At 68.1% G+C, this 56372-nt stretch carries 60 protein-coding genes (2 of these 60 cut by a window edge); 33 read left to right on the plus strand and 27 right to left on the minus strand.

The genetic code is table 11. The features are described 5' to 3' along the window. Positions 1-751, plus strand: the 3' portion of a protein-coding gene (locus tag A5790_RS18660; protein ID WP_066847520.1) for a mannosyltransferase. It extends 410 nt beyond the left edge of the window; 751 of the gene's 1161 nt are visible here — the last part of the coding sequence; the start codon falls outside the window, past its left edge; the stop codon is at positions 749-751. Here the strand turns inward: A5790_RS18660 and A5790_RS18665 are convergent. Beyond that, positions 729-1013: a 4a-hydroxytetrahydrobiopterin dehydratase gene (locus tag A5790_RS18665; protein ID WP_066847523.1), complete on the minus strand. Its 285-nt coding sequence runs from the start codon at positions 1011-1013 to the stop codon at positions 729-731. The genes A5790_RS18660 and A5790_RS18665 overlap by 23 nt on opposite strands. Positions 1014-1040: 27 nt before the next feature. On the opposite strand from A5790_RS18665, the gene A5790_RS18670 reads away from it, so the two are divergent. Next, entirely contained in the window at positions 1041-1433 is a 393-nt protein-coding gene (locus A5790_RS18670) for a (deoxy)nucleoside triphosphate pyrophosphohydrolase (RefSeq protein WP_066808028.1), read from the plus strand. On the opposite strand, the gene A5790_RS18675 is transcribed toward A5790_RS18670, so the two are convergent. Together A5790_RS18675 and A5790_RS25840 are read right to left on the minus strand one after the other, a co-directional pair. After that, positions 1427-1690, minus strand: coding sequence for a hypothetical protein (locus A5790_RS18675; RefSeq protein WP_066847525.1), 264 nt, complete (start codon positions 1688-1690; stop codon positions 1427-1429). The genes A5790_RS18670 and A5790_RS18675 overlap by 7 nt on opposite strands. A 73-nt stretch (positions 1691-1763) precedes the next feature. Next, positions 1764-1934, minus strand: a complete 171-nt coding sequence (locus tag A5790_RS25840; protein WP_094292898.1) for a hypothetical protein — start codon at positions 1932-1934, stop codon at positions 1764-1766. A gap of 55 nt (positions 1935-1989) precedes the next feature. On the opposite strand from A5790_RS25840, the gene typA reads away from it, so the two are divergent. Together typA and A5790_RS18685 are read left to right on the plus strand one after the other, a co-directional pair. After that, a complete protein-coding gene (gene typA / locus A5790_RS18680) occupies positions 1990-3879 on the plus strand; it encodes a translational GTPase TypA (protein WP_156616840.1) in 1890 nt (629 codons plus the stop codon). A 50-nt stretch (positions 3880-3929) separates the two neighbouring features. After that, positions 3930-5792 (plus strand): ABC transporter family substrate-binding protein, encoded by a 1863-nt coding sequence (locus A5790_RS18685; RefSeq protein ID WP_197696832.1) that lies wholly within the window; start codon positions 3930-3932, stop codon positions 5790-5792. Positions 5793-5796: 4 nt separating this feature from the next. On the opposite strand, the gene A5790_RS18690 is transcribed toward A5790_RS18685, so the two are convergent. Then, positions 5797-7029, minus strand: a complete 1233-nt coding sequence (locus A5790_RS18690) for a chloride channel protein (protein ID WP_066847529.1) — start codon at positions 7027-7029, stop codon at positions 5797-5799. A 39-nt stretch (positions 7030-7068) separates the two neighbouring features. Here A5790_RS18690 and mshB point away from each other — a divergent pair, with 39 nt between their 5' ends. The 4 genes from mshB (at position 7069) to A5790_RS18710 (ending at position 11963) form a co-directional block, all read left to right on the plus strand. Continuing rightward, positions 7069-7959 (plus strand): N-acetyl-1-D-myo-inositol-2-amino-2-deoxy-alpha-D-glucopyranoside deacetylase, encoded by an 891-nt coding sequence (gene mshB, locus A5790_RS18695; protein ID WP_066847533.1) that lies wholly within the window; start codon positions 7069-7071, stop codon positions 7957-7959. 161 nt (positions 7960-8120) lie between these two features. Beyond that, a complete protein-coding gene (locus A5790_RS18700; protein ID WP_066847608.1) occupies positions 8121-8513 on the plus strand; it encodes a hypothetical protein in 393 nt (130 codons plus the stop codon). Positions 8514-8643: 130 nt separating this feature from the next. Next, positions 8644-11193, plus strand: a complete 2550-nt coding sequence (locus A5790_RS18705) for a bifunctional FO biosynthesis protein CofGH (RefSeq protein ID WP_369829800.1) — start codon at positions 8644-8646, stop codon at positions 11191-11193. 221 nt (positions 11194-11414) lie between these two features. Further along, positions 11415-11963 carry a YceI family protein gene (locus A5790_RS18710; RefSeq protein ID WP_066847611.1) on the plus strand — a complete coding sequence of 183 codons (549 nt, stop codon included), beginning with the start codon at positions 11415-11417 and terminating at the stop codon, positions 11961-11963. 4 nt (positions 11964-11967) lie between these two features. Here A5790_RS18710 and A5790_RS18715 read toward each other — a convergent pair whose 3' ends face one another. After that, positions 11968-12579, minus strand: coding sequence for a DUF1353 domain-containing protein (locus A5790_RS18715; protein ID WP_082961787.1), 612 nt, complete (start codon positions 12577-12579; stop codon positions 11968-11970). 243 nt (positions 12580-12822) lie between these two features. Between A5790_RS18715 and fdxA the strand changes: the two genes are divergently transcribed. Beyond that, entirely contained in the window at positions 12823-13146 is a 324-nt protein-coding gene (gene fdxA, locus A5790_RS18720) for a ferredoxin (RefSeq protein WP_064398016.1), read from the plus strand. A gap of 23 nt (positions 13147-13169) precedes the next feature. Further along, positions 13170-14303 carry a succinyldiaminopimelate transaminase gene (gene dapC, locus A5790_RS18725; RefSeq protein WP_066847539.1) on the plus strand — a complete coding sequence of 378 codons (1134 nt, stop codon included), beginning with the start codon at positions 13170-13172 and terminating at the stop codon, positions 14301-14303. Here dapC and A5790_RS18730 read toward each other — a convergent pair. Then, a complete protein-coding gene (locus tag A5790_RS18730; protein ID WP_066847541.1) occupies positions 14290-15873 on the minus strand; it encodes a CdaR family transcriptional regulator in 1584 nt (527 codons plus the stop codon). The genes dapC and A5790_RS18730 overlap by 14 nt on opposite strands. A gap of 93 nt (positions 15874-15966) precedes the next feature. Between A5790_RS18730 and pruA the strand changes: the two genes are divergently transcribed. Together pruA and A5790_RS18740 are read left to right on the plus strand one after the other, a co-directional pair. Further along, a complete protein-coding gene (gene pruA / locus A5790_RS18735) occupies positions 15967-17601 on the plus strand; it encodes an L-glutamate gamma-semialdehyde dehydrogenase (protein WP_066847614.1) in 1635 nt (544 codons plus the stop codon). Beyond that, complete coding sequence (locus A5790_RS18740) at positions 17601-18632, plus strand: proline dehydrogenase family protein (RefSeq protein WP_064427767.1); 1032 nt, start codon at positions 17601-17603, stop codon at positions 18630-18632. Before pruA ends, A5790_RS18740 begins: the two co-directional genes overlap by 1 nt. On the opposite strand, the gene A5790_RS18745 is transcribed toward A5790_RS18740, so the two are convergent. From A5790_RS18745 to A5790_RS18755, 4 genes are all read right to left on the minus strand, one after another. Beyond that, a complete protein-coding gene (locus A5790_RS18745; protein WP_064396707.1) occupies positions 18629-19165 on the minus strand; it encodes a hypothetical protein in 537 nt (178 codons plus the stop codon). The genes A5790_RS18740 and A5790_RS18745 overlap by 4 nt on opposite strands. A gap of 58 nt (positions 19166-19223) precedes the next feature. Continuing rightward, positions 19224-19361 carry a hypothetical protein gene (locus A5790_RS25845; RefSeq protein ID WP_156656448.1) on the minus strand — a complete coding sequence of 46 codons (138 nt, stop codon included), beginning with the start codon at positions 19359-19361 and terminating at the stop codon, positions 19224-19226. Positions 19362-19441: 80 nt separating this feature from the next. Next, positions 19442-19798 carry a VOC family protein gene (locus A5790_RS18750; RefSeq protein WP_066847542.1) on the minus strand — a complete coding sequence of 119 codons (357 nt, stop codon included), beginning with the start codon at positions 19796-19798 and terminating at the stop codon, positions 19442-19444. Positions 19799-19887: 89 nt separating this feature from the next. Beyond that, the gene (locus A5790_RS18755; protein ID WP_064420191.1) at positions 19888-20424 is read right to left on the minus strand and encodes an NUDIX hydrolase; all 537 of its coding nucleotides are present in this window, start codon (positions 20422-20424) and stop codon (positions 19888-19890) included. A 42-nt stretch (positions 20425-20466) separates the two neighbouring features. Between A5790_RS18755 and A5790_RS18760 the strand changes: the two genes are divergently transcribed. From A5790_RS18760 to A5790_RS18770, 3 genes are all read left to right on the plus strand, one after another. Beyond that, positions 20467-21867 carry an acyl-CoA synthetase gene (locus A5790_RS18760; RefSeq protein WP_066847544.1) on the plus strand — a complete coding sequence of 467 codons (1401 nt, stop codon included), beginning with the start codon at positions 20467-20469 and terminating at the stop codon, positions 21865-21867. Further along, complete coding sequence (locus tag A5790_RS18765; RefSeq protein ID WP_064396702.1) at positions 21864-22214, plus strand: VOC family protein; 351 nt, start codon at positions 21864-21866, stop codon at positions 22212-22214. The genes A5790_RS18760 and A5790_RS18765 overlap by 4 nt, the downstream gene beginning before the upstream one ends. 62 nt (positions 22215-22276) lie before the next feature. Then, positions 22277-22837 carry a M15 family metallopeptidase gene (locus A5790_RS18770; RefSeq protein WP_066847617.1) on the plus strand — a complete coding sequence of 187 codons (561 nt, stop codon included), beginning with the start codon at positions 22277-22279 and terminating at the stop codon, positions 22835-22837. Between the two features lie 127 nt (positions 22838-22964). Here the strand turns inward: A5790_RS18770 and dapD are convergent, their stop codons facing one another. Beyond that, positions 22965-23951 carry a 2,3,4,5-tetrahydropyridine-2,6-dicarboxylate N-succinyltransferase gene (dapD, locus tag A5790_RS18775; RefSeq protein WP_231987843.1) on the minus strand — a complete coding sequence of 329 codons (987 nt, stop codon included), beginning with the start codon at positions 23949-23951 and terminating at the stop codon, positions 22965-22967. Here dapD and dapE point away from each other — a divergent pair. The 4 genes from dapE to A5790_RS18795 all read left to right on the plus strand — a co-directional run bounded on the left by dapE (position 23934) and on the right by A5790_RS18795 (position 28628). Then, on the plus strand, positions 23934-24998 hold the full coding sequence (gene dapE, locus A5790_RS18780; RefSeq protein WP_064396696.1) for a succinyl-diaminopimelate desuccinylase: 1065 nt from the start codon (positions 23934-23936) through the stop codon (positions 24996-24998). The genes dapD and dapE overlap by 18 nt on opposite strands. A gap of 102 nt (positions 24999-25100) precedes the next feature. Beyond that, positions 25101-26717: an ABC-F family ATP-binding cassette domain-containing protein gene (locus A5790_RS18785; protein ID WP_064396694.1), complete on the plus strand. Its 1617-nt coding sequence runs from the start codon at positions 25101-25103 to the stop codon at positions 26715-26717. Between the two features lie 93 nt (positions 26718-26810). Continuing rightward, on the plus strand, positions 26811-27929 hold the full coding sequence (locus tag A5790_RS18790) for a hypothetical protein (RefSeq protein WP_064396692.1): 1119 nt from the start codon (positions 26811-26813) through the stop codon (positions 27927-27929). Positions 27930-27941: 12 nt separating this feature from the next. Continuing rightward, on the plus strand, positions 27942-28628 hold the full coding sequence (locus A5790_RS18795; protein ID WP_064396689.1) for a hypothetical protein: 687 nt from the start codon (positions 27942-27944) through the stop codon (positions 28626-28628). Between the two features lie 3 nt (positions 28629-28631). Here the strand turns inward: A5790_RS18795 and A5790_RS18800 are convergent, their stop codons facing one another. Together A5790_RS18800 and A5790_RS18805 are read right to left on the minus strand one after the other, a co-directional pair. Further along, complete coding sequence (locus A5790_RS18800; protein ID WP_066847546.1) at positions 28632-29402, minus strand: type VII secretion target; 771 nt, start codon at positions 29400-29402, stop codon at positions 28632-28634. A 46-nt stretch (positions 29403-29448) separates the two neighbouring features. After that, on the minus strand, positions 29449-31542 hold the full coding sequence (locus A5790_RS18805) for an AAA family ATPase (RefSeq protein ID WP_066847549.1): 2094 nt from the start codon (positions 31540-31542) through the stop codon (positions 29449-29451). An 84-nt stretch (positions 31543-31626) separates the two neighbouring features. On the opposite strand from A5790_RS18805, the gene A5790_RS18810 reads away from it, so the two are divergent. The 7 genes from A5790_RS18810 (at position 31627) to A5790_RS18840 (ending at position 37365) form a co-directional block, all read left to right on the plus strand. Further along, positions 31627-32202: a TIGR00730 family Rossman fold protein gene (locus A5790_RS18810; RefSeq protein WP_082961791.1), complete on the plus strand. Its 576-nt coding sequence runs from the start codon at positions 31627-31629 to the stop codon at positions 32200-32202. A 49-nt stretch (positions 32203-32251) separates the two neighbouring features. After that, positions 32252-34033 (plus strand): long-chain-acyl-CoA synthetase FadD6, encoded by a 1782-nt coding sequence (gene fadD6, locus A5790_RS18815; protein WP_064427757.1) that lies wholly within the window; start codon positions 32252-32254, stop codon positions 34031-34033. Positions 34034-34164: 131 nt separating this feature from the next. Beyond that, positions 34165-34989 (plus strand): dihydropteroate synthase, encoded by an 825-nt coding sequence (gene folP, locus A5790_RS18820; RefSeq protein ID WP_064420239.1) that lies wholly within the window; start codon positions 34165-34167, stop codon positions 34987-34989. Further along, on the plus strand, positions 34986-35933 hold the full coding sequence (locus A5790_RS18825) for a glucosyl-3-phosphoglycerate synthase (protein WP_064396681.1): 948 nt from the start codon (positions 34986-34988) through the stop codon (positions 35931-35933). Before folP ends, A5790_RS18825 begins: the two co-directional genes overlap by 4 nt. 121 nt (positions 35934-36054) lie before the next feature. Beyond that, complete coding sequence (locus A5790_RS18830) at positions 36055-36408, plus strand: DivIVA domain-containing protein (protein ID WP_064420200.1); 354 nt, start codon at positions 36055-36057, stop codon at positions 36406-36408. Further along, entirely contained in the window at positions 36405-37052 is a 648-nt protein-coding gene (locus A5790_RS18835) for a DNA-3-methyladenine glycosylase I (RefSeq protein ID WP_066847552.1), read from the plus strand. Before A5790_RS18830 ends, A5790_RS18835 begins: the two co-directional genes overlap by 4 nt. Before the next feature lie 145 nt (positions 37053-37197). Further along, complete coding sequence (locus tag A5790_RS18840) at positions 37198-37365, plus strand: DUF3117 domain-containing protein (RefSeq protein WP_005059648.1); 168 nt, start codon at positions 37198-37200, stop codon at positions 37363-37365. An 18-nt stretch (positions 37366-37383) separates the two neighbouring features. On the opposite strand, the gene glgA is transcribed toward A5790_RS18840, so the two are convergent. After that, positions 37384-38553 carry a glycogen synthase gene (gene glgA, locus A5790_RS18845; protein WP_064420202.1) on the minus strand — a complete coding sequence of 390 codons (1170 nt, stop codon included), beginning with the start codon at positions 38551-38553 and terminating at the stop codon, positions 37384-37386. 131 nt (positions 38554-38684) lie between these two features. Between glgA and glgC the strand changes: the two genes are divergently transcribed. Then, positions 38685-39899 (plus strand): glucose-1-phosphate adenylyltransferase, encoded by a 1215-nt coding sequence (gene glgC / locus A5790_RS18850; RefSeq protein WP_064396672.1) that lies wholly within the window; start codon positions 38685-38687, stop codon positions 39897-39899. 146 nt (positions 39900-40045) lie between these two features. Continuing rightward, the gene (locus A5790_RS18855; RefSeq protein ID WP_064420203.1) at positions 40046-40294 is read left to right on the plus strand and encodes a hypothetical protein; all 249 of its coding nucleotides are present in this window, start codon (positions 40046-40048) and stop codon (positions 40292-40294) included. 13 nt (positions 40295-40307) lie between these two features. Here the strand turns inward: A5790_RS18855 and A5790_RS18860 are convergent, their stop codons facing one another. The 8 genes from A5790_RS18860 to A5790_RS18895 form a co-directional block, all read right to left on the minus strand. Then, positions 40308-40892, minus strand: coding sequence for a DUF4126 domain-containing protein (locus tag A5790_RS18860; protein ID WP_064396669.1), 585 nt, complete (start codon positions 40890-40892; stop codon positions 40308-40310). 236 nt (positions 40893-41128) lie between these two features. After that, the gene (locus tag A5790_RS18865) at positions 41129-42412 is read right to left on the minus strand and encodes a DUF222 domain-containing protein (RefSeq protein WP_066847554.1); all 1284 of its coding nucleotides are present in this window, start codon (positions 42410-42412) and stop codon (positions 41129-41131) included. Between the two features lie 36 nt (positions 42413-42448). Beyond that, entirely contained in the window at positions 42449-42709 is a 261-nt protein-coding gene (locus A5790_RS18870) for a hypothetical protein (protein ID WP_064420206.1), read from the minus strand. A 198-nt stretch (positions 42710-42907) separates the two neighbouring features. Further along, complete coding sequence (locus tag A5790_RS18875; RefSeq protein WP_064396664.1) at positions 42908-43582, minus strand: isoprenylcysteine carboxylmethyltransferase family protein; 675 nt, start codon at positions 43580-43582, stop codon at positions 42908-42910. An 11-nt stretch (positions 43583-43593) separates the two neighbouring features. After that, on the minus strand, positions 43594-45210 hold the full coding sequence (locus tag A5790_RS18880; RefSeq protein ID WP_064396663.1) for an ABC transporter permease: 1617 nt from the start codon (positions 45208-45210) through the stop codon (positions 43594-43596). Then, positions 45207-46142 (minus strand): ABC transporter ATP-binding protein, encoded by a 936-nt coding sequence (locus A5790_RS18885; protein WP_064396662.1) that lies wholly within the window; start codon positions 46140-46142, stop codon positions 45207-45209. Before A5790_RS18885 ends, A5790_RS18880 begins: the two co-directional genes overlap by 4 nt. Further along, positions 46105-46803: a TetR/AcrR family transcriptional regulator gene (locus tag A5790_RS18890; RefSeq protein ID WP_064396660.1), complete on the minus strand. Its 699-nt coding sequence runs from the start codon at positions 46801-46803 to the stop codon at positions 46105-46107. Before A5790_RS18890 ends, A5790_RS18885 begins: the two co-directional genes overlap by 38 nt. A 172-nt stretch (positions 46804-46975) precedes the next feature. Next, positions 46976-47635: an O-methyltransferase gene (locus tag A5790_RS18895; protein WP_064396721.1), complete on the minus strand. Its 660-nt coding sequence runs from the start codon at positions 47633-47635 to the stop codon at positions 46976-46978. A gap of 176 nt (positions 47636-47811) precedes the next feature. On the opposite strand from A5790_RS18895, the gene sigE reads away from it, so the two are divergent. The 4 genes from sigE (at position 47812) to tatB (ending at position 51028) form a co-directional block, all read left to right on the plus strand. Further along, positions 47812-48594, plus strand: a complete 783-nt coding sequence (gene sigE / locus A5790_RS18900; protein ID WP_064396658.1) for an RNA polymerase sigma factor SigE — start codon at positions 47812-47814, stop codon at positions 48592-48594. Between the two features lie 76 nt (positions 48595-48670). Continuing rightward, the gene (gene rseA / locus A5790_RS18905; RefSeq protein WP_064396719.1) at positions 48671-49066 is read left to right on the plus strand and encodes an anti-sigma E factor RseA; all 396 of its coding nucleotides are present in this window, start codon (positions 48671-48673) and stop codon (positions 49064-49066) included. 69 nt (positions 49067-49135) lie between these two features. Beyond that, complete coding sequence (locus tag A5790_RS18910) at positions 49136-50620, plus strand: S1C family serine protease (RefSeq protein ID WP_066847556.1); 1485 nt, start codon at positions 49136-49138, stop codon at positions 50618-50620. A 3-nt stretch (positions 50621-50623) separates the two neighbouring features. Next, complete coding sequence (gene tatB, locus A5790_RS18915; protein WP_064396655.1) at positions 50624-51028, plus strand: Sec-independent protein translocase protein TatB; 405 nt, start codon at positions 50624-50626, stop codon at positions 51026-51028. Positions 51029-51040: 12 nt separating this feature from the next. On the opposite strand, the gene A5790_RS18920 is transcribed toward tatB, so the two are convergent. The 5 genes from A5790_RS18920 to A5790_RS18940 all read right to left on the minus strand — a co-directional run bounded on the left by A5790_RS18920 (position 51041) and on the right by A5790_RS18940 (position 56332). Next, on the minus strand, positions 51041-51664 hold the full coding sequence (locus A5790_RS18920; protein WP_094289142.1) for a glycoside hydrolase: 624 nt from the start codon (positions 51662-51664) through the stop codon (positions 51041-51043). A gap of 75 nt (positions 51665-51739) precedes the next feature. Then, complete coding sequence (locus A5790_RS18925; RefSeq protein ID WP_066847623.1) at positions 51740-52882, minus strand: Mrp/NBP35 family ATP-binding protein; 1143 nt, start codon at positions 52880-52882, stop codon at positions 51740-51742. Between the two features lie 34 nt (positions 52883-52916). Continuing rightward, positions 52917-54305: a lytic transglycosylase domain-containing protein gene (locus A5790_RS18930; protein WP_066847626.1), complete on the minus strand. Its 1389-nt coding sequence runs from the start codon at positions 54303-54305 to the stop codon at positions 52917-52919. Positions 54306-54491: 186 nt separating this feature from the next. Further along, complete coding sequence (locus A5790_RS18935) at positions 54492-55043, minus strand: DUF1003 domain-containing protein (RefSeq protein ID WP_064396651.1); 552 nt, start codon at positions 55041-55043, stop codon at positions 54492-54494. Further along, positions 55040-56332, minus strand: a complete 1293-nt coding sequence (locus A5790_RS18940; protein WP_064396649.1) for a magnesium transporter MgtE N-terminal domain-containing protein — start codon at positions 56330-56332, stop codon at positions 55040-55042. The genes A5790_RS18935 and A5790_RS18940 overlap by 4 nt, the downstream gene beginning before the upstream one ends. Before the next feature lie 25 nt (positions 56333-56357). Between A5790_RS18940 and A5790_RS18945 the strand changes: the two genes are divergently transcribed. After that, positions 56358-56372: the beginning of a CoA ester lyase gene (locus A5790_RS18945; protein WP_094289138.1), read on the plus strand. The gene runs 942 nt beyond the window's last position; only the first 15 of its 957 coding nucleotides appear in the window; the start codon lies at positions 56358-56360; its stop codon lies off the right edge, out of view.

Raw genomic sequence — 56372 nt, forward strand, 5'->3', positions numbered from 1 at the left:
CGACTACGGGCAGATCAACGTGGTGCTCGTGCTGGCGGTTCTCTATGCGGTGTACAGCACGCGGTGGTGGTTGTCCGGCCTGCTGGTCGGGGTCGCGGCAGGTTTGAAGCTGACGCCCGCGGTCTCGGGGTTGTACTTCCTCGGTGCGCGGCGATGGGGTGCGGTGATCTTCTCAGCGGTCGTATTCGTTGCCACCGTGGGGATTTCGGCCTTGACTGTCGGCGACGAGACCCGGCGCTACTTCACCGAACTGCTCGGTGACGCCAATCGTGTCGGCCCGGTCGGCACGTCGTTCAACCAGTCGTGGCGCGGCGGGATATCGCGGATCCTCGGGCACGACGCGGGGTACGGGCCCGCGGTCCTGGCGGGCATCGCGGTGACGGCGGTGCTGGCGGTCCTCGCGTGGCGCGCGATCGGCGGCGCGTCGGATCGGTTGGGTGCGATCGTCGTGGTGCAGTTGTTCGGTCTGCTGCTCTCACCGATCTCGTGGACACATCACTGGGTGTGGCTGATCCCGTTGATGATCTGGTTGCTGCACGGGCCGTTGGGCGACCGTCTCGGCGCGCGGGTGCTGGGGTGGGGGTGGCTCGTTCTGACCCTGATCGGGGTTCCGTGGCTGCTGAGCTTCGCACAGCCGACGATCTGGGTGATCCCGCGACCCTGGTATCTGGCGTGGGCCGGGTTGATCTACATCGTCGCCACGCTGGCGACGCTGGCCTGGATCGCCGCTACTGGCCGACGATCCCGTTGATGTCGCGGGCCATCTCGACGTCCTTCTCCGTGATGCCGTCCTCGGAGTGCGTCACCAGTGCGAAAGTTACTGTGCGCCATCGGATGTCAATATCAGGATGGTGGTCCTTGGCTTCGGCGTGCTCGCCGACCCGACGGACGGCGTCGATACCGTCGAGAAAGGCCGGGAACTTGATCGAGCGACGCAGGGCGCCGTCGGCGCGCTCCCAGCCGGGCAGGTCGGGCAGTGCGGCGTCTACTTGTTCGTCCGTTAACACAGCCATGGGTTCGACGGTATACCTTCGGTCGCGATGTCAGAGCAGATCGTGGTGGCCGGTGCGCTGATCGACGCCGGGGTGCTGCTGGTGGCGCAGCGCGAGCGGCCGCCCGAGCTGGCCGGGCTGTGGGAGTTGCCCGGCGGCAAGGTGTCGGCAGGCGAGACCGACGAGGCCGCGCTGGCCCGCGAGCTACACGAAGAACTCGGCGTGGAAGTGACCGTCGGCGCGCGTCTGGGCGCCGACGTCGCGCTCGGACCGACGACGTCTCTGCGCGCCTACGTCGTCACCCGGACCGGTGGCACCCTGCATCCCAATGACCACCGGGCGCTGCGCTGGGTCACCGCCGACGAACTCGACGGCCTCGCTTGGGTTCCCGCCGACCGCGCGTGGGTGCCGGAGCTCCGCCTGGCGCTGGGGGGTCAGTAACGCAAGCCGTCGCGGACGACGCGCACCGCCGGTTGGTGATGCATCGCGTAGATGGGGTGCAGCAGCGCCGGATGCCGGCAGTGCACGCAGGATTCGCGCGATGCGGTGGTCGACGACAGCGTCAGGTGGTGACAGGTCGCGCATCGCACCACGAAAGCGGCGCCCATCCAGTTGAGCAGTCCGATGTAGATCGCCGCGACTGCGGCGGCCGCCAGCACTCCGATGAGCACCACGGTGAGGATCTCGAAGATCATCATGACCCGTCTCCCTCCCTCGGGTAACGAGGTCGACGGTAGTCACCGCACCTGCGCAAACGCTGTGAGCTCCGGACTACTTGATCTTGCGCGCCCGCTTGTGCACCTTCGCCAGGTCCTTGCCGCGCAGACCGTTGAGTTCCGCCTTGCGGACCTGGTGCACCACGACCGGGCAGCGCTTACACCGGGGCTTGCTGCGGCAGCACTTCTTCTTCGGCTTGAGGTCGGCGAGCTTGCTGGGCTTCAAGTGACGGGCATCTCTCGTTTTCGTGATTGGCCGACCGCGCTGCGACAATCTCGAAGTGGATTTTAGAAACGTCGCCATCGTGGCACACGTCGACCACGGGAAGACGACCCTGGTCGACGCCATGCTGCGTCAGTCGGGCGCGCTCACACACCGTGGTGACGACGCCACCGAGCGCATCATGGACTCCGGCGACCTGGAGCGGGAAAAAGGCATCACGATCCTCGCCAAGAACACCGCCGTGCACCGCCACCACGCCGACGGCAACGTGACCGTCATCAACGTCATCGACACCCCGGGACACGCCGATTTCGGCGGCGAGGTCGAACGCGGGCTGTCCATGGTCGACGGTGTGCTGCTGCTGGTCGACGCGTCCGAGGGGCCGCTGCCGCAGACCCGCTTCGTGCTGCGCAAGGCGCTGGCCGCCCATCTGCCGGTGATCCTGGTGGTCAACAAGACCGACCGCCCCGACGCCCGGATCAGCGAGGTCGTCTCCGACAGCCACGACCTGCTGCTCGACGTCGCATCGGACCTCGACGAGGAAGCGCAGAAGGCGGCCGAAGAGGCGCTCGGGCTGCCGACGCTGTACGCGTCGGGCCGGGCCGGCATCGCCAGCACCACCGAGCCCGCCAACGGCGAGAACCCGGACGGCACCAACCTCGACCCGCTGTTCGACGTGCTGATGGAGCACATCCCGCCGCCCACCGGCGACCCCGAAGCCCCGCTGCAGGCGCTGGTCACCAACCTCGACGCCTCGGCGTTCCTGGGCCGCCTGGCGCTGGTCCGCATCTACAACGGCAAGCTGCGCAAGGGCCAGCAGGTCGCCTGGATGCGCGAAGTCGACGGCGTACCGGTCGTCACGAACGCCAAGATCACCGAACTGCTGGCCACCGTCGGCGTCGAACGCAATCCGACCGACGAGGCCATCGCCGGCGATATCGTCGCCGTCGCAGGCATGCCCGAGATCATGATCGGCGACACGCTCGCCGATCCGGACCACGCGCACGCGCTGCCGCGCATCAGCGTCGACGAGCCGGCCATCTCGGTCACCATCGGCACCAACACCTCACCGCTGGCGGGCAAGGTGTCCGGCCACAAGCTCACCGCGCGGATGGTGCGCAACCGCCTGGACCAGGAACTGGTCGGCAACGTGTCGATCAAGGTCGTCGACATCGGCAGACCCGACGCGTGGGAGGTGCAGGGCCGCGGCGAACTGGCGCTGGCCGTGCTCGTCGAACAGATGCGCCGCGAGGGTTTCGAGCTGACCGTCGGCAAGCCGCAGGTGGTGACCCGCACCATCGACGGCAAGCTGCACGAGCCGTACGAGGCGATGACCATCGATTGTCCCGAGGAGTTCGTCGGCGCCATCACTCAGCTGATGGCCGCACGTAAGGGCCGCATGGAGGACATGACCAACCACGCCGCGGGCTGGGTGCGGATGGACTTCGTCGTGCCGAGTCGCGGGCTCATCGGGTTCCGCACCGACTTTTTGACCATCACCCGCGGCACCGGCATCGCCAACGCGGTCTTCGACGGCTACCGGCCATGGGCGGGGGAGATCCGCGCCCGGCACAGCGGCTCGCTGGTCTCCGACCGCAGCGGTCAGATCACGCCGTTCGCGATGATCCAGCTCGCCGACCGCGGCCAGTTCTTCGTCGAGCCCGGCCAGGACACCTACGAAGGTCAGGTCGTCGGCATCAACCCGCGCGCCGAGGATCTCGACGTCAACGTGACCCGGGAGAAGAAGCTCACGAACATGCGCAGCTCGACGGCCGACGTCATCGAAACCCTGGCCCGGCCGCTGGAACTGACCCTGGAACAAGCCATGGAGTTCTGCGCCGAGGACGAATGCGTCGAGGTCACCCCCGAGGTCGTCCGCGTGCGCAAGGTGGAGTTGAACGCGAGCCTGCGCGCAAGGGCCAAGGCGCGCGCGAAGGCCCGCGGCTGAAACCGGCGGTCGCCGATCGGGCGGGTGCCTCAAAGTTGCCCGATACCCTGTTGGGCGTGCCCGGCCCCCGACGCGTCATCGCCACATTGTCCGCGATGGTGACACTGTTGGCCGCCTGCACCGTCAGCCCGCCGCCCGCGCCGCAGAGCACCGATACGCAGCAGCAGCCGCCGCCTCCTCCGTTGAAGGCGACGCAGATCATCATGGCGATCGACTGGATCGGCCCCGGTTTCAATCCGCATCTGCTGTCCGATCAGTCGCCCGTCAACGCGGCGATCAGCTCGCTCGTGCTGCCTAGTTCCTTCCGGCCCATCGCCGATCCGAAGACCCCGACCGGGTCGCGGTGGGAACTCGACACCACGCTGCTGGACTCGGCAGAGGTGACGAGCCGAGATCCGTTCACCGTCACCTACAAGATCCGCCCCGAGGCGTCGTGGACCGACAACGCGCCCATCGCCGCCGACGACTACTGGTACCTGTGGCAGCAGATGGTCAGCCAGCCCGGGGTCGTCGACCCGGCGGGGTACGACCTGATCACCGGCGTGCAGTCGGTCGAAGGCGGCAAGACCGCGGTCGTGACGTTCTCGCAGCCGTATCCGGCGTGGCGCGAGTTGTTCAACGACATCCTCCCGGCTCACATCGTCAAGGACGTGCCCGGCGGGTTCGCGGCAGGCCTCGCGCGGGCGCTGCCCGTGACGGGCGGTCAGTTCCGCGTCGAGAACATCGACCCCCAGCGCGACGAAATTCTGCTGGCCCGCAACGACCGGTACTGGGGTCCTCCGGCGAAACCCGATCAGGTGTTGTTCCGCAGGGGTGGCGACTCGGCGGCGCTGGCCGATTCGATTCGCAACGGTGACACGCAGGTCGCCCAGGTGCACGGCGGGTCGGCCGTGTTCGCCCAACTGTCCGCGATTCCCGACGTGCGCACGGCGCGCATCGTCACGCCGCGTGTGATGCGCTTGAGTCTGCGGGCCCAGCAGCCCGCGTTGCGGGAGTCGCAGGTCCGCAAGGCGATCCTGGGGTTGCTCGACGTCGACCTTCTGGCCGCCGTCGGCGCGGGCGACGACAACACGGTGACGTTGGCTCAGGCTCAGGTGCGCTCACCGTCGGATCCGGGTTACACCCCGACCGCGCCGCCCGCGATGGCCAAGGAGGACGCCCTCGGGTTGCTGGCCGACGCGGGGTACGAGGTGGAACCCGTCGTGACCAGTGCGCCGCCCACACCGGGAACCCCCCCACCGGACGGCGACCGTGGGCGCATCGCCAGGAACGGTGAGCCGTTGACGTTGGTGATCGGGGTGGCGGCCAACGACCCGACGTCGGTGGCCGTGGCCAACACCGCGGCCGACCAACTGCGCAACGTCGGCATCGCCGCATCGGTGTCGGCGCTCGACCCCGTGGTGCTCTACGACGATGCGTTGCCCAATAACCGGGTCGATGCGGTGGTCGGCTGGAATCAGGCGGGCGGCGATCTGGCCACGTCGCTTGCGTCGCGCTACGGCTGCCGGGCGCTGGAGGCGACGCCGGTGGCGACGGTCCAACCCGGCCCAAGGGCGACGGCTCCCGCGACCCCGACACCGAGCACGACGCGGCCCACACCCACCGCGACGACGCCGAGTCCACAGCCCGAACCCGAAACCGACGAACTGGTTCAGGCGCCGAGCAACATCACCGGGATGTGCGATCGCAGCATTCAGCCGAAGATCGACGCCGCGCTGGATGGCAGCGAAGACATCGCGGATGTCATCACCGCCGTCGAACCGCGCCTGTGGAACATGGCGACCGTGCTGCCGATCCTGCAGGACACCACGATCGTGGCGTCGGGCCCGAGCGTGCAGAACGTCAGCCTGTCCGGTGCCGTGCCGGTCGGCATCGTCGGTGACGCGGGCGAATGGGTGAAGACCAAGCAGTAGTGCCTCACCCGCCGGTAGTGGCCCGCCTGTCGCGCAGCACGCGCAAGCCGTGTGCGGCGAACGCCGCGATTGCGAACACCACCAGCAGCCAGTAGGGCGGATGCGCGAGCTCCCAGACGAACAGCGCCGCGAACGCCGGTGCGCGCTGTGTGATCGCCAGCACGCCCGCCGCGCACGTCAACGACAAGGCCGAGACGGGGAGGTCCGTTCCCGCCCAGTGGTTCAGCGCGAGGGCGACGAGCGACCCTGCGGCCGCACCCGTCGCCAACGCAGGAGTGATCAGGCCGCCGACCGCGCCGGCGCGCAGGAACACCGCGGTGAGAAGCGGCTTCAGCAGCAGGATCATGGCGGCCGCGCCGAGCGTGAGCCCGTTGTTGACGCTGACAGTGAGAATGCTTCTGCCGTTACCCGGCAATTCGGGCCACCAGATCGAGCACACGCCGGTCAGCAGGCCGGCCGCGGCGATCGCGGGAACCAGCATCGATGAGCGCATCTGGATCCGTGGCCGGGCGGCGGTCATGACGCGGTCGAAGGCCAAGCCGACCGCGGCGGCCAGCGGCGAGATGGCCACCGCCAGAAACGCGAACAGTGGCGACAGCTCGAAGTCGGGCCAGGTCAACGCGTGCTCGAGATGGGTGACCGGAGCCGCCACCGCCACGGCCAGGCTCGACGTGATCAGCGCCGCGCCGACCGCACGCGGATGCCAGGTTCGGAGCAGGATGCTTGCGGTGAACAAGGCCCCACCCAACGGCACGCTGTACACCGCGCCGAGCCCGGCGCCGGCGGCGCAGGCGAGCAGGATCTCGCGATCGCGCGCAGTCAGGGCGAGCCGTGTCGTCCCGAAATCGCCGAGCGCGGCGGCGATCTGGCGCGGCGCGCTCTCACGCCCCAGCGATGCGCCCGATCCGACGAGCAGCACCTGAAGTGCGGCGTCTATGCACAACGGCACGCGGGGCAGTGGGCGGGGTTCCCTGATGGCCGAGGACAACGACGGAATCTCGGTGCGCCGACGCAGCAGCCACCACCCGAAACCGGCAAGCGCCCCGCCGATCATCGGGCCTGCGGCGCGCCGGACCGGACTGCTCCCGCCGATACCGGTGAGCAGGGTACCGAACGAGTAGTGGTACGTGAGGTGTTCGACGCCGTGCAGGAGCAGCGTCGTGGCCGCACCCGCGACGCCTGCGAGCAGACCGATGATGATGATCGCGCAACCGAACTCCACGGTGCGCCGGGACACCTCGTGAATGTATGCCAGCCGGCAGGCAAGCTGGTGCGAATGGAACGCGATGACCCCAGCGGTGGGCGGCTGTTGTTCGTGCACGCCCATCCCGACGACGAGACGCTGACCACCGGCGCCACGATCGCCCACTACGTCGGCCGCGGTGCGCAGGTGCGCGTAGTGACATGCACGCTCGGCGAAGAGGGCGAGGTCATCGGCGAGCGGTGGGCCCACCTGGCCGTGGACGAGGCCGATCAGCTCGGCGGCTACCGCATCGGCGAGCTGACCGCGGCGCTGAACGCGCTGGGCCTCGACGAACCGGAGTTCCTCGGCGGGGCCGGGCGCTGGCGCGACTCGGGGATGGCGGGCACACCGCGCCGGCACCACCAGAGGTTCATCGACGCCGATCCCGCCGAGTCCGTGGGTGCGCTGGTCGAAATCATCCGTGAGCTGCGCCCGCACGTCGTCGTCACCTACGACCCGCAAGGGGGTTACGGCCATCCCGACCACATCCACACCCACGAGGTGACGATGGCCGCCGTGGCCGCCGCCGAAGGGTCGGGGTTTCCTGGCGAGCCGTGGGCCGTGCCGAAGGTCTACTGGGCGGTGACGTCCAGGAACGCGATCGCCGAGGGGCTCGCCAGGATCGACGATGCACCCGCCGAGTGGACCCGGGTGACCGTGGACGAGGTGCCGTTCGGCTATCCCGACAACGAGATCGACGCGGTGATCGACGATCCCGGACAGTTGAGCGCCAAGGTGGCGGCGATGCGCGCGCACGCCACGCAGATCACCGTCGCCCCGGACGATCGCTCGTTCGCGCTGTCCAACAACATCGCGCTACCGGTCGGCGGGGTCGAGCACTATATCCTGGCCGCGGGTTCGGCCGGTGAACGCGACAGCCGAGGCTGGGAAACCGATCTCCTCGCCGGACTGGACCTTCAATAGCGGCGGCGATAGGGAGTAAGCTCGCCCGCAGTCGGCGGCGCGACGAAGGGACGGCACATGGATCCAGATCTCGATCCCAACCTGCAGCATTGGCAGGACCGGTTCGACAGCCTGCAGTGGGTGATCGGTTCCCTCACCGGCATGCTGGACAGCATCCCGACCTGACCTCGCTCACCACCACCGCCGGGCCTCGAAGCGTGGCGGTCCTGACGCTGCTGGCCATCGACGGCGTGCTGTGCGCCATCGCTTCGGCCTTCTTCCTTCCGCTCCGCCTGGGATCCGTCCCTTTTCCGATCAGCGCGTTGCTCGCCGGCCTGGTCAACGCCGCGCTGGTGTGGGCCGCGACGCACTGGACCACGTCGCCGCGGGTTGCGGCCCTTCCGTTGTGGACCTGGTTGTTGACGGTCGGGCTGATGACGCTGGGTGGACCGGGAGACGACCTGATCTTCGGCGGCGCCGGCGTGCTGGAGTTCGCGGCGCTGCTGCTCATCGTGCTCGGCACGCTGCCGCCTGCGGCGGTGCTGCGGGCGTACGTGAAGCGAGGACTAGGGTGACCCGTATGTCAGGCGTACGGCACGCGCAAGCGGTTTCACCATGTGAGACCGGATCTGAGTCGGAGGGGATGAAACTCGTCGGCGGCGGGGTTACAGGGGAGTGGCTCTGAACCCTCAGCGCGGCGCCGATCTGCCCGACCCGGTGATCTCATCGAAGCCCGATCAGCCCAGTCCTGCGGCGCTGCGGCGGGTACTGCGACGCGCACGCGACGGGGTGGCGCTCAACGTGGACGAAGCCGCGATCGCGATGACCGCCCGCGGCGAGCAGTTGGCCGAGTTGTGTACCAGCGCATCACGGGTGCGCGACGCCGGACTCGAGGCAGCAGGGCGGCGCGGGCCCTCGGGACAGCTACCGGTCAGCTACTCGCGCAAAGTATTCATTCCCGTCACGCATCTGTGCCGCGACACCTGTCACTACTGCACGTTCGTCACCGCTCCCGGCCGGCTGCGTGCGCAGGGCAAGGGCATGTACATGGAGCCCGACGAGATTCTCGACGTCGCGCGGCGCGGAGCCGAATTGGGTTGCAAGGAAGCGTTGTTCACGCTCGGTGACCGCCCCGAAGTGCGGTGGGACGAGGCCCGCCAGTGGCTCGACGAGCGGGGCTACGACTCCACGCTGGACTACGTGCGCGCGATGGCGATCCGCGTCCTCGAAGAGACCGGGCTGCTGCCACACCTGAATCCCGGCGTGATGAGTTGGTCGGAACTGTCCCGGCTCAAGCCGGTCGCACCGTCGATGGGCATGATGCTCGAAACCACCTCGCGGCGGCTGTACGAGACGCGCGGCGCGGCTCATTACGGCAGCCCGGACAAGGACCCCGAGGTTCGGCTGCGGACCCTGGCCGACGCGGGTCGGCTGTCGATCCCGTTCACCACGGGCCTGCTCGTCGGGATAGGTGAGACGCTTGTCGAGCGGGCCGAGACCATTCACGCGATCCGCCGGTCGCACAAGGAGTTCGGGCACGTTCAGGAAGTGATCGTGCAGAACTTCCGGGCCAAGGACCACACCGCGATGGCCTCATCGCCGGACGCGGAGTTCGAGGACTTCCTGGCCACCATCGCGGTCACCCGGCTGGTGCTGGGACCCAAGATGCGGGTTCAGGCACCGCCGAACCTCGTGTCGCGCAACGAGTGTCTGGCCCTCGTCGGGGCCGGGGTCGACGACTGGGGCGGTGTCTCGCCGCTCACCCCCGACCACGTCAACCCCGAACGCCCGTGGCCTGCACTCGACGAGCTGGCCGCGGTGACCGCCGACGCCGGCTACGACCTGGTGCAGCGGCTCACCGCGCAGCCGCAGTACGTGCAGGCGGGTGCGGCGTGGATCGACCCGCGGGTGCGGGGCCACGTCGACGCGCTTGCCGACCCCGACACCGGTTTCGCGCTGGACGTCAACCCGGTCGGGCGGCCGTGGCAGGAGCCCGATGAGGCGTCGGAGTCGTTGGGCCGCACCGACCTTCACTCCGCGATCGACGACACCGGCCGGCTCACCGAGACCCGCAGCGACCTCGACAGCGCGTTCGGCGACTGGGAGTCGATCCGGGAGAAGATCTCCGAACTCGCGGCCAGGGCACCCGAACGCATCGACACCGATGTGCTGGCGGCGTTGCGCGCCGCCGAACGCGATCCGGCCGGGCTGTCGGACGACGCGTACCTGGCGCTGGCCTGTGCCGACGGTCCGGCATTGGATGCGGTTGGCGCGCTTGCCGATTCGCTGCGCCGCGACGCCGTCGGGGAGGACGTCACGTTCGTCGTCAACCGCAACATCAACTTCACCAACATCTGCTACACCGGCTGCCGGTTCTGTGCCTTCGCCCAGCGTAAAGGCGACGCCGATGCGTACTCGCTGTCGGTGGACGAGGTCGCCGACCGGACGTGGGAGGCGCACGTCGCAGGCGCGACCGAGGTGTGCATGCAGGGCGGTATCGACCCCGAACTGCCCGTCACCGGCTACGCCGATCTGGTGCGCGCGGTGAAGAAGCGCGTGCCGTCGATGCATGTACATGCGTTCTCGCCGATGGAGATCGCCAACGGTGTCACCCGCAGCGGCCTGTCGATTCGCGAATGGCTGACGTCGTTGCGCGAGGCGGGGTTGGGCAGCATCCCGGGCACCGCGGCAGAGATTCTCGACGACGAAGTGCGATGGGTGCTGACGAAAGGCAAGCTGCCGACGTCGATGTGGATCGAGGTCGTGACGACCGCCCACGAGGTCGGTCTGCGGTCCAGCTCGACGATGATGTACGGCCACGTCGACCAGCCGCGACACTGGGTCGGCCACCTACGGGTGTTGCGCGAAATCCAGGACCGCACCGGCGGGTTCACGGAGTTCGTACCGCTGCCGTTCGTGCACCAGAGCTCGCCGCTGTATCTGGCCGGCGGGGCGCGGCCGGGCCCGACACACCGCGACAACCGCGCCGTGCACGCGCTCGCGCGCATCATGCTGCACGGCCGGATCTCCAACATTCAGACCAGCTGGGTCAAACTCGGCGTCGAGCGCACCCAGGTAATGCTCACCGGCGGGGCCAACGACCTCGGCGGCACCTTGATGGAGGAGACGATCTCGAGGATGGCCGGTTCGGAGTTCGGCTCCTACAAGACGGTCGAGGAACTCGTCTCGATCGCCGAGGGCATCGGCCGCCCGGCGCGCCAGCGTTCCACGACGTACGCCCCCCTCGCCGCCTAGCTCTACTTCCGCGAGCGACCGTGTCTGCCCCCCGACACGCCGCGTTCCGGCGAGATTTTGCGGTCGCTCGCGGCCTGAGCCGAGCCTGAAAGCGCGGGCCTCGTTTTCCGCGCCCCCTTCGGAATAAATCCGGACTGTGGTCCGTTTCGATAAGAAGTGCCTCCGATGGCGGACCGGCACCCCGAAAGACCAATCGAAACGAAGGAGAAGCGAGCATGACCATGACCACAGCTGTTACGACCCCCCTTTCCGTCGGCACCTGGACCATCGACCCCGTGCACTCGACCGTAGGGTTCTCCGTACGCCACATGATGGTGAGCAAGGTGCGCGGCACGTTCGACGACTTCAACGGTGCGATCACCGTCGCCGAGGACGGCACGCCCTCGGTCACCGCCGAAATCAAGGTCGACTCCATCAACACCCGTAACGAGCAACGCGACGGCCACCTCAAGTCGGCCGACTTCTTCGACACCGCAAAGCATCCGATCGCCACCTTCACCTCGACCGGTGTGCGGCCCAACGGCGACACCTATCTCATCGATGGCGACTTCACGCTCAAGGGCGTCACCAAGCCCATCACCCTCGAAGTCGAGTTCAACGGCGTCAACCCCGGCATGGGACAGGGCGAGGTCGCCGGCTTCGAGGCCTCAGTTGTGCTGAACCGCAGAGACTTCGGCATCAACATCGACATGCCGCTCGAGACCGGCGGCGCGGTCGTCGGCGACAAGGTCACCGTCACCCTCGAGATCGAGGCCCTCAAGCAGGCCTGACCCGTCAGGTCTTCAACGGCAGCGGTGGTGGTGTCTCGTCGGGCACCACCACCGCGACGACCGACTCGAGAAGCCAGAACACCACCGTTGCCACCACGATCACCAACGCGGGCACGACGACGATCGGGGCGGCGACGAGCAGCACCAGAAGCAGGGCGCCCGGCAGATCTCTCCACCAGCCGGCGCCGCCCTTGCCCTGCAGGATCGCGGAGAACCGCACAGTCGCCCAGATGATCCAGCGCCGCAGCAGGCTCACGCCGTCGCGCTGCATCTGCAGGCGAAAGCGGTAGTCGGCGGTCCGGCGGTCGCACCCCGTGTGCTCCGGAAAGCGCCACAGGTAGTCGTGGAGGACGGCTGCGCGCGCATAACGCCCGGCGCGGGGCACGAACCAGGCCACCACGCCCGGCACCGACACCAGATCGGTCGCGAAGTCGGCGCTGACCTCGAACTGCTCATTCGGCCCCTCGAAGCCGAGCGGCTGCGTGGTTCGCCACTCGTCCCACGCGCTCTCCTTGAAGACCCGTTTGGTGGCGCGTACGGCGTCGACCTCGGCTGCGGTCAGTTGTCGGACATGGAGGACGGCCGTCTTGTCGACGGGCGGGGCACAACGTTCCATCACGCAGGTATAGCAAGGTGGTCGCCCCGTGCGGTCGGACTGAGGGGTGTCTGCTAGGCAGTTGTATGTGCAACGTTTAGTATCAGTAACCACGCGCAACCCTTACCGGGGGTGCGCGTGAAGTTAGGGCACACTGAGACGACCGTCCAAGTAACGACCACGGATACTTGCGGCTGACTTGGATGCCCACCCCGTACGGCAGCCCACCGGACAGGAGATCGAGGAGACCTTGAGGAGAACACGGTGACGTACGTCATTGCCGAGCCTTGTGTCGACGTCAAAGACAAGGCGTGTATCGAGGAATGCCCAGTCGACTGCATCTACGAGGGCGCTCGCATGCTCTACATCCACCCGGATGAGTGCGTGGACTGCGGTGCCTGCGAACCGGTGTGCCCCGTCGAGGCCATCTACTACGAAGACGACGTGCCTGATCAGTGGAGCAGCTATACGCAGATCAACGCCGACTTCTTCGACGAACTGGGCTCGCCCGGTGGCGCGTCGAAGGTGGGCCAGACCGACAACGACCCGGAGCCGGTCAAGAGCATGCCGCCGCAAGGTGAGGACTGATAACGGCTCACGCAGGGCGCAGTATGCCGCCGCCCGCGCAGCGCAGCCGAGCGGCGCGACAGCCCCGTAGCGCGTCGCTGCCGGCGTTTCCCTGGGACACCCTGGCCGACGTGACCGCGCTGGCTCGTGCGCACCCGGACGGCATCGTCGACCTGTCCGTGGGCACCCCGGTGGACCCGGTGGCACCCGTCATCCGCGAAGCGCTGACGGCGGCCAGCGCCGCGCCCGGCTACCCGACCACCGCAGGCACCCCCGCCTTGCGAGAAGCCGCGGTGAACGCGCTGGCGCGGCGCTATGGCATCACGGGCCTGTCGCCCGACGCCGTGCTGCCGGTGATCGGCACCAAAGAGCTGATCGCCTGGTTGCCGACGCTGTTGGGGCTGGGTCCCGACGACGCTGTGGTCGCGCCCGAGCTGGCGTACCCGACGTACGACGTCGGCGCGCGGCTGGCGGGCGCGCGGATCGTGCGGGCCGATTCGCTGACACAACTCGGTCCGCAGACCCCCGCCCTGGTGTACCTGAACTCGCCGAGCAACCCGACGGGCAAGGTGCTCGGCGTCGACCACCTGCGCAAGGTGGTCGGCTGGGCGCGCGAGCGCGGTGTCCTGGTCGCCTCCGACGAGTGCTACCTCGGGCTGGGCTGGGACGCCCAACCGCTGTCGGTGCTGCATCCGTCGGTCTGCGACGGGGACCATACCGGGCTGCTGGCCGTGCATTCGCTGTCCAAGACGTCGTCGCTGGCCGGGTACCGGGCCGGTTTCGTCGCGGGAGACCCGAGCGTCGTCGCCGAGCTGCTGGCGGTTCGCAAGCACGCCGGAATGATGGTGCCGACGCCCGTGCAGGGCGCGATGGTCGCCGCTCTCGACGACGACGAGCACGAACGCGAGCAGCGCGCCCGCTACCAGAAACGGCGCGAGATCCTGCTTCCCGCCGTGCGCGCGGCCGGGTTGACCGTCGAAGACTCCGAGGCCGGGTTGTACCTGTGGGCGACGCGCGGAGAGCCCTGCCGTGACACCGCCGCCTGGCTCGCGCAGCGCGGTATCCTCGTCGCACCCGGCGAGTTCTACGGCGCCCGCGGGACCAAACACGTGCGGATCGCGTTGACCGCGACCGACGAGCGGATATCGGCGGCCGCACAGCGCCTCACGGCCGGTTAGATTCCGTCGCTCGTAAACCGAGCGCGAGCACCAGCCGGTCGTCTGGATCGTTCAGCGACGTCGACAACAACTTCTCGATGCGACGGATCCGGTAGCGCACCGTGTTCGGATGCACGTGTAGTCGCTGAGCGACCGCGGTGATGTCACCGAAGGCGTCGAGGTAGTCCCCGAGCGTTTCGGCGAGCACCGGATCCTGTTCTCGCAGTTGATGTATCCGCGGGTCGACGAGCCGCTGACCGACCCGCGACACTATCTCGTCGAGCAGCACGGTGGTACGCGCGTCGTCGAGCGACGCGACGTGGCCGATCGCGCCGGGGTGACGCTGTGCGCTGTCGAAGACCCGGTCCACTTCGGCGCGCGCGTTCGCGGCGGCCGCCAGCCCGGCAAGCGGGGCGGCGACGACCGCCCGCAGCGAGAGCCCCAGTTCGCGGTCGAGCGTCGCGACCGCACCGCGCGCCCACGACATCACCGATGACGGCGCACCGGTCTTCGGAAGCAGCACATAGACTCGCCCACCGCTCGACGCGATCTGCGCATCGGGCCGAAAGGCGCTGGCGCTCAAGGCGATCACACTCGCCGGTGTGGTGCCTTCGGGATCGACGAACCCGACGAGCGCACCTCGGCCCTCGACGGAGATGCCGAGTTCCCTTGCGACGGCTGCGACATCGACCGCGTCACCGGACAGGCCGAGCAGTTCCTGCACCTGTCTGGTGTGTGTGGACGGCGAGGCCGACAGCCGCGACAGAATTCGTGCCGCAAGGACAGCGCCGCCGCGCAGCACCTCCTCGACATCGTCGGCCAGCGGTGCCGAACCCTGTTGCAGCCAAATGGTTCCGGCGAACCGGCCGGCTTTCGCATCGGGAACGTGGATGCCGACCGCCAGGCGCGGTCGCAGCCCCAACTCCGGTCGTTCGGCGACGCGCACAACGTCGGTGCTCGAACGCAGGGCGTCGAAGATACCCCACCGCGCGAGCCAGGCCAGGTGCTCGGGCGGGCCGGCGCGGCCGAGGATGGTCAGCCGACGTAGCTCGTCGGCCTCGTCGCTGGACGCCGAATACGCCAGCACGTGGGAATTCTCGTCCTCGATGCTGATCATGCCGCGAGTGCGATCGGCCATCGACTGGGCCAAGCCGAACAGGTCGGTGCCCGGATCGTGGTGCGGATCGCCATGGTCGCCGTGATGTTCGAACGCGTGGTTCACCAGTTTGTACAGCGACTCCCAGCGGGCCCGCGGTTCGACGGCCACCACCGCAGTGCCCAGCGCGACGGCCTGCTCGACCGCGGCAGGAGACGGTTCCTTGACGAAGATCGCCGCGGGCACCCGGCCGGTGCCTGCGAACTGCCGCTCAAGCCAGCGCACCGCGTCCACGTCGTCGACACCGAGCAGAAAGAACAGGTCCGCCGAGCCGGATCCGACGGCCAGACCCAGCCGGACATCGTCGGCGTCGACCAGGGCGACCGATGCGACGGGCATGTCCAGGCCGCGCGGCGCTTCGACCAGCGTCACCATGGTCCGGTCCAACGCCAGCAGCAGTCGGCCGAGGCCGAGACCGGCGGTTGGTGGCTCCATCACACGCCCCTTTGTCTGATCCGACTATAGATCGTCGGTGGCGTTGTCGGATCGACCATCGGATCGGGTGTCGTGGCCGAGCATCATTTCGTCATGGATGCCATCACCGACGTTCCCCCTCCGGCGAACGAGCCGGTCCACGATTACGCGCCGGGCTCGGGTGAACGCGCCCGGCTCATCGAGGCGCTGACTTCCGTCGCCGCCCACCCCGTCGACCTGCCGCACGTCATCGGCGGCCAACACCGGATGGGCGACGGCGACCGCATCGACGTGGTGCAGCCGCACCGTCACACCGACCCTTCCGGACGGCTGGGCACCCTCACCAACGCCACTCACTCCGACGCGGCCGCGGCCATCGAGGCCGCGATGGCCGCCAAAGCGCAATGGGAGGCCACTCCGTTCGACGACCGGGCCGCGGTGTTTCTGCGGGCGGCCGACCTCCTCGCAGGCCCGTGGCGCGAAAAACTCTGCGCCGCCACCATGCTCGGGCAGTCCAAGTCGGCGTACCAAGCCGAGATCGACGCGGCCTGTGAGCTCATCGACTTCTGGCGGTTCAACGTCTCGTTCGCCCGAAAGATCCTCGAGCAACAACCGATCAGCGTGCGCGGGATCTGGAACCGCACCGACTACCGACCGCTCGACGGATTCATCTACGCGATCACGCCGTTCAACTTCACCGCGATCGCGGGCAACCTGCCCACCGCGCCTGCGCTGATGGGCAACACCGTGATCTGGAAGCCCTCGCCCACCCAGACATTTGCCGCCTATCTCACGATGCAGTTGCTGGAGCAGGCCGGTCTGCCGCCCGGCGTCATCAACCTGCTCACCGGGGACGGCGTGGAGGTTTCCGAGGTGGCGCTGTCCGATCCGCGGCTGGCAGGCATCCACTTCACCGGGTCGACCACGACGTTCCAGCATCTGTGGCGCGAGGTGGGCAACAACATCGACCGCTACCACGGCTACCCGCGCCTGGTGGGCGAGACGGGCGGCAAGGACTTCGTCGTCGCCCATACCAGCGCGCAGCCCGACGTGCTGCGCACGGCGCTGATCCGCGGCGCGTTCGACTATCAGGGCCAGAAGTGCTCGGCGGCGTCGCGGGCGTTCATCGCGCGCTCGGTGTGGCAGCAGATGGGCGACGACTTCCTCTCGGCGACAGAGGAACTGCGCTACGGCGACGTGACCGACCTGACCAACTTCGGCGGTGCGCTGATCGACGCACGGGCGTTCGCCAAGAACGTCAAGGCGATCGAGCGCGCGAAGACCGCCCATGTGACCATCGCCGTCGGCGGCGAATACGACGACACAGAAGGCTATTTCGTCCGACCGACCGTGCTGTTGTCCGACGACCCGACCGACGAATCGTTTAAAACCGAGTATTTCGGGCCGATCCTGGCGGTTCACGTCTACCCCGACGACGGATACGACCGCATCCTCGACGTCGTCGACACCGGGGCGAAGTACGCACTGACCGGTGCGGTGATCGCCGACGACCGCTCGGCGGTGCTGCAGGCCGAACGGCGACTGCGCCACGCCGCAGGCAACTTCTACATCAACGACAAGCCGACCGGTGCAGTCGTCGGACAACAACCCTTCGGCGGGTCGCGGGCATCGGGTACCAACGACAAGGCGGGTTCGGCGCTGAACCTGCTGCGGTGGACATCGGCGCGCTCGATCAAGGAGACCCTCGTCCCGCCGACCGACCACAACTATCCGCACATGGAGCAGTGATGGGATTCTTCCAACGCGTTGCGCGGCCGGCGATCATGGCCGCCGGCCGACGGGACTCCCTGCGAAGAACCGCCGAGCGGCTTCCGGTGACACGCGATGTCGTGCACCGGTTCGTGCCGGGGGAGACGGTGGACGATGCGCTCGACGCCGTTGTCCAATTGCGTGATTCGGGTCGCCTCGTGTCGATCGACCACCTCGGCGAGGACGTGACCGACGCGGACACCGCGACCGAGAACGTGCACGCGTACCTGACGCTGCTGGACGGACTCGCGCGGCGTGAAGAGGGACCGGCCGAAGTGCGGCCACTCGAGGTCTCGTTGAAGCTGTCGGCGTTGGGGCAGGCATTGGCACGCGACGGTGAGAAGATCGCGCTGGAGAACGCCCACACCATCTGCGAACGGGCGCAGCGCATCGGGGTGTGGGTGACGGTGGACGCCGAGGACCACACCACCACCGATTCGACCCTGTCGATCGTGCGCGATCTGCGCACCGAGTTCGGCTGGCTGGGAACGGCTCTGCAGGCGTATCTCAAGCGCACCCATGCCGACTGCCGGGATTTCGCCGCCCCTGCATTCTCTTCGCGCAAGCGCTCATCGGCCACTGGTGCATTCTCTTCGCGCAAGCGCTCATCGGCCGCTGCGCGAATCCGGTTGTGCAAGGGTGCCTACGACGAACCGTCGTCGGTGGCCTACCGTGACCGCGACGACGTCACCGACTCCTACCTGCGCTGCCTTCGGGTGCTGATGGCGGGAAACGCTTACCCGATGGTGGCCTCGCACGACCCGACCGTCATCGCGACGGTACCCGCGCTGGCCGCCGAGAACAACCGGGGCCGAGACGATTTCGAGTACCAGATGCTGTACGGCATCCGCGATGCCGAGCAGCGCAGGCTGGCCGATGCGGGCAACCATGTGCGGGTGTACGTGCCGTTCGGCGCCCAGTGGTACGGGTACTTCGTGCGCAGGCTCGCGGAGCGGCCCGCCAACCTGATGTTCTTCCTGCGGGCGCTGGCCGAACGCCGCGGCGCTTAGAGTGCCACGCCGACGGGGATACCGGGCGAGCTGACGGGGCGGGCGGCGACAGGCATCACGACCGTCCCGCGGCATGCTCCGCCCAGGATTTCGGTCTGCCAGGTACCGAACAGCTGTCCGTCGATGTCGGGGGCGTAGAACACGCGCGACCGCGCCGGAGCGTACTCGCTGGGAACCCCGTCGCCGCGGAAGCACTCCCACTGCCAGTTGTAGGCGTACTGCCAGCGCGCCCCGTCCCAGGTGTAGCGGACCGGTTGCGGGATGGTGGGATTGCTCGGCGCGGGACCCGACACGACGGTGGCGACACACAGCCCCGCCGAGCAGTCGGTCGCCAGCACGTACTGCGCGCTGAAATCGGGTTCGGGTTGAGCGGCGGCGATGCTGGTGCCCATCTTGTCCGACGCGTAGGTGACGATCTCGTAGCGCCCGTTCCACACCGGATTCGCTGCGGCGGCCGTCGGCAGCAGCGAAACACTCGTGGCCACAGCACATGTCAGCCCCAACAGCGCACTGGTCAGGGCACGGGCGGACATATCGTGAACACTACTGAGCCGACTTCCGCCAACCCTTCGCGACACGGTTTGCCGAAGGCTACGACACCGTCACGGATTGGTCTCGATGTGCCGGTGGTCGCGGGGTCTCGCCGCAGCCGGCGGAGGACACGAGGAAGTATCCGGCGCCGCCGAACACCAGCGGCATCATCGCCATCATCCCGTAGATCGCGGTCATCGTGTCACCTCCTCCGATCGCTCTTACTTGGTATACGAAGCAGGGCGGCTCGCGGTTCGAAGCGGTCGGCGACGGGCCGGTTACGGTCGAGGCGAGAAGATGCGGAACGTGTTGTCCTCGGGATCGCGGAAGACGACCCAATACAGACCGTCCTCCTGGCGATCACTGACGCGCACCGCGCCCAACGATTCGACCCGGTCGGCGTGCTCCGACCACGCGGGTCCGCCGTTGAAGTCGATCATCAGCCGATTTTGTCCCGCGGGCAGGTCCGCGGCCGGGCGGCCCTGGAACATCCAGGTCACCCCGCCGTCGTCGAGGCCGACGGTCGCGAACTCCGCGGTCGCGTGCTCGTCGACCGGCCGGTTGAGCACCCTGGACCAGAAGCGCACCAGCGCGGCGGCGTCGCGGCAGTCGAACGAATACATGCCGATCGGCATGGTGTCTGAAGTCGAGATGTCAGTCTCCTGTGGTCGCCTTTCTGCGTCACTGTGAAGACTCGGCACCGCGACCAAACTCATCGCATCCGTCAGCGCCCCGACAGCACCAGCAGGGCCCACGCCGCGATCGACTGCGCGTCGGTGATCACCCCGGCGCGCATCATCTGCTCGATCTCGGCACGGGTGAACCATTCGCTGTGCATGTCCTGTTCCTCGTGCTCGCGGTCGTGCTCGCCCTCGGTGATGCCGGTGGCCAGAAACACCCAGCCGCGCTGGCTGCTCATTCCGGGCGCCACGTCGAGCAGTCCCAGGCGCACCAGCTCCGACGCACGCAGACCCGTCTCCTCACGCAGTTCGCGCGCCGCGAGGTCGGCGGGCGCCAGGTCCTTCTGGTCGGGCGCGGTGCCCTGCGGAAACTCCCAGCGCCGCAGACCCAGCGGATAGCGGAACTGCTCGACCAGCCGGAACCGGTCGCCATCGCGCGCGATCACCAACGCATAGGTCGGCTTGTCCACGACCGCGTAGATGCCGTCGCTGCCGTCTGGTCGGCGGATGTCGTCCTCGCGCAGCACCATCCAGTTGTTCCGGTAGACCTCGCGCGATGCCAGCCGCTCAATGTGAGTCACGCGCCCAGTATCGCCGAGCCGATATGGGTAACCTCGCTGCTTATGCTGCTGGCTTCGCTCAACCCCGCCGCGGTCGCGGGTGGCGCTGACATCGGGGACGCGGTCCGTATCGGCGGGGCGCAGTTGTCGCGCAGTGATCTGGTGGGGGCCGCGACGTCGGTGGCCGAACGCGTCGCGGGTGCGCAGCGGGTCGCGGTGCTGGCCACACCGACCGTGGAGACCGTTTTGGCGGTGACCGGCTGCCTGATCGCCGGTGTGCCCGTCGTCCCGGTGCCCGCCGACGTCGGCGCCGCCGAGCGCAGACACATCCTGGGCGACTCGGCCGCGCAGGCGTGGTTGGGGGAGAAGCCTGCGGAGACCGAGGGTCTGCAGCACGTGCCGGTGCGGCTGCACGCCCGCTCGTGGCACCGTTACGCCGAACCGCCCGCCGAGACGCCCGCGCTGATCGTGTACACCTCCGGCACGACCGGCCCGCCCAAGGGTGTCGTCGTCAGCCGCCGCGCGATCGCCGCCGACATCGACGCGCTCGCCGAAGCGTGGCAGTGGACGCCCGACGACATCCTGGTGCACGGCTTGCCGCTGTATCACGTGCACGGGTTGATCCTCGGGCTGCTCGGATCGCTGCGAATCGGAAACCGGTTCGTGCACACCGGAAAACCGAGTCCGCAGAACTATGCGACGGCAGGTGGGACGTTGTACTTCGGGGTGCCGACGGTATGGTCGCGGGTGGCCGACGACGCGGACGCGGCAGCGGCTCTGGCGTCGGCGCGGCTGCTGGTATCGGGCAGCGCCCCGCTGCCGGTGCCGGTGTTCGACAAGTTGGTCGAAAGGACAGGGCACCGGCCCGTCGAACGCTACGGATCGACGGAGTCGTTGATCACGATCAGCACCCGCGCCGACGGTGAGCGCAGACCCGGCTGGGTGGGCCTGCCGCTGACCGGTATCGAGACTCGCCTGGTCGACGAGCACGGTGGCGCGGCGCCACACGACGGGGAAACCCTTGGGCAGCTTCATGTTCGGGGCGCGACGTTGTTCGACGGCTACCTCAACCGCCCCGATGCGACCGCCGAGGTGCTCGACGCCGACGGCTGGTATCGCACGGGCGACGTCGCGGTGATCGACGCCGACGGTATGCACAGGATCGTCGGACGCGAATCCGTCGACCTGATCAAGACCGGAGGTTTCCGCGTGGGCGCCGGCGAGATCGAGGCTGCACTGCTCGGACATCCCGGTGTGCAGGAAGTGGCGGTCGTCGGTGTGCCCGACGAGGACCTCGGCCAGCGCATCGTCGCGTTCGTCGTCGGTGACGCCACGCCCGACGACCTGATCGAGTATGTGGCCCAACAGCTCTCGATACACAAGCGACCTCGTGAGGTGCGGCTGGTGGACTCGCTGCCGCGCAATGCGATGGGCAAAGTGCTCAAGAAGGAGCTGGCACGGTGACGCTGAAGTTCGACGAGATCTGCATCGACGCCCACGACGCCTCGGCGTTGGGCCGGTGGTGGTCGCAGGTGCTGGGCTGGCCCCACGACGTCGACGACGACGGTGACGTCGTGCTGCACGCACCGCCCGGCGCCGGCCCCGACTGGCTCTTTCTCGCGGTGCCCGACGACAAGGTCGTCAAGAATCGCATCCACTTCGACTTCCGGCCCGACGATCAGCAGGCCGAAGTCGAGCGGGTGGTCGACCTCGGCGCGCGCCGGGTTGACATCGGGCAGGGCGATGAAAGCTGGGTTGTGCTGGCCGATCCGGAGGGCAACGAATTCTGCATCCTGGCCGCCGAAGATTGACCGCCCCGTCCCTATTGGCGCGAGCGTGCGGGTCTGTATACGACACGCCGCGAAATCTCAGCATCTTGCGCACGCTCGCGGCGGCTTCAGTGTGCGCAATCGCCGCATGTGGCACACCTCCGCCGCCGTCGTCCCCGGCACCCGTTGTCGGCCAGGAGCCGTTGCGCATCGGACCTGCCGCGCAGGACACCGTCGGCGGGTGGCTGCCCGACGGCCGGACGGTCAGCCCGTTCGACGCCGAGCACCCGATCGTGAAGTGGCTCGACCCCGCGCTTCGCGAGGCGGTGCAGAAAGCGGCGCGTAGCGCCGAAGACGATGGCATAAAGATGCGCATCACATCCGGCTGGCGATCGAAGGGGTTTCAGGAGCGGCTCTTCGACGACGGCGTCGTCCGGTACGGAAGTGTCCAAGCGGCACGAGAATTCGTCGCCTCACCGGAGAAGTCGAAGCACGTGACCGGCGAAGCCGTCGACATCGGGCCTGTCGAGGCGGACAAGTGGCTGATCGCCAACGGCCGCCGCTTCGGTCTGTGTCAGATCTACGCCAACGAGATCTGGCACTTCGAGTTGGCCGTCGTCGACGGCCGCTGTCCGCCGCTCAAGCCGAACGCCGCGGCGGACTGAGCGCTCACCGCGACGTTTAGGGGGCGCTCGTCACGCCGCGAGCGACCGCGAAATGACCGTCCACGCCGGCGTGTTGCGGTACGAACACGGACGCTCGCACAACATGAAAAGAGGGCGGTGCTCAACCTCAGTTCTGGTGGAGCGCTTCGTTCAGCGTGATACCGGTGCCGTCGCGGTTGACCACCTCGACGGCGCCTGAGAGCGAATTACGCCGGAACAGCAGGTTGTCGGCGCCGGACAGTTCGCGCGCCTTGACGGTCTGACCGTCGGCGGTCTGCACCTTCGTGCCCGCCGTGACGTACAGACCGGCCTCGACCACGCAGTCGTCGCCCAGCGAGATCCCGATACCGGCATTGGCGCCCAACAGACACCGCTTGCCCACCGAGATCACTTCCTTGCCGCCGCCCGACAGCGTCCCCATGATCGACGCGCCGCCGCCGAGATCCGTCCCGTCGTCGATGACGACACCGGCCGAGATGCGGCCCTCGACCATCGAACTGCCCAGCGTGCCCGCGTTGAAGTTGACGAAACCCTCATGCATGACGGTCGTGCCCTCGGCCAGGTGCGCACCGAGTCGGACTCGATCCGCGTCGGCGATACGCACGCCGGTCGGCAGCACGTAGTCGACCATTCGGGGGAACTTGTCGACGCCGTAGACCGCCACCGGCCCGCGCGCACGCAGGCGCGCCCGCACCGTCTCGAAACCGGCGACCGCGCACGGGCCGTGATTGGTCCACACGACGTTGGTCAGCACACCGAACAATCCGTCGGCGTTCAGGCCGTGCGGCGCGACGAGCCGGTGCGAGAGCAGGTGCAACCGTAGATAGCCGTCATAGGCGTCGGCGGCCTTGTCCTCCAGCGACGAGATGACCGTCCGCACTGCCACGATGTCGACGCCGCGATCCTCATCGCGACCGGTCAGCGCGCCCAACTCTTCGGGCACCTCGGCCACCGACAGGCGCACCGTGCCCGACGGGCCGTCGGCTCCGAGTTCGGGTGCCGGGAACCATGTGTCGAGGACCGATCCGTCGGCGGCGATCGTCGCCAGCCCGATACCTGCAGCAGAAGTCACGCGGGTAAGACTAACGTCAGCCGTGTGAGCCTGGACTTGCACGGTGATCCGATCGCGCTGACCGCCGCGCTGGTGGACATTCCCAGCGAGTCGCGCCACGAGCGGCGCATCGCCGACGAAGTCGAGACCGCGCTCCGCGAACAGACCTCGATGGAGGTGATCCGCAACGCCGACGCCGTGCTGGCCCGCACGAACCTGGGGCTACCGTCGCGGGTGCTGCTCGCCGGCCACCTCGACACCGTGCCCGTCGCCGACAACCTGCCCAGCCGGCTGGTCGACGGGGAACTGCACGGCTGCGGCACGTCGGATATGAAATCGGGCGACGCGGTATTCCTGCACCTGGCCGCCACCGTTGCCGAGCCAACGCACGACATCACGCTGGTCATGTACGACTGCGAGGAGATCGAGGCGTCGGCCAACGGACTGAACCGCATCCAATCCGAGCTGCCCGACTGGCTGCGGGCCGACGTCGCGATCCTCGGTGAACCCTCCGACGGGTATATCGAGGCCGGCTGCCAGGGCACGCTGCGCGTCGTCATCAGCGCGAGCGGTACCCGCGCCCACTCTGCCCGGTCGTGGTTGGGCGACAACGCGATTCACAAACTCGGCCCCGTGCTCGACCGGCTGTCGTCGTACCGGGCCCGCAACGTGGAGATCGACGGCTGCACCTACCGCGAAGGCCTGTCCGCGGTGCGCATCGACGGCGGTATCGCCGGCAACGTCATCCCCGATGCGGCCTCGGTGTCGGTGAACTTCCGGTTCGCTCCCGACCGCAGCACCGACGAGGCGCTGCACCACGTGCGCGACGTGTTCGACGGCCTCGACGTCGAGATCGAACTCACCGACTCGGCGGCCGGTGCGCTGCCCGGGCTGACCAAGCCGGCCGCGGCCGCGCTGGTACAGGCCGCAGGCGGACAGGTCCGGGCCAAGTACGGATGGACCGACGTGTCGCGATTCGCCGCGCTCGGGGTTCCCGCGGTCAACTACGGCCCCGGTGATCCGAACCTCGCCCACCGTGTCGACGAGCGCGTCGAGGTCGCGAAGATCACCGCCGCGACCGACGTGTTGCGCCGGTATTTAACCGCTTGACCGCGCACCTACGCTGAATGCATGTGAGTTGACGACGTCTCCGGGTGCCGCCCGGATCCGACCGTCCCCCATTTCCGTGCGAGACACGAAGCGATCACTCACATGTCTTCCATCGTCTGTTCTGAGTTGTCATTTGTATGGCCCGACGACACACCGCTGTTCGACGAGCTGTCCTTTTCCGTCGGCGACGGCCGGACCGGTCTGGTCGCCCCGAACGGCGCCGGAAAGAGCGCGCTGCTCAAGCTGATCGCCGGTGAGCTGTCGCCGACGTCGGGTTCGGTCACCGTCGACGGCACGCTCGGGTACCTGCCGCAGACGCTGCCCTACATCGCACATCACACCGTCGCAGAACTGCTCGGCGTCGCGCCCGTCATCGCAGCGCTCGACGCGCTGGCCGACGGGAACCCCGGTGCCGACGTCTTCACCACGATCGGCGACGACTGGGACGTCGAGGAGCGCACGCGGGCACAGCTGGATCGGCTTGAACTGAGCCACATCGCGCTCGACCGTCGACTCGACACGCTGTCGGGCGGCGAGATCATCAGCATCGGCATCGCCGGTCAGCTGCTGAATCGGCCCGACGTGTTGCTGCTAGACGAACCGACGAACAACCTCGACGTCGACGCCCGCCACCGACTCTACGACGCGCTCGACGACTTCACGGGCTGCCTGCTGGTTGTCAGCCACGATCGGCTGCTGCTCGACCGCATGGATCGGATCGCTGAACTGCACCAGGGTGAAATCCGCTCCTACGGTGGCAATTTCACGCTGTACACGGAGGCGGTGAGCCACGAGCAGCGCGTCGCCGAGAACAATGTCCGCAGCGCTCACCAGCTGCTCAAGCGCGAGAAGCGCGAGATGCAGCAGGCGCGTGAGCGTGCGGCGCGGCGGGCGGGCACGGCGACACGCAACCTCAACGACGCCGGGTTACCGAAAATCGTTGCAGGAGCCCGGAAGCGGCGAGCCCAGGAGTCCGCGGGCCGCATCGACGGCGTGCACGCCGCGCGGGTCGACGATGCCAGGGCTCGCCTGGACGACGCCGAGCGGGCGGTCAGGGACGACGACGCGCTCGTACTGGACCTACCCGGCACCGACGTACCCGCCGGCCGGGATGTGCTCACCGCCAAGGGGTTGCGCTTCTCGGCCGGTGAGCTGCTGCTTCTCGACGACGTCGACCTGTCGGTGCGCGGGCCCGAGCGTATCGCGCTGACCGGGCGCAACGGGGTGGGCAAGTCGACGTTGCTGCGCATCGTCGGCGGGGACCTGGCACCGGACTCCGGTTCGGTACAGCGCAGCGGTGCCCGCGTGGCGTATCTGTCGCAGCGGCTCGACCTGCTCGATCCGCGCCTCACCGTCGCCGAGAGCCTCGCCGCGTATGCACCGAGCCTTTCTCACACCCGTCGCATGCACCTTCTGGCGCAGTTCCTCTTCCGAGGCGACCGGATCCATCTGCCGGTGGGCGCGATGTCCGGCGGTGAGCGGTTGCGCGCGACACTCGCGTGCGTGTTGTTCGCCGAACCGGCACCCGAGTTGCTCCTGCTCGACGAGCCCACCAACAACCTCGACCTCGTCAGTGTCGGGCAGCTTCAGGCCGCGCTGAACGCGTACCGGGGCGCATTCGTCGTCGTCAGCCACGACGAGCCCTTCCTCGCCGACATCGGCGTGCAGCGGTGGCTTCGGCTATCCGGCGGCCGTCTCGAGGAGCAGTGGATGCCCTGATCGGGCGTCGCGCCGCATGAAATCGGCGCACGGCCAGCTATCCGGGGCACGGTAAGTTTGAGACCCGTAGCGTGTCGTCAAGGGGGTCGCGCCATGGGCATCGCGCCCGATTCCAGCCCGTACGGCGGTCAGACCGTGACCGGCCCGGGCTGGCCGAACGTCGACGAGGAGACGTTGGCCGCAGCGGCGGCGTCGTACGAGGCGTTGGCGTCCAAGATCAGTGGCAACGTCGTGCCCGAACAGCAGGGTCAGCTGATGCAGCTGTCCGATTCATGGGAGGGCGCGGGCGCGCTCGCCGCCGCGGGGGAGGCCACCAGCATCATCGGCGGGCACGAGGCCAACGCGGCGCAGGCGGCCGCGATCGCGGCGAAATTGCGGGCGATGGAGGCCACGGTCGTGAAGACGAAGATGCTGGCGAACACGATCGCCCAAGAGGTCCAGCATGAGTGTGAAGCCCTCTCGGCGATGCCGTTCAGCAACGCCCAGGAGCTGGTGCAGAGCCGGATCAAGATGGGGCTGTCGCAGAACATCGCCAACATCACCGCCAGCACCACCGAACTCGCGAACACCCTCGGCGTACCGCCGAGCATCCCGCTTTTCGGCGTCCCACCCGTGCCCGGAGCCAAGGAGGCGCAGGACAGCGGGGAGGAAGCCGCGAAGCAGGCCGGTGACGGTTCACAGCAGGCGATGCAGATGGTCGGCCAGATGGGAGCCATGGCCGCGCAGCTGCCGATGCAGATCGGCCAGACGCTGATGCAGGTGCCACAGCAGCTGGGCCAGCAGCTCTCGCAGCCGCTGCAACAGCTGACGTCGATGTTCGGCCAGGGCGGGAAGGCCGACTCCCTCGGCGCCGCGGGGCTGCCCTTCTCGTCGTTCTCCAACCATCCGCTCGCCGGCGGCTCGGGCGCCGGTGGCGGTTCCGGCATGGTCCGGGCGGCGTCGCTGCCGGGCTCCGGCGGTGCGCCACTGCAAACCCCGCAGATGGCCAACCTCGTCGGCAGCAAGGCGGTCAGCACCGCACCCGCGCCCGACGGCGCGACCGCGGGGGCCGCCGCGGTCGGCGGGGCGGCCCCGATGGCCGCGGGCGGCGGTATGGGCGGGATGGCCCCGATGATGGGTCAGCGCGGCGTCAGCGGGGGCACCGCACCAGGATTGGCCGTGCCCGCGCCGCTGGAGCACGATCTCGACGACGACGACGATGACGACTGGTGACGAGGAGCGCACATGGGTAGCCCACTGAGAAAGCCCGACGGCATCAGCTGGAACGCGGCGGCGGTCGAACTGCCCGAGATACCGATGATCCCGGCGGGACAAGACGCGATGAGCGCCACCATTTCGGCGGTACTGCCGACGCTGGCCGCCCAGCTGACTACCAACGTCGCCGCGCTGTCGGCCAAGGAGAACACGTTCTCGGGCAAGGTGGGCGTCGCGCAAGCCGCCTACGAGAACTCCGACGACGCGGGCTCTCAGTCGGTTGGCCAGATCGTCGGGATGCTCGGCCAGGTGGGGCAGCAGGCCGGTCAGATGGGGCAGATGGCGGGGGCGCCTGCTCAGACCCTCGGTGGGCAGACCGGAATGTTCGGCTCCCTCATGCAGCAGGCCATGCAGGGTGCCCAGTCGCCGGGCGGCTCGTCGGCCACCGGTGGGGGTGCGCCACCGAGCGGTGCCGCACCGACAGCCGCGGCGGGAGCGCAGAGCCCGGGTGCGGGCGCACCGGCGCAGCAGCCTCGCGACGACGCCGGGCTGCAGACCGGTGAATCCGACGATCGTGAGGACCACCGGCCGTTGAACCGCGGCGATGACCGCCCGTGGGACGGCGCCGCCGGACCACAGGGCAGTGAATCGGGTGCGGGCGCTGCCCCCGTCACCCCTCCGAAGTCTGGGGACGACGACGTCGCCCGCAACCTGTAGCGGTTACCCCACCTGGGGACGCGTCTGCGCGGGTCGCGGGCCCTCCGCGGCGACCGGCGCCTCCGGTGGGCGACCCACTACTGCCGAATCACTCGGTGCGGCTTGGTATTCCGGTTCGGCACGGCGCGTCGGCTCGGATGGTTTTTCGGCTGGGTCCTCGTCGGAGCGTGCGCCGGTGCCGTCATCGTTGACGCGACTGTCGTCGCGCTCGGGTGTCTCCTCGCCTCGCGCGGCCTGCTGTACAGCTTGCGCGATCATCTGCGGAACCTGTTGCAGCCCTTGCGCAAGACCCAGCAGCGGCGCCGCCATCGACCCGACCAGCTGTCCGACCTGCTGTCCGACCTGACCGAGCATCTGGCCGACCATCTGATCGCCACCGGGCGGGCCCACGCCGTTCGCGGGGGAGCCTGGGACGCCCCCTGTTGTCGATGTGCTTTCGCTCACTTCCGTATCCCGTTGACCGTCAAGCGCGTCGGCGGCCGCGCGCAACTTCTCGGCTCCTTCGTGGTCGCCCTGCTCGTACATCTGGGCGGCCTTTTGCAGCAGGTCAGAGATCGTCGCACCCGCGTCGGCGGTGGCGTGCACGGTGCCCAACCGAGCGTCGAGCGCGCTCGACAACGCGGTGCCCACTCCGGCCGCGATCTGGCCGTGGCTGGTCTGCACTCCGGTTGCCTCCGGTACGCCGGCGAGCACGTGCGACAGGTCCGTCGCGACGCGGTCGTGAATCGAGGCGGAGGACCGCAACCCGTTTGTCTGCGCGAACAACTGGCTCATGACAGTCAAGCCTAGGGCCGCGACAGAACCGGTCCTGACACGAATTTCAGCGGTGGGCTTCGCCTTGGGCTGCGGCGTCCGCGGCGGCGCCGTGCCACCCGCACGCCGCGTAGCTCTGGGATGCCTCGGCCAGCGCGGCGGCATCCCGCGCGGTGAGTGCTCGGCTGTGAGCCAGCGCCAACCGTCCAGTCGCGCAGTCACATTCGGTGCTTACCCGTTCGATCGCGTCCGCGGCCCGCATGTCGCCGAGCCGTACCGCGTCCACCAGCGAGCGCAGCGCGACGGCCGTCTGTCCTCCACGCTCGGCACTGCGCACCGCCTCACGGGCCGCGGCGACGGCGCCGTGCTCGTCGCGGCGCGCCCACATCGTCCACGCCCGTGCGAGTGCCAACTCCGGAGCGAACAGCATTGACTTCAATCCGTGCCGAGACTCGGCGCGCGCCAATGCCTTCCCCGCCTCGACACCCGCACCGAGCTGGCCGAGCGCCTGGGCCAGCAGCATCCACGCCAACGGACCCCACGAGTAGCCGGTGGGGGCCAGCGCCGCGGCCGCACGACGCAACAGGCGTACCGCCTCCTCGAGGTCACCCTTGGCGATCAGCACGTCGGACACCAGCACCTCACCGATCGCGCGACCCGGTTGTTGCAACTGCGCGAAGTCGGTGAGCCGCTGGGCAAGCTGCTGGGCCCGGTCCAGTTCACCTGCCATCAGCAACGCCGTCGTCTGCCCGAATCCGCTGGTGAACCGCAGAAGCCCCGGATGCCCGGCGGCCATCGCCCGCTCGGCCAACGCGTCGACATCGGCGAACCGGCCCGTCCGCGCCGAGCTCAACGCCGCGGCCGCCGCCGCCCAGCCGATCGCGGTGTCGTCGGCGTCCGGCGACGCCAACACGCCGGTGGCCACCTCCATCGCCCGCGACACGCTCCCGGCGTTCATCGCAAACGTGGCCGACAACGCGTCGAGGGTGATGCGTGCGGCCGGCGACGACACCCGGTTGCGTGTCGCACGCAGGAACGCCGTGGCGCGCTCGGGCTCGGACAGCATCCAGAACTGGTTGGCCGCCCGCGGCAGCGCCCACGCCATCAGCTCGGTCTCCGACAGCGCGGCACCGTTCACGCCGTCGAGCACCGCGTCCGCGTCGCGGCCTCGGCCTTGCCACGCCAGCGCGTACGCGAGCGTCAGCCGGGTGGGGAGGTCATCGGGTGCGCCCTGGAGCGCGGCGCGGCCGAGCCGTTCGCTGAGCACCAGATCGCCGAGGCGCAACGCCTCCGCGGCCGCCGAGGACTGCTCCGATGGCCCCTGCGGACTGTCGCTGTCGAGCGCCAGCACCGCGCGGCGCAACCTGTCGACGGCGCCGTGACCGGGCCGCCCGGCCAGCCGGTCGACGACTTCACCCCGCAGTCTGCGCAGCTCCGGGCCGCCCAACGCTTCGCGCACCGAGTCGGCGAACAGCGGATGCGCCGGGTGCACCCAACCGTCGTCGACGACGACGGCACCCGATGCCGCTGCGGCCTCGACCGACTCCGGTCCCACCAAGGCTTCGAGCTCGTCGAGCGCCAGCGGGTCGTCGACGGCCAGGTACTCCAGGACGCGATAGGCGGCGCCCGTAAGGGCGGCGACGAATTCGTCGACCGACGCGGCCACCCGACGGTCGTCGTGACCCGGCGGCTCGAGGTCAATGCGCTCGACGAGGCCGTCGTCCCACAACGCCGAGACACCGTCGGCCCTCACTCCGGACGGCGCTACCGTCACGATCAGCGCGGCGGTGCCGCTGACCGCGAGCTGGTAGATCAGCGCCGCCGACAACGGATCCAGCAGATGAGCGTCGTCCACCACCAGCAGGCGCCCGTCGCCCAGAGTGTCGCGGGCGCTGCGCAGAACGTCTGTGGTCTTGCCGGTGTCGGCGACGTCGATGAGGCGGCTGACCGCCGCGAAAGGGACCGCGGCCATCGGCGCGGTGGCGGTGACCCAGTCGACGCGGTGGTAGGCCCCTGCGAGCCGTTCTGCGGCCGCTCGCGCCAGCGTCGTCTTACCCACGCCGGCGGGACCGATCAGGACGGCGCCGGAACGCTTCTGCAGACCGGCTTCAATCGAATCGAGTGCCGGTCCGGGCGGCGAGGTGACCCACTCAATCGGCACGGCCGGAGTCTATGGCTAAATCGATCGCCGCACTCCTCAACGCGGCCGGGGGCCGCTTGATCGTCGTGCGGCTAGGTTGTGCTCGTGTCCGCAGAACCCCACGCTCGCGAGTCCCGCCGTCAGTGGGCGGTGTGTGTCTACTGCGCGTCGGGTCCGATGCACCCCGACCTCATCGGGCTGGCCGAGGAGGTCGGGGTGGCGATCGCCGAGCGGGGTTGGAGCCTGGTCTCCGGCGGCGGAAACGTTTCTGCGATGGGTGCGTTGGCGACGGCGGCCAGGTCCCGCGGGGGCCACACCGTCGGTGTCATCCCGAAGGCGCTGGTGCATCGCGAGGTCGCCGATGTCGACGCCGACGAACTCGTGGTCACCGACACGATGCGTCAACGCAAGGAGGTCATGGAGGGGCGGGCGGACGCGTTCGTCGCGCTGCCCGGAGGCATCGGCACGCTCGAGGAGTTCTTCGAAGCCTGGACAGCGGGTTATTTGGGTATGCATGACAAACCGGTCGTGCTGCTCGACCCCATCGGGCACTACGACGGGCTGTTGGCTTGGCTGCACGATCTGCGCGACAGCGGGTACGTCGCGCAGGGGGCACTGGACCGATTGGTCGTCACCGTCGACGTCGAGTCGGCCATGACGGCGTGTGCGCCACAGCCATGAACACGGTCACTAGGGTGTGCGACAAACGAACAGGGAGGGACGAACGCGCATGACCGAGAAGTCGGGGATTCGCCGCAGCGTCGGTTTATTGGACATCGCCGCCCGCGCGCCGGGCCTGATCGCGGACCTGCCGACGATCCTGCGCGGCGTCGTCACCGGTTTCGGTGCTCGGCCCTCGGCCAAGACCTCGATCGGCAAGGTTTTCCAGGACCGCGCCGCACGCTACGGCGACAAGGTGTTCCTCCGGTTCGGCGACGAGCAGATCACCTATCGCGAGGCCAACGAGACCGTCAACCGCTACGCCGCGATCCTGGCTGCCCGCGGCGTGGGCCACGGCGATGTCGTCGCCATCATGCTGCGCAACTCCGCGGAGCCCGTGCTGCTGATGCTGGCGTCGGTCAAGTGCGGCGCGATCGCCGGCATGCTCAACTACAACCAGCGAGGCGATGTGCTCAAGCACAGCCTCGGGCTGCTGGAGGCCAAGGCCATTGTCGCCGATACCGACTTCGTCGAGCCGATCACCGAGTCCGGCGCCGACACCGACGGGCTGCTCACCATCGACGACCTCAAGCGCCTGGCCTCGTCTGCGCCCGCCAGCAACCCCCCGACCACCGCGGCGGTGCTCGCCAAGGACAACGCGTTCTACATCTTCACGTCGGGCACCACCGGCATGCCGAAGGCCAGCGTGATGACGCATTACCGCTGGCTGCGGGCGCTGGCCGGGTTCGGCGGTCTCGGAATGCGGCTGACCAGCAAGGACACCCTCTACTGCTGTCTGCCGCTGTATCACAACAACGCGTTGACGGTCGCGCTGTCGTCGGTGCTGAACTCGGGCGCGACGCTGGCGATCGGCAAGCAGTTTTCGGCGTCGAAGTTCTGGGACGAGGTGATCCGCTACGACGCGACCGCGTTCGTCTACATCGGCGAGATCTGCTCGTATCTGCTCAGCCAGCCGCCCAAGGACACCGACCGCAAGCACAAGGTGCGGGTCATCTGTGGCAACGGGCTGCGCCCGGCGATCTGGAACGACTTCACCGAACGATTCGGCATCGACCGGGTGTGTGAGTTCTACGGCGCCAGCGAGGGCAACACCGCGTTCGTAAACGTGTTCAACATTCCGCAGTCCACCGGTATCTGCCCGTCGCCGGTGGCCTTCGTCGAGTACGACCCGGAGACCGGCGATCCGCTGCGCGACGACAAAGGCCGCGTCAAGAAGGTGTCCACCGGTGAGCCGGGCCTGTTGCTGTCCAAGGTCAGCAACTTCCAGCCCTTCGACGGCTACACCGATCGCGAAGAGACCGAAAAGAAGTTGGTGCGCAACGCTTTCCGTGACGGTGACGTGTGGTTCAACACCGGCGACCTCATGCGCTCGCAGGGGTTCGGGCACGCGTCGTTCACCGACCGGCTCGGCGACACCTTCCGGTGGAAGGGCGAGAACGTCGCCACCACCGAGGTGGAGACGGCCATCTCCGCCGCTCCGCAGGTCGAGGAGTGCACGGTCTTTGGCGTCGAGGTCGAGGGCGCAGGCGGACGCGCGGGCATGGCCGCGATCCAGCTCAAAGAGGGCGAGAAGTTCGACGGCAAGGCGCTGGCCAAAGCCGCATACGACAAGTTGCCCAATTACGCGGTGCCGCTGTTCGTGCGGGTGGTCGAGGAGTTGGCGTACACGTCGACGTTCAAGAGCCAGAAGGTCGACCTTCGAAAGGAGGGCTTCAACGTAGAGGAGATCGACGATCCGATCTACGTGCTCTCCGGTCGCGACGAGGGTTACGTCGAGTTCTACGACGACTACCCCAAAGAGGTCGCCGACGGAAAGAAGCCCAAGAACTAGCGATTCGTGAGTGGAAACGTTCGCCCGCCGAACGAAATCACGCACAAATCGCGCCGCCGTAGCCTGGAAGGGTGAACACGCACTCGGGCCGCTTCCTGGGCCGGCCCGTCGCCGCCGATCGAGCGCTGATCATGGCGATCGTGAACCGGACTCCGGACTCGTTCTACGACCGCGGCGCCGCGTTCACCGACGAGGCGGCCAAGACGGCCGCGCACCGGGTCATCGAGGACGGCGCTGACGTCGTCGACGTGGGCGGGGTCAAGGCGGGCCCGGGTAGCACCGTCGACACCGACGAGGAGATTGCGCGCGTCGTTCCGTTCATCGAATGGCTGCGCAGCATTTATCCCGATCAGCTGATCAGCGTCGACACCTGGCGCTCGGCGGTCGCCAAACAGGCGTGCGCGGCGGGAGCCGACCTGATCAACGACACCTGGGCCGGCCACGATCCGGCGCTGCCGGAGGTGGCCGCGGAGTTCGGTGCAGGCCTGGTGTGCTCGCACACCGGCGGCGCACAACCGCGCACCAGGCCGTTCCGGGTCAACTACGGAATCACCGAACGCGGCGTCGTCGACGACGTGATCGCGGAGGTGACCGCGGCGGCCGAACGCGCGGTCGCGGCGGGGGTGGCGCGCGACGCCGTGCTGATCGACCCGACGCATGATTTCGGCAAGAACACTCATCACGGTCTTAGTTTGTTGCGCCATGTGAAAGAGCTTGTAAACACTGGATGGCCCGTCCTGATGGCGCTGAGCAACAAGGATTTCGTCGGGGAGACTCTGGGTGTGGGTTTGACCGAACGCCTGGAGGGCACCCTTGCAGCCACCGCCCTGGCGGCCGCAGACGGAGCCGCGATGTTCCGGGTGCACGAGGTCGGACCGACTCGGCGTGTACTGGAGATGGTCGCGTCGATCCAGGGCGGACGGCCGCCGACGCGCACGGTGAGGGGACTGGCATGACACTCACACCCGAACTTCCCGCTACTGACGTCGTCATCGCACGCTGGCTCAGCGACCACAGCTGGAGCCGGCCGACGTGGACGGTCTCCGAACTCGAAGCCGCCAAACGGGGCCGCACCATCTCGGTGGTGCTGCCCGCCCTCAACGAGGAAGAGACGGTCGGCAGCGTCGTCGAGACCATCACCCCGCTGCTCGGTGGGCTGGTCGACGAGCTGATCGTGCTGGATTCCGGCTCGACCGACGACACCGAGATCCGCGCCCTGGCCGCCGGTGCCCGGGTGATCAGCCGTGAGGCGGCGCTGCCGGAGGTGGCTCCGCAACCCGGCAAGGGGGAGGTGCTGTGGCGCTCGCTGGCCGCCACGACCGGTGACGTCGTGGTGTTCGTCGACTCGGACCTGATCGACCCCGACCCGATGTTCGTGCCCAAGCTGGTGGGTCCGCTGCTCACCACCGACGGTGTGCACCTGGTCAAGGGCTTCTACCGCAGGCCGCTGAAGGTCAGCGGCAGCGAGGACGCCAACGGCGGCGGGCGGGTGACCGAGCTGGTGGCCCGGCCGCTGCTGGCCTCCCTGCGGCCCGAGCTCAGCTGCATCCTGCAACCGCTGGGCGGTGAATACGCGGGCACCCGTGAGCTGTTGACGTCCGTACCGTTCGCGCCGGGCTACGGGGTCGAGATCGGTCTGCTGATCGACGCCTACGACCGGCTCGGCCTCGACGGGATCGCCCAGGTCAACCTCGGTGTTCGCACCCACCGCAACCGGCCGCTGACCGAGCTGGCCAGCATGAGCCGCCAGGTGATCGCGACGCTGCTCTCGCGCTGCGGGGTGCCGGACTCCGGTGTGGGGCTGACGCAGTTCTTCGCCGACGGTCAGGACTACACGCCGCGGACATCGTCGGTGTCGCTGGCCGACCGCCCCCCGATGGTGACCCTGCGCCCACGCTGAGTCATATCGCCGCTTGATCGTCGTCCGCCGGGTTGAATTGGCGGACTCCTCAGCGCGGCTCGTCCCTCGCCGCTTGATCGTCGTCCGCCGGATGTCGGCGCGCTGAGGCAGTATCGAAACCGTGAGCCTGGTTCTGCTGTATCTGGTCGTACTGGTCCTGATCGCCGTGGTGCTGTTCGCCGTCGGCAGCGTCGTGTTCGGGCGCGGTGAACCGCTGCCCCCGTTGCCGCGGGAGACCACCGCTACGGTGCTGCCCGCCTCCGGCGTGACGAGCGCCGACGTCGACGCCGTCAAGTTCGCCCAGACGCTGCGCGGCTACAAGACCAGCGAAGTCGACTGGGTGCTCGACCGGCTGGGCCAGGAACTCGACCTGCTGCGCGGTCAGCTGGCCACCCTGCGGGCCACCCACGGCATCGAAGACGACGAGCCCATCGAGGGTGGCGCGCACGCATTGCAATCCGAGGAGGAGTCGTGACCGCAGCCACCCCGGAGACCTCCGAAGAACCCTCCTTCGAGCCCGACGGCCGTGTCCGGTGCGCGTGGATCGACGAATCACGTTTGGCCCCAGCTGATTTCATTCTCTACCGCGACTATCACGACACCGAGTGGGGGCGGCCGCTTCGCGACTCGGTTGCCCTCTTCGAGCGGGTGAGCCTCGAAGCGTTCCAGAGCGGGCTTTCGTGGCTGGTGATCCTGCGCAAGCGGGAGAACTTCCGCCGAGCGTTCCACAATTTCGACATCGACCGGGTCGCGCGCTACACCGAGCGCGACATCACGCGGTTGATGGGCGATGCCGGGATCGTGCGCAACCGCGCGAAGATCGAGGCCACCATCGCCAACGCGCAAGCGGCGGCCGACCTGCGTGACGCGGGAACCGACCTGGCCGAGCTGTTGTGGTCGTTCGCACCGCGGCCCCGGCCGCGGCCCGCCAGCTTCGCCGAGATTCCCGCCGTCACCCCCGAGTCGACCGCGATGGCCAAGGAATTGAAGCGCCGCGGCTTCCGCTTCGTGGGACCCACGACCGCCTACGCGTTGATGCAGGCGACCGGAATGGTCGACGATCACACCGCCGACTGCTGGGTACCGGCGACTTCAGCGGCACCCGGTAAGCGGCCTTAGCCGGGTCTTTGCACACCGAACGGCGCCGATAGGGAACAATAGAGGCGTTCAGTAGCAGTTTCAGTGCCGGGAATGTCAAACGAGTGGGCAGTCTCGGCCCCGACCGAGCCCGCGGGCGGGCCGGCTCATCTGGAGGGAGCACTCGATGGCGGCGATGAAGCCCCGGACCGGCGACGGTCCACTGGAAGCAACCAAGGAGGGGCGCGGCATCGTGATGCGGGTACCACTGGAAGGCGGCGGGAGACTCGTCGTCGAGCTGACCCCTGATGAGGCCGCCGCGCTCGGGGATGAACTGAAGAACGTCACGAGCTGACGGTTCCGCTGTGACCGGCTACGCCGGATTGCCCACTTTCTGGTAGATCTCCAAGGTCTGCTCGGCGATGTGGGCCCAGGAGAACTCCTGAATGCAGCGCTGCCGCCCGGCCTCGCCGTATTGGCGCGCCCTCTCGGGGTCGGCGATCAGCTCGTTGACCGTCGCGGCCAACCGGCTCTCGTAAGCCGGCGCGTCCTGCGGGTCGTAGTGCACCAACCGTCCGGTGTGTCCGTCGGCCACCACCTCCGGAATGCCGCCGACGTCGGAGGCCACGACCGCCGTCGCGCATGCCATCGCCTCCAGGTTCACGATGCCCAGCGGCTCGTACACTGAGGGGCATACGAAAACAGTTGCAGCGGATAGTATTTCGCGAATCTTGACGATGGGGAGCATCTCGCGCACCCAGAAGATCCCGGTGCGGGCGTGCGACAGGTGCTGAACCGCCTCGGTCACTTCGGCGGCGATCTCGGGGGTGTCGGGCGCTCCTGCGCACAGCACCAGCTGCACATCGGGGGCGAAATCGTGGGCCGCGGCGATCAGATGGGCAACGCCCTTCTGCCGCGTGATCCGACCGACGAACGCCACCATGGGCCGCGACGGGTCGACGCCGAGTTCGGCCAACACCGATTCGCCCGGCTCCGGGTGAGCCGGATACCAGACCTCGGTGTCGATCCCGTTGCGCACCACGTGGACCCGATTCGGGTCCAACGCGGGATAGGTGCGCAGGACGTCCTCGCGCATACCGGAGCTGACCGCGATCACCGCGTCGGCGCCCTCCACCGCCGTCTTCTCCACCCACGACGAGACCCGGTAGCCGCCGCCGAGCTGTTCGGCCTTCCACGGGCGCATCGGCTCCAGCGAGTGTGCGGTCAGCACGTGCGGCACCCCGTAGAGCAGTGCGGCGAGGTGGCCGGCCAGGCCGGTGTACCAGGTGTGCGAGTGCACCACGTCCGCGTGTGCGGCGGCATTGACCATGTTGAGGTCGGCCGACAGCATCGACAGCGCGGCGTTGGCGCCGATCAGCGCGGGGTCGGGTTGCGCGACGATCGCGTCCGCACGCGGGGCGCCCATGCAGTGCACGTCGACCTCGCAGAGGCGGCGCAGCTGAGCGACCAACTCGGTGACGTGAACCCCCGCCCCGCCGTAGACCTCGGGTGGATATTCCCGAGTCATCATCGCCACCCGCATGAATTCGACCCTAGTTACGGGCGCAAGCCGCCGCTGGAGTGATCGTGTCGGAACCGCCGGATCTGCGTCGAAGACGTTGACTCGTCGTGGAATGGGTAGCCCAGGACAGAAGCGGCCGATAGGTTTGAAGCATGAGGGAACTGCCACACGTGCTGGGCATCGTCCTGGCCGGCGGGGAGGGCAAGCGGCTCTACCCGTTGACCGCGGATCGAGCCAAGCCCGCCGTTCCCTTCGGCGGCGCCTACCGCTTGATCGACTTCGTGCTGTCGAATCTGGTCAATGCGCGGTATCTCCGGATTTGCGTGCTGACGCAATACAAGTCGCACTCACTTGACCGTCACATCTCCCAGAACTGGCGATTGTCGGGCCTTGCGGGTGAGTACATCACGCCCGTCCCGGCCCAGCAGCGGCTCGGTCCACGGTGGTACACCGGTTCCGCGGACGCGATCTACCAGTCGCTGAACCTCATCTACGACGAAGATCCGGACTACATCGTCGTGTTCGGCGCCGACCACGTCTACCGCATGGACCCCGAACAGATGGTCCAGTTCCACATCGAAAGCGGCGCGGGTGCGACGGTCGCGGGTATCCGGGTACCGCGCCAGGAGGCCACCGCGTTCGGGGTCATCGACGCCGACGAGTCCGGCCGCATCCGCAGCTTCATCGAGAAGCCCCCCGACCCGCCGGGCACGCCGGACAATCCCGACGAGGCGTTCGTGTCGATGGGCAACTACATCTTCACCACCAAGGTGTTGATCGACGCGATCCGCGCCGACGCCGACGACGACCACTCCGACCACGACATGGGCGGCGACATCATCCCCCGTCTGGTCGACGACGGCATGGCGGCGGTGTACGACTTCAGCAACAACGAAGTGCCCGGTGCGACCGAACGCGATCACGGTTACTGGCGCGACGTGGGAACCCTCGATGCGTTCTACGACGCGCACATGGACCTGGTGTCGGTGCACCCAGTGTTCAACCTCTACAACAAGCGTTGGCCGATCCGCGGGGAGTCGGAGATGCTCGCGCCGGCGAAGTTCGTCAACGGCGGTTCGGCCCAAGAGTCGGTCGTCGGCGCCGGCAGCATCATCTCGGCTGCGTCCGTGCGGAATTCGGTGCTGTCGTCCAACGTCGTCGTCGACGACGGGGCGATCGTCGAGGGCAGCGTGATCATGCCCGGGGCCCGCATCGGGCGCGGGGCGGTGGTGCGCCACGCGATCTTGGACAAGAACGTGGTCGTCGGTCCGGGCGAGATGGTCGGGGTGGACCTCGACAAGGACCGCGAACGGTTCGCGATCAGCGCCGGAGGAGTGGTCGCGGTCGGCAAGGGCGTCTGGATCTAACCCCTAACCCCCTAACGCGGACCGTCCGCCAGACCCAGGGGTGCACTCGACGAGTTTCGGCATCGCCCTCCTTATGCGTTGTGCCCTGGTGCTTCACGCTGGCTCCTGTCAAACGGCCCGCGAGGCCACGAGCACAGGAGACAACGATGAGACGCAACACCATCACGGCCGCCGTCGCCGCCGGCGCGATCGCCGTCGGCGCCCTAATGACCACGACCGCGCCGGCCGCGCACGCTGAGAAGCTCTCGGAGAAGACGATCAAAAGCGAATGCAAAGCCGCCGGCGGGACCTACACCAACAAGGGCTCGGTGTCGACCTGCGGCTACAAGGACATCAGCGGCAACAGGTACATCGATGTCTTCTCCGGCGGCCATTACGTCACGACGCTGACGTGAGCGGGACCTGGAGTCAGCTCGCTGCGGCGTTGCGGCGCCGTCGCCTCAGAATCCAGACCGCCAGCCACGCCAGGACCACGACGGCCACCAACACGAGCACGGGCACCAGGATCGCGGCGAGGACCAGTCCGACACTGACCCCGTCCTCGACCGTGCTCAGCACCGGTGCGGCCACCCCGGCGGTGGCGACGTTGGCCGCCGGACGAACGGTCGACTTGGTCAGCGACACCACTAGCGCGACCACGACACCGATCACCACCGGAATCCACTGCCCGGACTGAGCGAACGCGCCGGGGTCGGTGACCGCCGACGTCTGCGCCGCGGTGCCGGAACCGAAGACGATGCCGCCCGCGGTCGGCCGGACGAACGTCTGGACGGCATCGTTGACGCTGTCGAGCGCCGGGACTTTGTCGGCCACGATCTCGACGACCAGAAGCGTCGCGACGATCGCCATCACCCAGCCGTTCTCTAGCCAGGCCCAGCCGGCGGGCAGGGCGACCAGGTTGGTGAACCGCGACAGCAGACCAAGCGCCAACAGGGGGATATAGGCGTTGAGCCCCGCCGCGGTCGCCAGGCCGAGGCCGGTCAGCAGTTCCATCTCCGCATTATGAGCCGCAAGCCGCGATCGCATCGCCGATAGAGTGGCGCACTGTGGGTGGCCGACGTCAATCCGTAAAGCTGCACAAGGGGCGACGAATACCTCAACATCCGCGCCGGCGAATACCGTGTCGGGACCGTGGGGTGCGCCTCTGTATACGGCGAATCGTAGAGCCGTACCGGCTCCATGACACCGTTGGCAGCAGCCAGGACTGACAAGCGATGAACAACCCCGAATCAGGCAGCGTCGCGCCAGGCGATTTCGTCGGCGAAGGCGATTTCGACCTTGCTTGCCGGCGAAGGCGGCCGGCCGGGCAGCGGTGGCGCTTTAGATCGGTGGCGGGCACCGGTCGGCGTAGTGACCTCGGCGCTGTGGGTGCTCTCCCCGTCACGTCGGGTGGTGACCCGCCATCCCGGAGCTTCTTTGGCGTAATTGCAGGCTTCGCAGTTGCCGACGCCGTTGAGCTCGCTGGTCTCCCCGCCCACGCCGTGCGGAGTGGCATGGTCGGTATGCCGGATGGGGGCATCGCAGTATGGCGTGCGACATGTGTCATCTCGGAAGGCGATGAACTGCGCGAGGACTTTCGGGAACAAACGAGCTCGCGACTCCATGGCGACCAACGCGCCGGATGACGGATGACGGTACAGCCGACGCAGCGTGGCTTTCGAACGCTCGTCGGTGACGGCTCGGCTCGCCAATCGGCACGCGACCGAGGCAGGAATCGGTCCGTAACCCGGAACGCGTGCGGGAGTCGTGTCACCGCCGAGTAGCGTCTCGTCGGTGATGATTAGGTCGACGGCGACCGGCACCGAAACGTCTGCAGGCTGGCCGGTGATGCGTTCGAAGAGGGTGTCGGCCATGATCTGGCCCCGGCTGCGATCGTCGAAGGTGGTGTCGGCGGCGCGTTTGAGGGCCGCGTAGACGGACACACCCTGGGGCATGGGCAGCAGCGCGGTCACATAGGCCATGGTGTCGGGGGCTGGACGGATCGTCACAGTACGCTCGCGCACGGCGCGTACGGCGCGGTCGACGATCGCTTGTGGATCGAGTTCATTGGCAATGGCTTTGGCGTCGGCGGCGATGCGCTTGTCGCCTTTGCCTTCGAGTTCGGATTGATCCGCGCACATCCGGACATCGAGTTTTCCGCGGTCTTCCACGGTTAAACAGGCGGATTCGCGGACGATCAGGGTGGCACGCCACTCGGAGAGCGCGCCGGCCTCCAGGGCGGCCAGCGTGTGGGGCATCTCGTGCACCAAAGCTCGCGCGAAACCGAGATGACGGCCGCCGCGGTTAGGGGAATCGTTGCGGGCCAGCGCGATTTCGTTGGCCAAGCCGCGACCACGCTTGGCTGCGGGCACGCCCTCGGCGGCCTCGCGGGCGCGGCGCTTTTGGTCCAGTGCCGCGGTCAACCGGGCCTGTCTAGCAGCGGCGACAGACTTGAAGTGCTCGAGTTCGGCGATGCAGTCAACCAGCGTCGCCTCATCGCCATCGGTGTCGATGACTGCCAGTGATTCGAACATATGTGCGAGTCTAGCTGATGCGGGGGACAAATCTCATCACCAGCTCATCTTCATCGGGATGTCGTCGATCAGGTCCACAACGCGCGACAGCATGGCCAGGTTCGGGATGGTGGAGCGGGCATCTCTCATGTGCTCGGAGCACGTCGACCCGTCACCGCCCAATCCGCGCAGGAACGGAAGCATCTTCTGGCCGACGCTGTCGAACATGATGGCCGTTCGTTCGATCGGTGTGAAATACCCCCACCAGAAGGCATCCCATACGCGGTGGACCTTGCTTTTCAGATCTCCGGTGATCACCAGTCAGTACTCATTGCGCGGACCGGAACCCAACTTTATAAATTGAGGCACTGACATTCCGTCACATCGCTGTCGTCGAGCGCTTCCCGAAGCTCAACGCGGGCTGCACAGCCAAGACGGCTCGACCGGCGCATCCCATCCGCGCTTCTCTGCGACTAAGAACTTCCGCCGGATGCGATGGCTCGACAAAGGTTCCCGTCACCACACTCCAGGTATCAGCCGATACCGAACCTGGTCGAGGTATGCGCTGTAACCGGCCAATTGCTGCCGCAGCATCTTCTCCTCGTCGTCGATGCGCGCGACGAGCAGCAGCAGGACGGGCAGGATGGCGGCCAGTCCCCAGTACGAGTCCAGCGCGAGCGGGGTACCGAGCAACATGGTCAGCGTGCCGGCGTACATCGGGTGTCGCACGACGCCGTACAGTCCGGTCGAGACCAGCGACTGACCCGACTCCACGGTGATCGTGGCTGCGGCATAATCGTTTTGGATGATGACGAGCTGAGAAAGCGTCAGACCCGTCCACACCAGCACATTGCCGAGCACCACCACCGCCGTCGGCACTGTCGACCATCCAAAGCGATGGTCCAGTGCGCTGACCACCAGCACGACGACCACCATCAAGACGATCCCCGCGATGAGGACCCTCTGTACCGGTCGGGTTTCTGCGAACGGGCCCGCCCTCATACGCCTGCGCAACGCGTCGGGACGCTTGATGACGAGATAGATGGTTGGTCCCATCGTGCCGACGATGAACACCGCGATGAAAACCCAAGCGTGCCAATAGTCGAACGTCCCGGCCGGCCAGAACAGCGCCGCGGCGAAGAACGCGAATCCGAACGCGGCCGACGCTAATACCTGCAGAGCGGTCTTCATGTCTGCTCCTTTCAGACCACGTCGCGGTGCCGGTACAGCGCACCGGCCACCCACGTCAGGGCGGCGGCGAGTACCGCCAGAAGGACGAGCGTGGCCACCGAATAGTCGATCGGCGCGGTCGTGCGTCCGATCGGAGAGAGGTCGATCAGCCACTGCGGCAACCGCAACAACGGGCCGAGGTACAGCGCGGTGACGACGAACGCTACCGCCAGCCAACCCAGCACGGGCCGCTGCATCGCGACGGCCACCGCCGCCACGGACGCCATCACCCCCAGTGCGGGAACGAAGGCCAGGCCGGCGAGCGTCAGGCGCAGCACCGTGTTTGGTTCGCCGACCGTGAGTCCCGCGCCCAACCCGTTGCCGAGTCCGGCGGCGAACATCAGCACCACCGAACCGAGCACCGCCGATACGACGGCCGTCGTCAGCCAGCGCCATCGCGACACCGCTCCGGCCAGCACGGCTTCCCCCAGGCCGTTGCCCTCGTCGGTGTGAACCCGCAGCGCGGCGGCGACGACGTACGCGCTCGCCGCGGCCGCGAGGAACTGGGTCATCGTGGTGTACACGCCGTCGGTGCCCTGCTGGGCCATCATCAGCCGGATCACGTCGTTGGTCTCGGCCGCGTCGAGCAGGGATTTGGTCATCGACCCGAATGCCAGGCCGCCGAGGAACAATCCGATGGTCCAGCCGACGGTCTGACCTCGCTGCAGCGTCAGGTGCAGACCCAGCACACCCCTGATGGGGCGGGCGTCGGGATGCTCACCGGTGGACGGAATGACACCGGCGTCGTACTGGCGCCTGCCCTCCAGCGCCGCAGCCAGTGCGATGAGGGCGACGGTGAGCGCGATCAGCAGCGCCAACGGCCACCACCGCAGATCGACGAACGCGCGCATCTGTTGGGCCCACGCGATCGGGGAGAACCAACTCAGCGCACTGCCGGAATTGTCGATCACATCGCCGATTCCACGGACCACCGCAGCGACCGCCAGCACGGCCATGGCCGCGCCGGACGCCGTACGCGACTGGCGCCACAACTGCGCGGTCACCGCGGCCACGGAGCCGAAAAGCATGGCCACCCCGGTCACGCCGAGACACATCGCCGCAGTGTCGATGAGCGAGAAGCCGCTCGCGGCCATCGCCAGCGTCATCGTCACGGTGAGCATCACGTTGACCACGCCGACCAGGATCAGTGCCGCTGCGGTTCGCGCATAGCGGCCCACGACCGATGACAGCACCAACTCGGCTGCGCCGCTTTCCTCTTCGGCCCGGGTATGGCGAATCACCGTGAGGATCGCGAGAATCGACGTGGCGACGATCAGCGTCAGCATCATCTCGTTCGCGATCATCGCGCCGAGGTCGGTCTCGTTGCGCCCGAACATGGGTCCGCCCATCATCATTCCCGCGGGCGTCCTCAGCAGATCCACGCGCGTGAGCCGCTGCGCCTCTTCGGGATAGGCCAGCTCCATCGCGGCGGGCGCATAGGCCATCAGCATCGTCAGGACGGCGACCCAGACGCTGAGCCGGAGCCGGTCCCGGCGCAGAGCCAGGCGCAGCAGGTCTGCGGTGCCCGTCCAGGCGTTCGAACGGCCATGCCGTTGCGTGCGCGGCGCGGACACCGTCATCGTCGTCATCGCGCGACCCCCCGATACTCGCGCAGGAACATGTCTTCCAGAGACGCCGGTGTGACGGTCAGGTCGAGGATCCCGAGCTCGGTCAGAATGCCCATCGCGCGGTCAAGATCGTTGCGGTCGACCGAGAAGACGTAGTGCCCGTCGGTGACCGCGAAGTCGTGGACGAACGGCTCGCCCCGAAGGCGCTGGCCGTCGTTGCGGGTGCGTGCGGTCACGGTCGTGCGCATCAGGTGCCGCAGCTCCGCGAGGGTGCCGGCGCGCACGGTGCGACCGGCGCGGATGATCGTGACGCTGTCACACAGCTTTTCGACCTCGGCCAGGATGTGGCTCGACAACAGCACCGCAGCGCCGCGCTGGACGACTTCACCCACGCACTCCTGAAAAGCCTTCTCCATCAACGGATCCAGGCCAGACGTCGGCTCATCGAGGATGTAGAGCTCGGCGGCGGTGGAAAACGCGGCGATGATGGCGACCTTCTGCCGGTTGCCCTTGGAGTAGGTACGGGCCTTCTTGTGCGGGTCGAGTTCGAAGCGCTCGATCAGCTGATCCCGCCGGGCCGTGTCCACGCCGTTGCCGCGCAGCCGGGCCAGGAAGTCGATCGCCTGCAGCCCGGTTAAGTTGGGCCACAACGTCACATCGCCCGGCACATAGGCGATCCGGCGGTGCAGTGCCACCGCATCATGCCAGGGATCGCCGCCGAGCAGCCGCACCGTGCCGCTGTCCGCCCGCAACAGGCCGAGCAACACGCGGATTGTGGTCGACTTGCCCGCGCCGTTCGGGCCGAGAAAGCCGGTGATCTGTCCCGGCGCCACCGTCAAATCCAGTCCGTCGAGCGCCTTGGTCCGTCCGAAAGCCTTTGTCAGTCCGCGAACTTCGACGGCAGGTCCGTTGAAGTCAGCCTGCCGCCGATGGTGCGCTGTCTGAGCCGTCATCGCGATCTCCTTCTTCCCCGGTGGTGAACGGGATGCCTTTCTCGCGCTGGGCGAGGAACGCGTCGTACATGGTCGAGTCGGCCATCAGCCCTTCGGTGTAGAGCTCGAGGGCGGGCAACACCATGTCCTCGCTGTAATCACGCAACACGGCCCGCAGATCGGTGGGATTGTCGTGCAGCTGCAGATACAGCAAGAAGCCGCCTCCGCCGATCATCCCGAGGTACCGGGCCCTTGCGCGGGGGTCACGGCTCGGCTTGAGTACACCCGATCGAACGCCTTCGTCGGTGTACTGCTCGACCTGGTCGATCATGCGACGCCAGAACGACTTCGCCAGCTCGCTGCCGGACTGCATGCTGCGAACCAGGTACGCCATCAACGGCGCATAGGACTCGATCTCGGCCATCTGGGCGAGCCAGGTCGCCGGATCGCTGGTTTGCATCGACTCGGTCTTGGCTTGGCGGATCTCGTCGGCGATGAAGTCGTCGCACGCCTTGCGCAGTCCGTCCTTGGAGCCGAAGTGGTGAATGACCAGCGCGGCCGACACCCCCGCCGCCTCGGCGATGGTTCGGAGGCCGACGTTGAACCCGTGCTGGCCCCACTGGTCGATCGCGGCATCGCGAATCCGGGCGACGGCCGTGAGATCGTTCGAAGCTGAACGCACGTTCAGTAGACTAAACGCACGTTCAGTCGGTGGTCAAGATGCATGAAAGAGCACGCCGAGATCTGCATGAGGGTCGCGATCGCGCGGCGAGCGCGACCACTGTGCAGAACTCGGCGACCGCAGAACTCGGCGACCGCAGAACTCGGCGACCCGAGGGAACAGCGGAGAGATTTCAGTCGCGCGCGGCGGCGAGCAGGCCGTCGCCCAGCGGGATCAACACCGGGGTGAGCCGGTCGTCCTCGGCGATCAGCCGGGTGGCCTCGCGCACGGCCGCCACCTCGGCGTCGTTGGCGGTGGCGTCGCCGGCCCGGCCCCCGAGCGCCGCGCGGTGCAGCACGATCGCCCCGCCCGGGCGCAGCAACCGGACGGCTTCGGCGACGAACTGCGGCTGATCCAGCGGATCGGCGTCGACGAACACCAGGTCGTACGACTCGTCGGCGAGGCGGGTCAGCACTTCTTGGGCGCGCCCGCTGATCAGACGGCTGCGCCCGGGTCCGATCCCGGCCTCGGTGAACGCCTGCTTGGCGATGCGCTGATGCTCGGGTTCGACGTCGATCGTGGTCAGTACGCCGTCTTCGCGCATACCCGACAGCAGCCACAGTCCGCTGACCCCGGCGCCGGTCCCGACCTCCACGACGGCCTTGGCGGAGGTCAGCTTGGCGAACACGCACAGCAGCGCGCCGACCGCGGGGGTGACGGCGCCTGCGCCGATGTCGAGGGCGCGTTCGCGCGCCGCGGCGACGATGGCGTCCTCGGAGATCGACTGCTCGGCGTGCGAGACGATGGAGTCGGCACGGCTGTGCGGTCCGATGACGTCGTCGGTGCCGGCCATGCCCGCAGCGTAGCCAACCGGTGCGGGCCAGCATCGCGACACGCCCGTTCGCGACGACCCGATCATGCGAATTTTCAGCGGGTTCGCGCAGGTCAAAAATGGGTAGGAAAGCTTTCTCAGGAAATGTTCAGTTTGCTCATATGCCAGGCACGGAACGGTCGGAGACGGTATGTCCCATGGAAAACGGCGGACGCTGGCATCCAGGGGACCAACCAGGGAATACCTATGCGGATCTCCGCGTTGCGGGCAGTAACGAACCGCCGCACCGTGATGGCGGCTGTGACCAGGAGGATCTGACGACCACCATCAAGATGGCGCCGACTTCGATGTCCCACCTCGAACAGTTCGCGGATGGGGAATGGGTCGAGCCTTCCGACGAAATGACCGGCACCGCGGTGTTCGACGCCACGGGCGACAAATCGACCATGCCCTCATGGGACGAGCTGGTACGCCAGCACGCCGACCGGGTGTACCGGCTGGCCTACCGTCTGTCGGGTAATCAGCACGACGCCGAGGACCTCACCCAGGAGACGTTCATCCGGGTGTTCCGCTCGCTGCAGAACTATCAGCCCGGCACGTTCGAGGGCTGGCTGCACCGCATCACCACCAACTTGTTCCTCGACATGGTGCGTAGACGCGGCCGCATCCGTATGGAGGCGCTTCCCGAGGACTACGACCGCGTTCCGGCCGACGATCCCAACCCCGAGCAGATCTACCACGACTCGCGGCTCGGTCCTGACCTGCAAGCCGCGCTGGATTCGTTGCCGCCGGAGTTTCGCGCCGCCGTGGTGCTGTGCGACATCGAGGGACTGTCCTACGAGGAGATCGGCGCGACGCTCGACGTCAAGTTGGGCACCGTGCGCAGCCGCATCCACCGCGGGCGGCAGGCGCTCCGCGACTACCTGGCCAACCACGGCGAGACCGGGGTTGGCAACGGCGACGCGGCCAAAACGGCCTGACGTTCGCGGGCATCCGCACAGCGCGCCGCGCTACATTCGAATGGACGCCGTGACACGCAGCGAGAGGAGCGGGGCGATGGTCGACCCGGGACACGTGTTCCGCCGGGCCTTCTCGTGGTTGCCCTCTCAGTTCGCCTCCCAGAGCGACGCGCCCGTCGGGCCGCGAGAGTTCGGCTCCACTGAGCACCTCTCGACCGAGGCCGTCGCCGCCTTCGTCGACGGTGAACTGAGGCTGACCCCGCATCTGCGCGCCGCCCACCACTTATCGCTGTGCCCGCAGTGCGCCGCCGAGGTCGAGGCCCAGCGCCAAGCGCGCGCGGCGTTGCGGGAGTGCCGGCCGGTCGCCATGCCGAGCTCGCTGCTGGGCCTGTTGTCCGAGATCCCGCACCATGCTCCACCGGAGCCGCCCGTCGAGACGCAGCAGTCCCAGTTTGCTGACAGCACACAGCGTTCTCGGCGCAAGCGCCGGTAGGGTAAGTGCGAAGACCAGCAGCGATCCGCGCCGGCATTCGCAGGCGCTTTCACAGAGGGTGATGACCGGGTGACCAATCTCGACCAGACCGGGCGTGAACGCCTGGAACCGCGCCCTGTCTCGCGGCCGCCCGTCGATCCGGCGGCGCAGCGCGCATTCGGCAGGCCCGACGGTGTCGAGGGTTCGTTCGTGGGCCTCGACAAATATCGCGACCAAGGCGAGTTCACGCCGACCAACCAGCCGCCCGACCCGGTGCTGGCCGAGGCGTTCGGCAAGCCCCATCCCGGCGGCGACTCGCTGCAGCGCCATCCCGCCGACGCGGGCGCGCTCGAAGCCGAGCGGGATCAGGACACCGACTTGGCAGCCGACCCGTGGCGGGATCCGTCGGCGCCAGCCGCTCTTGGCGCCCCCGCCGTCCACGAGCCGCCGCGACCCCCGGCGAATGTCCCCACGGGCAAGTTGGGCGTGCGAGACGTGCTGTTCAGCGGCCGGGTGTCCTACGTCGCGCTGGCGATGTTGGCCATCATCGCGTTGGTGATCGGCTTCGCAGGCGGCTGGGTCGGCCGCAAGACCGCCGAGGTGGTCGAGGCGTTCACCACGTCGAAGGTCACGCTCGACACCACCGACAGCGGTCCGCCGCCCGAAGGTCATATCGCCAAAGTCGCTGCCGCCGTAGCTGATTCGGTGGTCACGGTGGAGGCGACCAGCGATCAGGAAGGTTCGCAGGGCTCCGGCGTCGTCATCGACGGACGCGGGTACATCGTCACCAACAACCACGTCATCTCCGAGGCCGCCAACAACCCGAGCAAGTACAAGATGAAGATCGTCTTCAACGACGGCAAAGAGGTGCCCGCCAACCTCGTTGGCCGCGACCCCAAGACCGACCTGGCCGTGCTGAAGGTCGACAACGTCGACAACCTGACCGTGGCGCAGATGGGCGACTCGGACAAGCTACGCGTGGGCGACGAGGTGATCGCCGCGGGCGCCCCGCTGGGTCTGCGCAGCACCGTCACGGCCGGAATCATCAGCGCGCTGCACCGCCCAGTGCCGCTGTCGGGCGACGGTTCCGACACCGACACCGTCATCGACGGTCTGCAGACCGATGCGCCGATCAACCACGGCAACTCCGGCGGCCCCCTGATCGACATGAACGGCAACGTGATCGGCATCAACACCGCCGGTAAGTCGCTGTCGGACAGCGCCAGCGGGCTAGGGTTCGCGATCCCGATCAACGAGGTCAAGACGGTCGTCGACTCGCTCATCCGCGAGGGCAAGATCGCCCACCCGACGCTGGGCCTGACCGCCCGCTCGGTCAGCAACGACATCGCCTCCGGCGCCCAGGTGGCCAACGTGAAGGCCGGCAGCCCCGCGGAAAAGGCGGGAATCCTGGAGAACGACGTCGTGGTCAAGGTCGGGGACCGCACCGTGGCCGACGCCGACGAGTTCGTCGTCGCCGTGCGTCAGCTCAAGATCGGCCAGGACGCACCGATCGAGGTGATGCGCGACGGCCGGCGGGTCACGCTGACCGTCAACCCGGGTCCCGACACCACATAGCCGATGTTCGCCAATATCGGCTGGGGCGAGATGCTGATCCTGGTGATCGCCGGTCTGGTGATCCTGGGACCCGAGCGGCTACCCGGCGCAATCCGGTGGACGACGGGCGCGCTGCGGCAGGCCCGCGACTACATCAGCGGCGCCACCAGTCAACTGCGGGAAGACCTCGGACCGGAGTTCGACGACCTGCGCGAGCCGCTCAGCGAGCTCAACAAGTTGCGCGGTATGACGCCGCGCGCCGCGCTCACCAAACATCTGCTCGACGGCGACGACTCGATCTTCACCGGCAACTTCGACCGCAAGCAGGCCGATAAGCCGATCTCCTCGACGGAGCCGCCTGCGCAGACGGCTCCGCCCGCAGCACCGCAAGCGCCCGCGACGACACCGTTCGACACCGACGCCACATAAAGCGGCGAGAGCTCAGATGAAATAGTCCTCGTCGCCGGTCGGGTATCCGCCGCCGTTGGTGGCGATGTGGACATGGTCGAAGTGGTTAGCGGTTTCGTTGCCGTAGTCGGCCGTCCAACTGGGTGCCCCGACGCCCGGGTAGAAGCCCTGCCGCCAGATCACATGGATCACACCCCAGCGCTCCGCGTTCGCCAACGCGATCCCGGCGATCTGGTTACCGAGCGCGATGCCCGCTTCGCTGCCGTGGTTCGGGATCATCACGTCGATCGCCAGGCCGTTCGGGTGCCACCGCAGCGGGTCTTGGCGGTATCCGCCGATCGTCTTGACTTCGGGGAACAACACGCTGATCGCGCGGGCCACCCGAATCGTGTTGACCTGCAACCCGTTTTCGGGCGTGATACCGGCGGGCAACGCGAACGGGGTCGCTGCCGTGGCGACGGGCGCGCTGGCCGCGAGCAACTCCGCTTCGGTGGGTGTGTTGACCCTGGGGGCGGCCGCAGGCGCATCCTGATGCCCGGCCGCGGGCGGGGCGGAATGCTGTGCCGCGGGTTCGGCGGTCTGAGCGTAGAACAGGGCGACGGACAGCGTGATGGACGCAACGAGCGCCAGCAACTTGCCGCGCCCGTTGGCTAACATCGCCCTACCCACGAACAGCACTGTAACGCCTTGTCGGACAGGGTGTGACGGAGTTCGGGCTCGGACACGCGACCGTTATCGACCGGCCGGGTCCAAACCCAGCGACATGCCCGCCAGTCCGCGTTTGCGGCTCGACAGGGCATCGGCGACGCTGCGCAACTCCTTACCGGCCGCCGAGTCCGGTGCGGAGAGCACCAGCGGGACGCCGGAGTCACCTGCCGTCACCAGTTCGGGGTCCAGCGGCACCTGGCCCAGCAACGGCACGTCGGCGCCGATCGCGCGCGACAACCGCTCAGCGACCTGTTTGCCGCCGCCTTCGCCGAAGATCTGCATGGTGGTGCCGTCGGGCAACGTCAGCCCGGCCATGTTCTCCACCACGCCGACGATGCGCTGACGGGTCTGCAGCGCGATCGCTCCTGCCCGCTCGGCCACCTCGGCGGCGGCCAGTTGGGGCGTCGTGACCACCAGGATCTCCGCGCCCGGAATCAGCTGGGCCACCGAGATCGCGACGTCGCCGGTGCCCGGCGGCAGGTCGAGCAGCAGCACGTCGAGGTCACCCCAGTAGACGTCGGCGAGGAACTGCTGCAGCGCACGGTGCAGCATCGGGCCGCGCCAGACCACCGGGGTGTTGCCCTGGGTGAACATCGCGATGGAGATGACCCGGACGTCGTGGGCGACCGGCGGAACGATCATCGACTCGACCTGGGTGGGCCGGTCCGTGATGCCCATCATGCGGGGAACGGAGTGCCCGTAGATGTCGGCGTCGAGCACTCCGACCGACACGCCACGCGCGGCCATGGCCGCGGCGAGGTTCACCGTGACGCTGGACTTGCCGACGCCACCCTTACCGGAGGCCACCGCGTAGACGCGGGTCAGCGAACCGGGCTGGGCGAACGGGATGACGGGCTCGCGCGAATCACCACGCAGTTGTTTGCGCAGTTCGGTGCGTTGTTCGTCGTTCATCACGTCGAGGGTGACCCGCACGGCACCGGTTCCCGGGACGTCGGCGACGGCCCGGCTGACCTGTTCGGAGATCTCGGTCTTCTTCGGGCACGCGGCGGTGGTCAGGTAGATCTCCACATGGACCGCCCCGTCACGTTCGACGGTGACGTTCTTGACCATGCCGAGCTCGGTGATCGGCCGCCGCAGCTCGGGGTCGATCACCTTGGCCAGCGCGCGACGGATCGCGGTTTCCAGGTCAGCGGGTGAATGAGACATCACCGTCGAGTCTAGGCCGACTCGACGGCGGCGCTTAACCGACGGGTCCCGGCGCCGGACCCGGCTGGGCCGCCGGGCCAGGGGCGGGTGCCGCCGGACCGGGTGCGGATGCTTGAGCCGGGCCTGGCGCGGGTGCCCCGACGGGAGCCGGACCGGGTGCGCCGACGGGAGCCGGTGCGCCGATCGGCGCGGGCCCAGGCTGCGGAGCACCCAGTGGTGCGGGCGGCCCCAACGGCGCCGGTGCGGGCGGAAGCATCGGGTTGGCTATCGGTGGCCCACCGAGTGCCGGCTGCAGCGGTGGCGCCGGGTTGTCCTCGATGCAGAACACCGCGCACTCGGGCCGTTGTGGCTGCATCCACGGCGGTGTCCACGGCGGCGGTTGCGCGGGGGCCTGTGGCGTCGCCGGTGCTTGCGGTGCCGGCCCTGGCAGGGGACCGAGCCGCTGACCAGGAACGAAGCCCGGCATATTGCCCATCCGGCTGGCTACCGAGTCGCGCTCGAGCAACGGCATCAACGCCAACGGATCGCCTTCTGGCAGTCCCAGAGCGTTGAGGGGCAGACCCGGCCCGAGGCCCTGGTACTCCTTCAGATCGGTGAGGTGCACGTTGGCGGGGGTGTCTTCCAACGTCGGGACCGATCCGGTGATCGGAGGCAGATCCATCGGCACGACGCCCGTCGCGTACGCCGCGGCCCAGCCCAGCACATTGCGCGCGTAGGCCACCGAGTTGTTGTAACGCAGGATCGCCGACATGACGTGGTTCGGGTCTCGCAGGTTCAGGTTGCCGCTGCACAGATAGCGGGCGGCGGCCAGTGACGAGTCGAACAGGTTCTGCACTTCGGCCTTGCCGTCGCCGTCGCCGTCGGAGGCGTACCGCGACCAGGTGCCCGGCAGGAACTGCATCGGTCCCATTGCGCGGGCGTAGGTGACGCGGTCGGCCACGCGGCTCTGCACGATGATCTCGTTGCCGGGCAGAGTGCCGTCGAGCGTGGGCCCGAAGATGGGGCGGATGGCCGTGCCACGGGCGTCGGTCGCGCCTCCGTTGGCGTGCATCGACTCGATGCGCCCGATACCGGCCAACAGGTTCCAGCTCAGGCCGCAGCCGGGGTAAGCGGACGCCATGATGCGCTCGGCGTTCCGGTACGCCGACAAGGCCATACCGGGAATACCCAGTGCGCCAGGCGAATTCACCACTGCGGCGGGCGGGGGAGCCGACACCGTCGAGGCGGCGATGTGGAAGGCCATCGGTTCCTTGGCGACGGCGACCACCGATGCGCCCGACCGGGCGCCCGGAGACGGTTCGACAGCGGCCAGTGGCGTCACCGCGGCATCCGAGGTCGGGGTCTGCGGGGACGGCGCCGAGGCGCCGACGCTGCCGGCCAGGATGATCGGGGTGATGATGGCCACGCCGAGGCCGGCGCGCATGCGGTTGGCGGATGCCAGCTTCTGCACGTGAGGGCCCGGGATTCGCCGCAGACGCCCCGTTTGGCGCCGCACGGCCTTGAGGGCGGCGGCTCCTCCCCTTATGTGCACTCAACCGTCCTATGTTTGCGATCGCTTGTGAACCAAGTCACCATACCTACTAGATAACCGCCGCGTTACAGCAATTCGTTAGCCACCTGCACTCGACTTTTTCGGCCGGCGCTCACCCGGGTCGCTCCGGCCAGCTTCGTCGTCGTCCGATCCGCCAGCCGGGTGCTGCAGGGAGGCCAGCATCTCGCGCATCTCGTCGAGTTCTCTGCGCAGGTAGTCGCGGGTGACCACCTCGCCGATCGCCAACCGCAGCGCGGCCAGTTCGCGGGCCAGGTATTCGGTGTCGGCCTTGGTCTGCAGGGCGCGGCGACGGTCTTCGTCCAGTGACACGCGGTCGCGGTTTTCCTGACGGTTCTGCGCCAGCAGGATCAGCGGTGCCGCGTAGGCCGCCTGGGTGGAGAACGCCAGGTTGAGCAGGATGAACGGATACGGGTCCCAGCGCAGCCCGACCGCGAACAGGTTCAACGTGATCCAGACGATCACGAGGATGGTCTGCCAGGCCAAGTAGCGCCCGGTGCCCAGGAACCGGGCGATGTTCTCGCTGACGTTCCCGACCGCCTCGGGATCGACGTTGAACGAGAACCGCCGCCGCGTGGCCAGCGGCGTATCGAGCCGGCTGCGGTCGCTCATGAGGTGCCTTCGGCGCCGGTGAGCTCGGGTTCGGTGGTCTCGCGCCAGTCGTGGGGCAGCAGATGGTCGAGCACGTCGTCGACCGACACGGCGCCCAGCAGGTGGCTCTCCTCGTCGACGACCGGCCCACACAACAGGTTGTAGGCGGCGAAGTAGCGCGTCACCGCGCCCAGCGAGTCGTCGGGGGACAGGTTGGGCAGATCGGTGTCCACGATGCCGCTGACCAGATCGGCAGGCGGCTCGCGCAGCAGGCGCTGCAGGTGCACACAACCCAGGTAGTGACCGGTGGGCGTGGCGGTCGGGGGGCGGGTGACGAACACCAACGAGGCCAACGCCGGGGTGAGGTCCGGGTCGCGGACCCGCGCGAGTGCTTCGGCGACGGTGGTGTCCGGGGCCAGCACGACGGGCTCGGATGTCATCAACCCGCCCGCGGTGTCGGGAGAGTGCGCCAGCAGGCGACGGACATCCTCGGAATCCTCGGGGTCCATGCGACGAAGGAACTGCTCGGCGTCGGTCGGCGTCATCGACCCGAGCAGGTCGGCGGCGTCGTCGGGGTCCATCGCCTCGAGGACGTCGGTGGCGCGGTCGGCCGGCAGCCTCCTGAGCACGTCGAGTTGGTCGTCTTCGGGCAACTCCTGCAGCACGTCGGCCAGCCGCTCGTCGTCGAAGGCGTTGACCAGTTCGTAGCGCCGCTTGGCAGGCAGCTCCCGGATCGCCTCGGCCACCTCGACGGCGCGCTGCCCCTCGAACTGGTCGAGTAGTTGCGCGACGCCCTGGCCGGGCATCGCCAGACCCGACGGTGTCAGGCCCTGAACGTCCTGCCAGTCCACCACGTGCACATTGGCGCGCCTGCCCAAGCGCCGGTGTGGGCGGACTGCGACCTTGGTGACCATCCAGTCGCGGGTGCGCGTCTGCTCGATGCCGAGATCGACGACGATCACATCGACGTTGGCCAGCTGCGGCAGGTCCGGATCGTCGACTCGGACGCGGGTTTCGATCACCTGCCCGAGCACGAGCACCTCACCGGGACGCTGGGCGAACCGGCGCAACGACACACTGCCGGTGGCAAGCGTCACCGCGCCGGGATCGATGGACGTCACCCGCAGAATCGGTACGAAAATCCTTCGCCGCGTGAGCATCTCGACAACCAAGCCGAGTACGCGGGGTTGCTGGCGCACCAGGCTGATGCTGACCACCACATCACGGACACGGCCGATGGATTCGCCGTCGGGGCCCAAGACCACCATCCCCGCGAGACGAGCCGCATAGACCCTGTTGACCGCCGCCATGCATCAAAGGGTAGAGAGTGTGGTTGTGGAAAACCGGTAT

The sequence above is a fragment of the Mycobacterium sp. 852002-51152_SCH6134967 genome, assembly GCF_001667105.1.
In the GTDB taxonomy this organism is placed as follows: Bacteria; Actinomycetota; Actinomycetes; order Mycobacteriales; family Mycobacteriaceae; genus Mycobacterium; species Mycobacterium neumannii_A.

Bases quoted from the DNA above. Each gene is read 5' to 3' on its own strand.
- A5790_RS18665 (WP_066847523.1), bottom strand. From the start codon at position 1,013: ATGGCTGTGTTAACGGACGAACAAGTAGACGCCGCACTGCCCGACCTG.
- A5790_RS18670 (WP_066808028.1), top strand. From the start codon at position 1,041: ATGTCAGAGCAGATCGTGGTGGCCGGTGCGCTGATCGACGCCGGGGTG.
- A5790_RS18675 (WP_066847525.1), bottom strand. From the start codon at position 1,690: ATGATGATCTTCGAGATCCTCACCGTGGTGCTCATCGGAGTGCTGGCG.
- mshB (WP_066847533.1), top strand. From the start codon at position 7,069: ATGGAACGCGATGACCCCAGCGGTGGGCGGCTGTTGTTCGTGCACGCC.
- A5790_RS18710 (WP_066847611.1), top strand. From the start codon at position 11,415: ATGACCACAGCTGTTACGACCCCCCTTTCCGTCGGCACCTGGACCATC.
- A5790_RS18715 (WP_082961787.1), bottom strand. From the start codon at position 12,579: ATGGAACGTTGTGCCCCGCCCGTCGACAAGACGGCCGTCCTCCATGTC.
- dapC (WP_066847539.1), top strand. From the start codon at position 13,170: ATGCCGCCGCCCGCGCAGCGCAGCCGAGCGGCGCGACAGCCCCGTAGC.
- A5790_RS18730 (WP_066847541.1), bottom strand. From the start codon at position 15,873: ATGGAGCCACCAACCGCCGGTCTCGGCCTCGGCCGACTGCTGCTGGCG.
- pruA (WP_066847614.1), top strand. From the start codon at position 15,967: ATGGATGCCATCACCGACGTTCCCCCTCCGGCGAACGAGCCGGTCCAC.
- A5790_RS18740 (WP_064427767.1), top strand. From the start codon at position 17,601: ATGGGATTCTTCCAACGCGTTGCGCGGCCGGCGATCATGGCCGCCGGC.
- A5790_RS18745 (WP_064396707.1), bottom strand. From the start codon at position 19,165: ATGTCCGCCCGTGCCCTGACCAGTGCGCTGTTGGGGCTGACATGTGCT.
- A5790_RS25845 (WP_156656448.1), bottom strand. From the start codon at position 19,361: ATGACCGCGATCTACGGGATGATGGCGATGATGCCGCTGGTGTTCGGC.
- A5790_RS18750 (WP_066847542.1), bottom strand. From the start codon at position 19,798: ATGCCGATCGGCATGTATTCGTTCGACTGCCGCGACGCCGCCGCGCTG.
- A5790_RS18760 (WP_066847544.1), top strand. From the start codon at position 20,467: ATGCTGCTGGCTTCGCTCAACCCCGCCGCGGTCGCGGGTGGCGCTGAC.
- A5790_RS18785 (WP_064396694.1), top strand. From the start codon at position 25,101: ATGTCTTCCATCGTCTGTTCTGAGTTGTCATTTGTATGGCCCGACGAC.
- A5790_RS18790 (WP_064396692.1), top strand. From the start codon at position 26,811: ATGGGCATCGCGCCCGATTCCAGCCCGTACGGCGGTCAGACCGTGACC.
- A5790_RS18795 (WP_064396689.1), top strand. From the start codon at position 27,942: ATGGGTAGCCCACTGAGAAAGCCCGACGGCATCAGCTGGAACGCGGCG.
- A5790_RS18800 (WP_066847546.1), bottom strand. From the start codon at position 29,402: ATGAGCCAGTTGTTCGCGCAGACAAACGGGTTGCGGTCCTCCGCCTCG.
- fadD6 (WP_064427757.1), top strand. From the start codon at position 32,252: ATGACCGAGAAGTCGGGGATTCGCCGCAGCGTCGGTTTATTGGACATC.
- folP (WP_064420239.1), top strand. From the start codon at position 34,165: ATGGCGATCGTGAACCGGACTCCGGACTCGTTCTACGACCGCGGCGCC.
- A5790_RS18825 (WP_064396681.1), top strand. From the start codon at position 34,986: ATGACACTCACACCCGAACTTCCCGCTACTGACGTCGTCATCGCACGC.
- A5790_RS18840 (WP_005059648.1), top strand. From the start codon at position 37,198: ATGGCGGCGATGAAGCCCCGGACCGGCGACGGTCCACTGGAAGCAACC.
- glgA (WP_064420202.1), bottom strand. From the start codon at position 38,553: ATGCGGGTGGCGATGATGACTCGGGAATATCCACCCGAGGTCTACGGC.
- glgC (WP_064396672.1), top strand. From the start codon at position 38,685: ATGAGGGAACTGCCACACGTGCTGGGCATCGTCCTGGCCGGCGGGGAG.
- A5790_RS18855 (WP_064420203.1), top strand. From the start codon at position 40,046: ATGAGACGCAACACCATCACGGCCGCCGTCGCCGCCGGCGCGATCGCC.
- A5790_RS18860 (WP_064396669.1), bottom strand. From the start codon at position 40,892: ATGGAACTGCTGACCGGCCTCGGCCTGGCGACCGCGGCGGGGCTCAAC.
- A5790_RS18865 (WP_066847554.1), bottom strand. From the start codon at position 42,412: ATGTTCGAATCACTGGCAGTCATCGACACCGATGGCGATGAGGCGACG.
- A5790_RS18875 (WP_064396664.1), bottom strand. From the start codon at position 43,582: ATGAAGACCGCTCTGCAGGTATTAGCGTCGGCCGCGTTCGGATTCGCG.
- A5790_RS18880 (WP_064396663.1), bottom strand. From the start codon at position 45,210: ATGACGACGATGACGGTGTCCGCGCCGCGCACGCAACGGCATGGCCGT.
- A5790_RS18885 (WP_064396662.1), bottom strand. From the start codon at position 46,142: ATGACGGCTCAGACAGCGCACCATCGGCGGCAGGCTGACTTCAACGGA.
- A5790_RS18895 (WP_064396721.1), bottom strand. From the start codon at position 47,635: ATGGCCGGCACCGACGACGTCATCGGACCGCACAGCCGTGCCGACTCC.
- sigE (WP_064396658.1), top strand. From the start codon at position 47,812: ATGGAAAACGGCGGACGCTGGCATCCAGGGGACCAACCAGGGAATACC.
- rseA (WP_064396719.1), top strand. From the start codon at position 48,671: ATGGTCGACCCGGGACACGTGTTCCGCCGGGCCTTCTCGTGGTTGCCC.
- tatB (WP_064396655.1), top strand. From the start codon at position 50,624: ATGTTCGCCAATATCGGCTGGGGCGAGATGCTGATCCTGGTGATCGCC.
- A5790_RS18920 (WP_094289142.1), bottom strand. From the start codon at position 51,664: ATGTTAGCCAACGGGCGCGGCAAGTTGCTGGCGCTCGTTGCGTCCATC.
- A5790_RS18925 (WP_066847623.1), bottom strand. From the start codon at position 52,882: ATGTCTCATTCACCCGCTGACCTGGAAACCGCGATCCGTCGCGCGCTG.
- A5790_RS18930 (WP_066847626.1), bottom strand. From the start codon at position 54,305: ATGCGCGCCGGCCTCGGCGTGGCCATCATCACCCCGATCATCCTGGCC.
- A5790_RS18935 (WP_064396651.1), bottom strand. From the start codon at position 55,043: ATGAGCGACCGCAGCCGGCTCGATACGCCGCTGGCCACGCGGCGGCGG.
- A5790_RS18940 (WP_064396649.1), bottom strand. From the start codon at position 56,332: ATGGCGGCGGTCAACAGGGTCTATGCGGCTCGTCTCGCGGGGATGGTG.